Source organism: Paenibacillus cymbidii (assembly GCF_004764705.1).
In the GTDB taxonomy this organism is placed as follows: Bacteria; Bacillota; Bacilli; order Paenibacillales; family NBRC-103111; genus Paenibacillus_AN; species Paenibacillus_AN cymbidii.
Genome location: NZ_SHLX01000006.1, coordinates 288,356 through 328,934, shown reverse-complemented (window position 1 = coordinate 328,934; position 40,579 = coordinate 288,356). Strand labels below are relative to the sequence as shown.

General features: G+C 54.5%; 26 protein-coding genes (1 of these 26 only partly in view). 21 read left to right on the top strand and 5 right to left on the bottom strand.

Annotation, left to right across the window (positions count from 1 at the left end; all coding sequences use genetic code 11):
- The 16 genes from EXY20_RS38855 to EXY20_RS11050 all read left to right on the top strand — a co-directional run.
- A partial coding sequence (locus EXY20_RS38855; protein WP_407944908.1) for a hypothetical protein occupies positions 1-439 on the top strand: 439 nt, incomplete at its 5' end.
- A 328-nt stretch (positions 440-767) separates the two neighbouring features.
- Positions 768-1,394 (top strand): CIS tube protein, encoded by a 627-nt coding sequence (locus EXY20_RS11120; RefSeq protein WP_135550819.1) that lies wholly within the window; start codon positions 768-770, stop codon positions 1,392-1,394.
- Positions 1,395-1,398: 4 nt separating this feature from the next.
- Positions 1,399-2,493 carry a phage late control D family protein gene (locus tag EXY20_RS11115; protein WP_135550817.1) on the top strand — a complete coding sequence of 365 codons (1,095 nt, stop codon included), beginning with the start codon at positions 1,399-1,401 and terminating at the stop codon, positions 2,491-2,493.
- Positions 2,490-3,203, top strand: a complete 714-nt coding sequence (locus EXY20_RS11110; protein ID WP_135550815.1) for a phage baseplate assembly protein V — start codon at positions 2,490-2,492, stop codon at positions 3,201-3,203. The genes EXY20_RS11115 and EXY20_RS11110 overlap by 4 nt, the downstream gene beginning before the upstream one ends.
- 30 nt (positions 3,204-3,233) lie before the next feature.
- A complete protein-coding gene (locus EXY20_RS11105) occupies positions 3,234-3,635 on the top strand; it encodes a GPW/gp25 family protein (protein WP_135550813.1) in 402 nt (133 codons plus the stop codon).
- 62 nt (positions 3,636-3,697) lie between these two features.
- Positions 3,698-6,859 (top strand): putative baseplate assembly protein, encoded by a 3,162-nt coding sequence (locus tag EXY20_RS11100; RefSeq protein WP_135550811.1) that lies wholly within the window; start codon positions 3,698-3,700, stop codon positions 6,857-6,859.
- A gap of 47 nt (positions 6,860-6,906) precedes the next feature.
- Positions 6,907-9,168 carry a putative baseplate assembly protein gene (locus tag EXY20_RS11095; RefSeq protein ID WP_135550808.1) on the top strand — a complete coding sequence of 754 codons (2,262 nt, stop codon included), beginning with the start codon at positions 6,907-6,909 and terminating at the stop codon, positions 9,166-9,168.
- 76 nt (positions 9,169-9,244) lie between these two features.
- Complete coding sequence (locus EXY20_RS11090; protein ID WP_135550806.1) at positions 9,245-11,353, top strand: phage tail protein; 2,109 nt, start codon at positions 9,245-9,247, stop codon at positions 11,351-11,353.
- 24 nt (positions 11,354-11,377) lie between these two features.
- A complete protein-coding gene (locus tag EXY20_RS11085) occupies positions 11,378-13,126 on the top strand; it encodes a hypothetical protein (RefSeq protein WP_135550804.1) in 1,749 nt (582 codons plus the stop codon).
- Between the two features lie 529 nt (positions 13,127-13,655).
- The gene (locus EXY20_RS11080; RefSeq protein ID WP_135550802.1) at positions 13,656-14,798 is read left to right on the top strand and encodes a S8 family peptidase; all 1,143 of its coding nucleotides are present in this window, start codon (positions 13,656-13,658) and stop codon (positions 14,796-14,798) included.
- Between the two features lie 23 nt (positions 14,799-14,821).
- Positions 14,822-17,635 (top strand): fibronectin type III domain-containing protein, encoded by a 2,814-nt coding sequence (locus tag EXY20_RS11075; RefSeq protein WP_135550800.1) that lies wholly within the window; start codon positions 14,822-14,824, stop codon positions 17,633-17,635.
- Positions 17,636-17,670: 35 nt separating this feature from the next.
- Positions 17,671-24,171, top strand: a complete 6,501-nt coding sequence (locus EXY20_RS11070) for a S8 family serine peptidase (RefSeq protein WP_167859164.1) — start codon at positions 17,671-17,673, stop codon at positions 24,169-24,171.
- A gap of 24 nt (positions 24,172-24,195) precedes the next feature.
- Positions 24,196-24,540: a hypothetical protein gene (locus EXY20_RS11065; protein ID WP_135550796.1), complete on the top strand. Its 345-nt coding sequence runs from the start codon at positions 24,196-24,198 to the stop codon at positions 24,538-24,540.
- A gap of 531 nt (positions 24,541-25,071) precedes the next feature.
- A complete protein-coding gene (locus EXY20_RS39470; RefSeq protein ID WP_207671251.1) occupies positions 25,072-25,431 on the top strand; it encodes a DUF4368 domain-containing protein in 360 nt (119 codons plus the stop codon).
- 270 nt (positions 25,432-25,701) lie between these two features.
- Positions 25,702-26,130, top strand: a complete 429-nt coding sequence (locus EXY20_RS11055; protein WP_235885567.1) for a hypothetical protein — start codon at positions 25,702-25,704, stop codon at positions 26,128-26,130.
- Positions 26,131-26,145: 15 nt separating this feature from the next.
- Entirely contained in the window at positions 26,146-26,406 is a 261-nt protein-coding gene (locus EXY20_RS11050) for a CPCC family cysteine-rich protein (protein ID WP_135550794.1), read from the top strand.
- Between the two features lie 1,124 nt (positions 26,407-27,530).
- Here EXY20_RS11050 and EXY20_RS11045 read toward each other — a convergent pair.
- The gene (locus tag EXY20_RS11045; RefSeq protein WP_135550792.1) at positions 27,531-29,267 is read right to left on the bottom strand and encodes a CotH kinase family protein; all 1,737 of its coding nucleotides are present in this window, start codon (positions 29,265-29,267) and stop codon (positions 27,531-27,533) included.
- Between the two features lie 307 nt (positions 29,268-29,574).
- Positions 29,575-31,041 carry a glycosyltransferase family 39 protein gene (locus tag EXY20_RS11040; protein ID WP_235885565.1) on the bottom strand — a complete coding sequence of 489 codons (1,467 nt, stop codon included), beginning with the start codon at positions 31,039-31,041 and terminating at the stop codon, positions 29,575-29,577.
- A 337-nt stretch (positions 31,042-31,378) separates the two neighbouring features.
- On the opposite strand from EXY20_RS11040, the gene EXY20_RS11035 reads away from it, so the two are divergent.
- On the top strand, positions 31,379-32,833 hold the full coding sequence (locus tag EXY20_RS11035) for a glycosyltransferase (RefSeq protein WP_135550788.1): 1,455 nt from the start codon (positions 31,379-31,381) through the stop codon (positions 32,831-32,833).
- A gap of 344 nt (positions 32,834-33,177) precedes the next feature.
- Here EXY20_RS11035 and EXY20_RS11030 read toward each other — a convergent pair whose 3' ends face one another.
- Positions 33,178-33,861: a hypothetical protein gene (locus EXY20_RS11030; RefSeq protein WP_135550786.1), complete on the bottom strand. Its 684-nt coding sequence runs from the start codon at positions 33,859-33,861 to the stop codon at positions 33,178-33,180.
- Positions 33,862-34,214: 353 nt separating this feature from the next.
- Here EXY20_RS11030 and EXY20_RS11025 point away from each other — a divergent pair, with 353 nt between their 5' ends.
- Complete coding sequence (locus tag EXY20_RS11025) at positions 34,215-35,009, top strand: hypothetical protein (RefSeq protein ID WP_135550784.1); 795 nt, start codon at positions 34,215-34,217, stop codon at positions 35,007-35,009.
- Here the strand turns inward: EXY20_RS11025 and EXY20_RS11020 are convergent.
- Positions 35,006-35,878, bottom strand: coding sequence for an amidohydrolase family protein (locus EXY20_RS11020; protein WP_135550782.1), 873 nt, complete (start codon positions 35,876-35,878; stop codon positions 35,006-35,008). The two genes, EXY20_RS11025 and EXY20_RS11020, sit on opposite strands and share 4 nt — an antisense overlap.
- Positions 35,879-36,130: 252 nt before the next feature.
- On the opposite strand from EXY20_RS11020, the gene EXY20_RS11015 reads away from it, so the two are divergent.
- Positions 36,131-36,481: a helix-turn-helix transcriptional regulator gene (locus EXY20_RS11015; protein WP_167859163.1), complete on the top strand. Its 351-nt coding sequence runs from the start codon at positions 36,131-36,133 to the stop codon at positions 36,479-36,481.
- Between the two features lie 131 nt (positions 36,482-36,612).
- The gene (locus EXY20_RS11010; RefSeq protein ID WP_135550777.1) at positions 36,613-38,121 is read left to right on the top strand and encodes an ADP-ribosylglycohydrolase family protein; all 1,509 of its coding nucleotides are present in this window, start codon (positions 36,613-36,615) and stop codon (positions 38,119-38,121) included.
- A gap of 13 nt (positions 38,122-38,134) precedes the next feature.
- On the opposite strand, the gene EXY20_RS11005 is transcribed toward EXY20_RS11010, so the two are convergent.
- On the bottom strand, positions 38,135-39,184 hold the full coding sequence (locus EXY20_RS11005; RefSeq protein ID WP_167859162.1) for an AraC family transcriptional regulator: 1,050 nt from the start codon (positions 39,182-39,184) through the stop codon (positions 38,135-38,137).
- Between the two features lie 237 nt (positions 39,185-39,421).
- On the opposite strand from EXY20_RS11005, the gene rhaA reads away from it, so the two are divergent.
- Positions 39,422-40,579, top strand: the 5' portion of a protein-coding gene (gene rhaA / locus EXY20_RS11000) for an L-rhamnose isomerase (RefSeq protein ID WP_135550771.1). It continues 120 nt past the right edge of the window; only the first 1,158 of its 1,278 coding nucleotides appear in the window; its start codon is at positions 39,422-39,424; its stop codon lies off the right edge, out of view.

Below are 40,579 nucleotides of genomic sequence, written 5' to 3'. Positions count from 1 at the left end.
GTTCGGCTCGCCGGCGGCAGCGGCTGCTGCGCCCGCCGGCCAGATGGCCTTGGCGATGCCGGCGCAGCGCGAGCTGCTGGCGGCCGCCGGCTTGGCCGCCTGGCCCGGAGCCGGCGCATCGCCGGCCCCGGGCGACGGCTCGCCGCCGGCAGCGCTTGCGCCGCCGGAGCTGGCGCACAAGCAGCTGGCTCAGGCGGAAGCTTCGGCGGCGGCGGATACAGCCGCCAGCATGGAGCTGCTTCGCCCGAAGCGAGCGGAGCAGGAGACGGCGGCGGGCGCGAGCGAAGACGTCGCGCCGGAGGATCTGGACTGGACGCCGGAGCAGATCAGCCGGCTGGCGCAGCGGCTGCCGCAGCTTGACGTGAATCGGATCGCCGACAAGGTGTACCGCGAAATCGAGAAGCGGATCAAATTCGAGCAGCAGCGCCGGGGGCTGTAGCTCTGTTGTCAGCCGAAATAAGCCATCTTTTATGGCCTATTTCACTCGAAGAGGGCAGTCGCCACGAAATAGCCCATGATTTCACTGGCTATTCGCGTGAAAACAGCCCCAATTGAAGCATTTGGCGGAAATAACCAGTGTTTTTACTGGCTATCTCCGGCGAGACAGGCGAAATGGAGCCAATAAGCCATTTTTAATGGCCTATTTCGCCCCGGTCCGCGCGGTGAGGGGTTGGCGGATTTCGCCCGGCACGCCAACTTGGCAAATGCGCACTCCAACAAGCTCATCACGCCCATAAAGTCCATCTGGCCGGAAAGGAGACCCGCACATGGCGCTCAAAAAAGCGATGATCATCGTCGACAAAGGCAACAGCACGGAAAACATCGAAGTGCTGTTCAACCCGAGCGAATATACGCTCGATACGAGCAACAAATACGCCTGGCACACGATTCCCGGCCTGTCGATGCCGATCGGCCAGTTCGTCAGCGGGGAAACGACGCAGCTGACGATGGATATCTTTTTCGATACGTTCGAGAAAGGGACCGACGTCCGCGCCTATACCCGCAAAATTTCCGGCTTGCTCGATGTCGAGAAGGATCTCCATGCGCCGCCGATTTGCCGGTTCGTCTGGGGCTCGATGGATTTTAAAGGCGTGGTCGAGAAGGTGTCGCAGAAGTTTACGATGTTCCTCGACTCCGGCATTCCCGTACGCGCGACGCTGAAGGTGACGTTCCGCTCCTGGCAGACGAAGAAAGAGCAGCTGCAGCTGATTCCCCGGCAGTCGGCCGACCGGACGAAGCAGAAAACGGTGCGCCAGGGCGACCAGCTGTGGATGATCGCCGCCGAGGAATACGAGGATCCGGGCATGTGGCGGGAAATCGCCAAAGCGAACGGCATCGACAACCCGCGCCTGATGCAGGCCGGCCGCAAACTGACGGTGCCGAGGCTGGAGTGAGCGTATGGGAGACGTCAAGCTGGATACGAAGCAATATACGATCGACGAGCTGGACAAGAAGTACCGCGGTTTTTTTGCGCCGGCCTTTGAAATTCTGGTCAACGGCTCCAACATCTCGAACGAAATCGCCGTCAGCACGGTGAAGGTCGACACGAGCATCGATGCGAAGGCCGATTCGGCTTCGTTCTCCGTCGTCAATGCGTTCGATCTCGTCAAGCGCGATTTCAAGTGGCTCGACAACACGTTCGTCATCGGCAAAACGCTCGAAGTGAAGATGGGCTACGTGGACAAGTTCGTGACGGTATTCTCCGGCTACATCACGTCGGTGGCGATCGAATTGCAGGAAGGCGAACCCCCGAGCATCAACGTGCAGGGGATGGACATCACGTTCCTGTTGATGAAAGGCGCCAAGTTCAAGTCCTGGAGCAAAAAGAAGTACAGCGACGTCGTCAGCGAAGTCGGCAAAACGTACGGCGCCACGATGAAGGTGGATGCCACGAAAAGCACGATCACGACGGTCGCGCAAAACAGGGAAACGGACTTTCAGTTTCTGCAGCGGCTGGCCGGCATTGTGAACTACGACTTTTTCATCGTCGGCAAAACGATCCACTTCCGCAAGCCGCTGACGGAAATGACGCCTGTCGCTTCGCTCGAATGGGGCACCACGCTGCGTTCGCTGTCGATCGACATGAACCTGTCGCAGCAAATTACCGACGTGGTCGTGCGCGGCTGGGACGACAAGAAGCTGGAAGTGATCGAAGCGAAGTCAAACTCGGTAACGAAGCTCGGCTCCAATTCGAAGACGGGCAAGGACATCATGAAGACGCTCGGCGATTTTACCGAATACGTGCAAACGAACGTGGAATCGAAGGAAGAGGCGCTCGACAAGGCGAACGCGGCGCTGAACAAGAAGCTGATGAAGCTGGTCACGGGCAGCGGCGAATGCGTCGGCATTCCGGAAATTCGCGCCGGACGGTACATTTCGCTCAAGAACGTCGGCGCCAAGCTGAGCCAGCCTTACTACCTCACGTCGGTGTCGCATACGATCAACCAGTCCGGTTATGTAACGAAATTCCAGGTGGAGGGCAATGCGGTATGATTAACTTCGGCGAGTCGTCCGGATCGGACAACAGCGGCAGGATCGAAGGCGTCATGGTTGGCGTCGTCACGGACAACAAGGATCCCGACGGTCTGGCGCGCGTGAAGCTGAAGCTGCCGCTGCGGGAGGAAGCGACGGAAACCGACTGGGTGCGCGTCGCCACGCTGATGGCGGGCAAGGACATGGGCAGCCTGTTCATTCCCGAGGTCGGCGACGAGGTGCTGGTGGCGTTCCACCTTGGCGAAGTGCGGCAGCCGTTCGTCATCGGCACGCTCTGGAACAAAAAGTCGCCGTCCCCGAAGGCCGACGACAAGAACAACATTCGCAAGTTCAAGTCGAAGCACGGGCATGAAATTATTTTCGACGATGACGACAGCAAGGCCATGGTAACGGTGAAAACGAAAAAAGGCCAAAAAATCGAGTTCGCCGACAAGGACGACAGCATCAAAATCGCCGAACAGGGCGGCACCAACACGATTACGATCAAAGGCGGCTCCGCCGGCGAAATCGAGCTGAAGAGCAGCTCGACGGTCATCAAGATGAACGTCAAGGGCGATGTGGAAATTACGAGCAACAAAGGGGTCAAGATCAAGTCGACCCAGGTCAGCATCGAAGCTTCGGCGACGATGGAGCTCAAGGCGAGCGCAACGCTCGACATCAAGTCGGACGGCATGATCAACATCAAGGGCAGCATGGTCAAAATCAACTAACCCATTTTCCTCAAAAAGGAGCGGCGTCAGATGAGCGAAGCGTTTCTCGGGCGAGGGTGGAAGTTTCCGGTCCAGGTCGATATGGCGACCGGCCGCATTCGGATGTCCGCCTTCGAGGAAGATATCGCGGAATCGATCCGCATCATTATGGGGACGGCGAAGGGCGAACGGGTGATGCGTCCCGATTTTGGCTGCGGGGTGCAGGAGTTCGTGTTTGGCCAGACGGACGAAACGACGCTTCGTCTGCTCGAATCGAACATCAAGGAGGCGCTCCGCGTCTGGGAGCCGCGCATCCACGAGGTGGAAGTCGTGGCCGATCCGGACCGGGCCGATCCCGGCAAGCTGCACATTCGCATTTCGTACGTCGTGCGCACCACCAACAATTTGTACAACCAGGTTTATCCCTTTTACATACACGAAGGTTCCAATTGATAACATTTTGCGGATGAGACGGAGCGAAGCGATGAACAGACGCACGCGGAGGAGGTGGAAGCATGCAGCCTCCCAAAATTGACAGTCGCGACAAACAGGCGCTCATCGAACGAATGAAGGAAATGGCGCCGTTCTATACGCCGGAGTGGCGGTTTACGCCGGAGGATCCCGATCCGGGCACCGCGCTGTTCCTGCTGTTTGCGGAGATGCTGAGCGAAAATGTGCGGCGGCTCAACCGGCTGCCGGCCAAACATTTCCTCGCGTTCATGAACATGCTGGACGTTTCGCTGCTTCCGGCAAGACCCGCGCATGCGAATTTGTCGTTCCGCCTGAACGACGGCGTAACGGAGCCGGTGATCGTTCCCGCCGGCACGCAGGTGGCGGCGCCCGCGGCGGACGGGGACGGCGAGGTGCTGTTCGAAACGGACAGCGCGCTGCTGCTGACGCCGGCGACGATCACCGCCGCCTTCGCGACCAGCATCCGTCAGGACCGGATCATCCGCGTCCCCGATCTGTTCATCGCCGCCGCGAATACGGGAGCGTCGGCTCCGGCGCAGCTGTTCGCCTTCAAGACCGGCGTCAATTTGCAGGAGCATGGCTTGTATCTGGAGCACGGTTTCCTGTTCGATCTCGAACACTCGGCCCGCATCGAACTGGAAATGGGGCATTCGTTCGAAAAGTACCGCGAGCGCGACATGTGCGCCTTACTGGCCGATCGTCGGCTGGCGGAATGGTCGTACCGGACGGAGGAAGGCTGGACGCCGTTCGACGACGTGCGGGCGGAAACGAACCGCATCGTGCTGACCAAGGTGCGCAGGGCGCAGGTGGTCGAAAGCGAAGTGAACGGAGTCATCGGGCGCTGGATTCGTTGCCGGGTACGGCACGAGACGTTTGCCGGCGGCGAAGCCGAAGCGAAGGACAGGGCGGCCAAAACGCGCAAGCCGGCGGCGACGGGACGCGCCTCGTCTCCCGCTCCGGCGCCCGCGGCCGAATGGTCGCAGCTGCCGGCGCTGCTCGCGGCCAAGCTGGAATTCGACAGCATCGCGCTCAAAACCGATTACATCGACGCTCATCGGCAAGGCGGCCTGGAGCCGGCGATGATGTTTTACAACGATATCCAGCTCGATCCGGCCGGCTTCTATCCGTTTGGCGACATTTTTGCGCCGTACAGCACGTTCTACATGGCCAGCCGGGAAGCGTTCGGCAAGCGGGGCGCCACGGTCGGCATCACGTTTGCGCTCGAGGCGAGGGTCAACCGGCTGCAGACCGAGCTGGAGAAGCAGATCGAGTGGAAGATGATCATGAAGAAGAAGCAGTTCGAGAAGCAGGAGCTGCCTCCGGTTGCGGTGGCCCAGGTCATTTGGGAATATTGGAACGGCAATTCCTGGGTGCGGCTGACGACGAAGAAGGAGTATGACGAGCTGTTCTACAAGCCCGGAGAACGCAGCGTGCAGAAGGTGACGTTCCGGGTGCCGGCCGATTTGCAGGAAGCGTATGTCAACGCCCAGGCCGACTACTGGATCCGGGTGCGCGTCCTGCAAGTCGAAAATATGTATTCCACCCAGGCCGATTATTTGTCGCCATGGATCGAAGAACTGAAGCTGACTTATCAGTACGGCGACCGCAAGTTCGCCGCAGACCGCTGCCTGACGCAGAACAACATGGAGTTTGCCGACCGCACCGCGCTGACGCAAGCGAACGGGCAGGCGTTCGCGCCGTTCTATCCGCCGCAAGGCAAACATGCCGCGCTGTATCTGGCGTTCGACCGGCCGCCGGTCAAAGGGCCGATCGGCTTGTACGTATCGGTGCAGCTGACGCGCCTGACGGAACGCGACGTGCCGCTGACGGAATGGGAATATTGGCGCGGCGGCGAGGCGCAAAACTGGCGGCCGCTGAAGGTGATCGACGGCACGAACGGTTTGACGCAGAGCGGGATGGTGCAATTCGCCGGACCGCCGGATCTGGCTGCGGCAACGCTGTTCGACACGCAGGCGTACTGGCTGCGGGTGGTCGTGCAGGGCGACACGTACGACGATCCGGCATACGACGCCGCGGTTCCGGTCGTAAACGGCTTTTATTTGAACACGGTGCGGGCGGTGCAGCAGGAAAGCGTTACGGACGAACATCCGGAGAAGCGCGGCGAGGAATACGTGCTTGCGCGGACGCCGGTATTCGGCGAAACGGTATGGGTGGACGAAGCGGAGCTGCTGACCGACGAGGAAGCCGCCGCGTTGCTTGCGGCGGAAACGCATCCGGCCTTTGAGGTGCGCGACGAAGGCGGCCAATTGCAGCAGCTGTGGGTGCAGTGGGCGGGCGTCGACAATTTCGCCGATTCCGGGCCGCACGATCGCCATTATGCGATCGACCGGACGACCGGGATCATCCGCTTCGGCGACGGCGTGCGCGGCATGGCGGCGCCGGACATGGGGCTCGAGCGGGTGCGCGCGAGCTACAAGGTGACGCAGGGCAGCCGGGGCAACGTCGGACCGATGACGATTACGGCGATGCAGCAGTCGATCGCTTTTGTCGGCGGGGCGTTTAATCCGGAGCTTGCTTCCGGCGGCAGCAACACCGAATCGCTCGAGGAAGCGATGAAGCGGGGGCCGCAGCGGCTGCGGCATCGCGATCGTGCGGTCGGGGCGGAAGATTTTGAGTGGCTGGCGCGGGAAGCTTACCCGGGCATCGCCAAGGTCAAATGTTTGACCGGCCGCAATGCGCGCATGGAGCCGGAAGACGGCAGCATCACGCTGATCGCGCTGGCCAAGGACGGCATGGCGGGGCGCAGCTCGTTCCCCGAGCTGAAGCGCCGCGTCGAGCGCTATATCGGCGAACGGGCGCCGAATGTGGTGGCGATTCGCGGGAAGTTCCAGGTGGTCGAGCCGGCTTATCTCGAAATATCAATTTCGGCGCAGCTGGCGGCAAGCGGCATCGAGCAGGTCGTGCCGGCGGAGCGGGCGGCGCTCGAGCGGCTGGAGCGGTTTCTCGATCCGCTGGGCGGCGGCTACGACGGCAAGGGCTGGGCGATCGGGCAGCAGCTTCATTTGTCGGTATTCTACGCGCTGCTGAAATCGATACCGGCCGTCAATCACGTCGAGAAGCTGTACATGACGGTACATAAGCTGGAGTACGGCGAGCGGATCGAAGTGGACGCCGCCGCGCTGGGCTCGTTCCCGCACGGCATTGTCGTCAGCGGCCGCCACAGCGTGGCGGTAACGGCGATTTAACGCGGGCGAGCCCGCGCCTGGAGAGAAAACGAAGGAGGTGACAATCGGTGCTGCCTTTGCCGAATTTGGACGACCGCACGTTCGAGCAGCTGGTCAAGGATGCGCGTCGAGCGATTCCGAAGCTGCTGCCGGAGTGGACGGACGAGAACGCGCACGATCCCGGCATCACGATGGTGGAAATGCTGGCGTGGCTGACGGAGATGCAGCAGTATTATTTGAACCGCATCACCGCGCATCACGAGCGCAAGTTTCTGAAGCTGCTCGGCGTGCGCCAGCATGCGGCCGAATCGGCGACGGCCGATGTCACCTTCTCCGGCGTTGACGAATTGACCGTGCTGCCGAAAGGGACGCGGCTGATCGCGCTGGACCAGCTGTTCGAAACGGCGGCGACAACGACGCTGCTGCCGGTCAAGCTGGAGAAGCTGATCGTGCGTACGGAGGAGTCCGCCGGCGATTACACCTCTTCGAACGCGCATGCCGGCATTTCGTACTATGCGTTCGGTACGGAAGCCCGGGCCGGAAGCCGCTTGTACATCGGCTTCGACAGCGCCTTGCCGGCCGGAACGGACGTTGCGCTGTCCATCCGGCTGTACGACGGTTATCCCGTGCCGATGGCGCCGGAGGAAGCGGGCGAAGGACGACGCGTCACCTCGGGCAAAGTGTCATGGAAATATTACAGCGGCGCCGGGGCGGAAGCGGCTGACGGCGGCGGCGAAGGCTGGCTGCCGGCGGAGCTGGTATGGGACGAGACGGCGCATCTGTCCCGCAGCGGCTCCGTTGTGCTGCGGCTGCCGGCGGAGATGAAGCCGATGCTGGTGCATCCGGCGACGGATCGCCGCAGGTACTGGCTGGCGTGCACGCTGGAGCAGGAAGGCTACGAACTTGCGCCGCGCATCGAACGGATTGCGCTGAACACGGTAGCCGCCGTGCAGCGCGAAACGTTCGGCGAAGCCCGGCTGTTCGGCGGGTCGGGCGAAGCCGGGTTCGCGATCGAGTTCGCCAGCCACTGGGCGTATCACGGGTTCGTCCAGGTGCAGGTCGGCAACCCGGAGCGCGGCGAATGGCGCGATTGGCGGGAAACGGCCGAGCTCGGCGGCTGCGGAGCGGACGACGCGGTTTATACCGTCAGCCGCGACCCGCAGCGCAAGTCGGTTGTGCTGACGTTCGGCGACGGCAGCCACGGGCGTATTCCCCCGAAAGGCGAAAACAACGTTCGCGTCGTGTACGGCAAGCCGGTCTTCCTGCAATCCCGCTGGCTCGGCCGCGCGAACGGATTGCCCGGCCAGACGTTCGAGCTGAATCAGCCGGGCATCATCGCCAGCAAGTTTCTGCTGCAGATCGGCAGAACGGAACCGGGCGAGCCGGACCTGGTGTGGGAGGATTGGCGAATGGCGAAGGACTTCGACCATTCCGGCTCTTATGACCGCCACTATGTGTACGATGCGGCCGAAGGCACCATCCGCTTCGGCGACAACGAAGCGGGCATCGTGCCGCCGATCGGCGAAACGGACAATGTGCGCATCGTTTCGCTGCAGACGGGCGGCGGCCAGCGCGGCAACGTCAAGGCCGGTCTGATCGCCGTCATCGATACGTACGACCGCAAGCTGCGGGAGCTGACGGTGACGAACGATTTTGCCGCGACGGGCGGAACGGAGCCGGAATCGCTGGAGGACGCGAAGCTGCGCGTGCACCAGGAGCTGCGCGACCCGCAGCGGGCGGTGACAAGCGAAGACTACGAAACGATCGCCCGTCGGACGCCGGGTTTGCGCGTCGCCCGCGTGAAGGCGATTCCGCTCTACGCGCCCGGCTTGCGCGACTACCCGCAGGCGCAGGCGCCCGCCCAGGTGACGGTGGCGGTCGTGCCTTACGGCGAAACGGCGCAGCCGCAAGCGAGCGCCGGTTTCCTCGAATCGGTGCGCCGGCATCTCGACAAGCACCGGCTGCTGACGACGGAGCTGCATGTCATTCCCGCCGTGTATATCAAAATTACGGTGCACGCCGTTGTTGTCGTCGAGCCGCAGATGAAAGACAACACGCAGCTTGTGCGCGATGAACTGACGCAGCTGCTTGCGCCGCTTGACGGGCCGGACGGCACGAAAGGCTGGACGTTCGGCCGGAGTGTGTACAAGGGCGATATTTACGGGGCGATCAACCGGGTCAAGGGCGTTTCGTACGTGCAGGACCTGTGGCTCGATTTCGAAGGAGCGGGGGCGCGCCGGGACGCCGGCGGCGACATTCACCTCCCGCCGCACGGGCTGGTGTATTCCGGCGAACACGAGATCGAATTCGTCGGCAAGCGCGACGTGTAGCGTTGATCGTTGATTATGGTTATGGCAGCGGCTTTCGATTCGCTTCGCCGTATTCGGGACGAAAGGAGATGACGATGTGCAGGAACCGGCTCGTTTTTTTTCGCTCAACAAACTGGCTGACTGGAACAAGGGGCTCGGCTACAATCTGCATGCGGCTGACGATGGCATCGCCATCAACCGGACGGAAAAATACGGCCCCACCCGCATCATTCGCGGCTCCGATCTGGAAGGAGCGGCGGAGCCGGCCGATTTTGCCGTCGGCCGCGGCGGCAAGCTGCATGTGCTCGACGAGAACGGCGTCGTCTGGACCTACGATGCGGACAACAAGCATAACGAACCGTTGTTCCGCGGCGGCCATGGCTTGTTCACGAAGCATGCCAAGCTGGCGGCGGAGGACGATGTGCTGTACGTTGCGGACGGGCTGGCCGAGCAGCGGCTGGTGGCGTATTCGGTGGCGAGCGGGCAGCCGCTCTGGTCGGCTTCCTCATGGGAGCAAGGCGAGCTGTATCCGCTGGCGATTGCGGCGGACGGCCGCAAGCATGTGTATACCGTGGTCCCGATCGATGTGATGATCGGAATGAGTGGCAAAGTGGAGGTGCCGGATGGCGGCCGGATCGGCGTGCTGGAATGGAACGCGGCGGGACGCGTCGTACGCGTCTACGAGCACGACTTGCTCCGGCTTGTTGGCAAAATGAAGGTCGTGCACCTCATCAGGCGTTATTTTGTCGCTGTCGGTTCGAACCGGGAAGTGACCCTGTTCGACTCGGAGCGCAAGCTGGTGGCGACATTCGCGCCGGATGGCGCGCTGCGGTCGTCATTTTCGCTGGCGCAAGGCGACGCCTATGCCGGGCTTTCCATTGATTCGGCTCATCATCTGTTTATCGGCGACAGCCGCCGCCATCTTGCGGGAGACGAGGAAGAGCGCTTCATCGTCCGTTTCGGCAGCGACGGCGGCGGAGCCCGGATCGCCGGCTACCGCGGCCGTGCGGACAAACTGCTGCAGGGCAAACGCGACCGGTTGTACGTGTTCGACTCGATTGCCGGCGAGTTGACGCAGCTCGACTTGCAGCCGCGCACGCTGGAGCTGGCGCCGGGCGCGCTGCCGGAGGCGGTTTACTTCTCCGGCGCGCTGGATTCGACCGAAGCGGAAACGATTTGGCACAAGGTGACGTTCGATGCCGACATTCCCGACGAAACGCAAATCCGGATCAGCTTCTTCGCCTCCGACCGCAAGGAGCTGTTTATCGACGGCGAATACCTCGATATCAGCGGCTATATGACCGATGCGTCCATTTCGGCGCAAACGAAGCTGCTCGCTACCCGGCCGCTTTGGTCGGACCCGATCGTCAATCCGCGCGACGCTTTGTTATTCAAGGCGCAAGGGAGATACCTCTGGTTCAAGCTGGAGCTGGTCGGCAGCGAGTTCAAAACGCCGTTCGTTCGCAAGCTGCGCGTCTATTTCCCGCGGGTGTCGCTTCTGTCCTATTTGCCCCCGGTGTATCAGGAGGATACGGGCGGCAGCGATTTTCTCGAACGGTTTCTGGCGATGTTCGGCACGTTCGTCTTCGACATGGAGGAGACGATCGGCAGCTTCGGCAGCCATCTCGATGCGGATGCGGTGTCCGGCCCGTATTTGCGCTGGCTGGGCAACTGGCTCGCCGTCGCGGAAACCGACGCCTGGGAGGAAGAGAAGGTGCGCGCCCTCATTAATGCGGCGCCCGAGCTGTACAAGCAGCGCGGCACGCGGGCGGGCCTGGAACGAATGCTGGAGCTGTTTACAGGGGAAAAGCCGCTTATTGTCGAATATTTTCAGTATAAAGAGATGCAGGGCAAAACCGAGCTGCGCGAGCTGTTCGCCGGCTTGTACGGAGACAACCCGTACTGCTTCAGCGTTATGCTGAAGCCGGAAACCGTGCGCACCGACAAAATGCGCTTCCTCATCCAACAAATCATCGACGATCAGAAGCCGGCTTATACCGAAGCGAAACTGATCGTCCTTCAGCCTTGGATGTATGCGGACATGCATACGTACCTCGGCATCAACACTTATTTGTCGGAGCCGACGCTGATGACGCTCGAAGGGCGCGCGTCGATGCCATATAACACCGTACTGATCGATATCGATCAAGATCGCCGCATGGACGTCCATACGCGGCTGGGGCTCGATTCCGAACTGGACAATTAGACCGATGGAGGCGAGAGAGATCATATGAAAAAATCGCGGTATTTTCCATTCGAACGAAACCGGTACTTCTACGGCAAGCTGCTGACGGTGCGCGACTTCGAATCGGAGCAGAAATATTTCAACGACAAGCGGCGCATGCTCAACCGTCTGCTGCACGGCAGCGGCGTTGTGACCGGGCTGCAGGTGATCGCGGTCGACGACAAATCGGTTTCGGTCGAGATGGGCGCCGCGATCGACGCCCTCGGCCGGGAAGTGATCGTGCCGTCGCCGGTTACGCTCAAGCTGTCGATGGTGGAAGGCTTCACCAACAACGAATATGCCAAAAACGTCTACCTTTGCATCGCCTATGACGAAAAAGGCAAAGAGCCGGTTCACTCGGTCGGCAACCAGAGCGTGCGCTCCGACGAAGTGAGCGAGTACAATCGCGTGTTGGAAGGCTACCGGCTGTTCGTCAAGGAAGAGGCGCCTGACCCGACGTCGTTCGGCCTTGGCAGCCTGGCCGAAGAGACGTGCGTGCTGTATCAGGACGGGCAAGTGCGCGTGCTGCAAACAACGCCGCGGTATGTCAATCCGGGCGAACTGTTTGAAGTGGAGCTGCGGATCGAAAAGACGCTGCAGACCGCCAAGCTGTTCTTCGACTTCGACATTCTTGCGTCGAATTTGTCGCCGGCGGACGGAGGCAAGGTGACGTTCGAGGAGCCGCAGGACAGCCAGGAGACGGAGTATGTGATCCGTTATGCCGTACGTGCGGGCGGCGTCGCCAATGTGTCCGGCATGCTGGCGCCGCGCAAGGAAACGTCGTCGCTGCGCTTCGGCGACCGGCAAGTGAACCTGGGCGCCGGCGAGGCGAATAGTGTTGCCATCATCGACGGATCGGTGCGCAAGCGGCTGCTGGACGACTACTTCAACCGCACGCTGGATGCGGCGCTGGAATCGCCGTCCGATCCTTGCATTTATTTGGCCCGCATCGGGTTGCTCCAGATGGGGCCGACTTACATGATCGAGAAAGTCGAACCGGTGCCGTTCGACGAGTACGTATACAGCACGCAGCTGCTTAGGAAGCTGGAGCGTTTCGGCGAAGCGGATGCGCCTGCGGCGGGAGGCGGCGGTTTGTCGCTGGCGTGGAGCGCGCCGGCGGAGCCAGCCGCGGCGGCCGTCGAGCCGTCGCGCGCGGATGCGGCGCATGCCGCCGGCGAGTTGGCCGGCGCTGCCCTGGAGGCGGCAGCGGCTGCTGCGCCTGCGCCGGTGGCGCCTGCGGCGCCAACCGACGGCGGCGGCGTGCGCACCGGCGTCGCGGAGATCAGTGTCGCCGCGAACCGAGGCAGCGTTTCGCCGTTCGGCCGGAGCAACAAGCTGAACTATGTTACCGAAGAAATCGAGCATGGGCTCGGCACGGGCAACGTCTACATCATGACCGGCATCGAAGAAGAGCCGGACAACCATATCACGAACATGCTCGGCAGCAGCGAAAAAGTGTTTTACGGCGCGTCGGACGTGTTCAAGGACACGCAGCATGAATCGGCGTTCAACAGCGTGTCGATCGGCACGATTGCGTATCCTCGCAAGGGCACGTTCCGCATCGGCATCAAGCTGCAGCACGCTACAGACGCAGGCAAGGTCCGCGTTCGCTGGTGGGCGTTCCGCCAACAGCCGACGATGGCGGCCACGCTGCAGGAGCACGGGCTGCCGTCGTTCCCCGGCGGACCGAACGGGCTGATCGGCGGCGCCGGTGATGCCGCGTCGGAAGCCGCGGCAGGGAAGGACGAAGCGTAAGCGGCAGCCTGCAGGCAGTGCGGAGCACCCCGAAATACCTCTCGCCGTCAAAATAAGCCATAAAAAATGGCCTATTTGCTCATTTTTACTCGCTTCGTAGGGAATAGCCAGTGATTTCACTGGCTATTCCGAGTTGCCAGAACCCAAATCGCACTTTTCCAAGAAATAGCCAGTGATTTCACTGGCTATTTCTGATGAGCACCGCTATTTTCCGCGAATAGGCCATTTTTTATGGCTTATTTTGGTTTCGCTGGTTCCAAATGCCCCGTTAAATGCCAGGTTGGCATCCTTGCGACAAAATTTGAGCGAGCATTCCAATTTTCAACATATTCCTACTAGAAAATAACAATAGCAATGATATACTAACAAAGTGGGTTAGAAGGAGGTTGTGCCTATTAATAATTAATATGTTATTTATTAACTTCATTGAGATTTAACTGATTGATTTGGAGCACAACATTTCAAATACCCACTAGCCCGGTACTTACTCTTGAACAAGCCAACCGTTCAAAATAATGAGGAGGATTGAATGAGCATCGCTAAGTTACACAAATTGATGGCTTGTCTTTCTGCCATTGCTATTTTTTTCTCCATGATTGCGGCCGGAATCGTCCGTGCCGCCCCTCTGAATAACGATTCCGCCAGGAACGAAACGATTTCACAAAGTACATACAACGCGGTATACGAGGATTCCACTACGAAACGCTCTCATTCCTATCTCATCCGATTAAAGGACAATGTCGATTCGCAAGTATTTATGGACAGCAAAAAAATCACCAAAAACAAAAAAAACAAATTCACAACATCAAACAGTTTGCGTGTGGTTCTGTCCGACAGTGAAATTGCAGCGCTCACCAGCGATACGAATGTGTTGGAAATCGAGCAGGATGCTCAGGTGGCAATCGCTTCGATTGGCGAGATGCGATCTTCCGTCAACACCAAGAAAAAGAAGAACGCCGAAGAAGAAACAATACCATGGGGAGTAAAAGCCATTGGAGGCGATCTGGCGGCGCAGCACAATTTTGCAGGGAAAGCCGTTAAAGTCGGCATATTGGATACCGGGATATCCAATCATGAAGATTTGAAGGTGGCGGGTGGCATTTCATTTGTCGAGGGAACGACAAGTTATGCCGATGATAACGGGCACGGCACTCATGTCGCCGGAACGGTCGCAGCGCTCGACAATAAGGTCGGCGTTCAAGGAATGGCTCCAAAAGTCGATTTGTATGCGATTAAGGTGCTGGGTGCCAACGGTTCGGGCAGTTATAGCCAAGTCGTGCAGGGGATCGAATGGGCGATCGCCAACAAGATGGATATTATCAATCTCAGTTTTGGCGGCGCGGTTAACAGCGAGATTCTACATACGGCCATTAAAGAAGCGGTTCGAGCCGGGCTGATTGTAGTAGCTGCGGCCGGCAATCAGGGACAAGCAACGGAATCGGAAACGTATCCCGCATTATTCCCGGAAGTTGTTTCCGTCGGAGCCACAACGCCGTCCAATCAACGAGCCGCATTTTCCAGTACGGGTTCCAATCTGGCCCTTGTCGCTCCCGGCACCGAAGTATTAAGTACAACAATGGGAGGCCAATACGGCGAATTGTCGGGAACTTCAATGGCGGCCCCTCATGTACAGGAGCGGCAGCACTGGTATGGTCGAAAAACAAAAAGCTAAAAAATGAAGACGTAAAACGAATCTTGTACGAAACGGCGACTCCGCTCGGGACGGCAACCGAATTTGGCAATGGTCTGGTGAATGTGGCCAAAGCATTGGGAATTACGGATCAGCCCATCCCGCCTATAAAACCCGTAACGACATCCCCCACCCCAGATACTGCATCAACGCAACCCTTTGACATCCTGGATCGCGACGACAAAATGACGATTTTATCCGAAAAGCTGTTGAACTTAAAGTCTCGTGCGCTGAGCATGAAGAAAACCGATCTTGTCAAAGAAGCGGACCGTCTCTATCACACCTTGCAGTTAAAAAACAAGAAGCTCCATCAATCGGACACTTCAGCTGCCGCTGCGGCTTCCAAAGATCAATTGAAACAGCAAGCGGAACAAGCCCACTTGCGATATCGCGTATTGGCACCCGAATTCGATCGGATTCAGGAGGAGTACTTGCAAGGAATCCGTACGATCGCCGGCAAAATGTTTCCTTCGTCGCGATCCGATCAGAATAGCGAAGCGGTCGTAAGCAGCAAAAAGTTTGGCGACTTGGCCGAAATCCACCGTGGCGACGCGCATACGATCGGTTTGACCCTTGAGAATCCTGTGTCTGAACTTGTCGTGGAAGTGAAGCAGGGGGAAATTGTCATTTCGTCCGAGCGCGTCATCCCGAGCGATCCGTTGCGCCTTCAATATATATGGCAGCCGGACACCTCTATCGCTTCAGGGGAGTACACGATTTCATTCCTTTATCCGGATTCGCCCGGTTGGGAAGATCGGTTCACTGTTTATGTATCTGATACTGCATACGGGAGTCAAACCGTTACCGCTTCTGCTGTGACGATCTATACGATGGCTCTCGGCACCGCTTATAACTTTGACGTTCCGGAGAACGATTACAGGGTTTACAAATTTACTCCAAGTTCAACCAACTACTACAGAATATTCACCGATCCCTACAATGGCAATGGCGGAGACAGCGATACCGTAGTTGAAGTTTATTCGGATATCAACCTGACCCACTTGCTTTATGAAAATGATGACGGGTCGACGGCTCCATTCTCCGAGATTGACGACAGTTTTACCGGAGGCGTCAGCTACTATGTCAAAGTCTACGGATATAGCGGCCAAAGTGTGCACGCACGCATCAAAGCTGTCATTTCTCCTTTGGTATCGGGAATGCTGACCATTACTTCGACTGCGGATGTAACTTCGCCTGCTGGTCAGAACAAAGTAATCAAATTCGTTGCCACAACCTCGGGCGCTTACAAAATAAGTACGACCTATTATGCAGGCTCCTCCGCCCAAGGGATCAATGATACAGTGCTGTACGTGTATACCGATCCGTATTTGTCCAACATGATTGATTCTATGGACGCGGATGGCTCCCTGTTTGCTACAATGAACGTCAACCTGGTTGGAGGTCGCGTATATTTCATTGAGATCGGGAACATCATTGGCGAACCGTTAAAAGCAAGGTTGTCCGTTGCAAGCGGAGCAGCCGCGGCCACGGTTATTTCCTTGAACGCCCCGGTCAATGCAAGCACAACTGCGGGGACCGCCAAAGTTTACAAATTTACGCCATCAGTAACGAGAGGCTATCACATTGGTACGGATTGCTATAACAGTAATTGCGATCTTGGAATGAGCGACCACAAATTAGAGGTTTTTTCGGATGTCGGATTAACGAATCCCGTTCCATTTGGCTATTTCATACCCGGCGTCTTAGGGTCCGACTCGGTTTATCCGGATGCCTATGTAAGATTGAATGCCCAAACCAGTTATTACATCAAGCTGTCAGGTTTGGACGGAGGTAAAGTTTATGGTCGATTGTTTATCGAAAACGGAGAATATCCTACCCAAGGGCATAATGATTATCCGGCCTCGGGTCAAACGTTAACTGGCGCTATCACTGGATGGGGATGGGTAATCGACGGGTCAATTACGAACAAAGTGGAAGTTCTAATCGACAACATTGTTCAAGTCCAAGCGGTGTATGGGGATAATCGCGAAGATGTTTACAATGCGTATCCGCTTTACAATAACCATTATGCAGGCTATCATTTTACGCTCAATACGGCACTTTTTACAAATGGAGCTCATAATTTCAAGGTCAGGGAAACCGATAATAATGGGGCATTATCGATAATTGCCAACTATACGATCATTTTTCAAAACGACAGCGTCCCTCCTTCCAGCCCGACCAACCTGGTCGGAACCGTTGTGAACGGCAATCAGATTCAGCTAACCTGGTCGCCGGCTGCGGACAATGTTGGCGTGACCGGTTATCGTGTGTACAGCGGCAGTTCATTGTTAACAACGGTAGCATCGACTACTTTCACAACCGCCGCGTTGCCGATCGCACAGAGTTACAGCTACACTGTCGTAGCGCTGGATACAGCCGGCAACGTCTCCGGTGCCAGCAATCAAGCGAACGTCTATATTGCGGATACGGCGCCACCTACCGTTCCTTCCAACCTGACGATAACCGGCAGAACGCAGACCAGCGTTTCACTGGGGTGGGGAGCCTCGACGGACAACAGCGGCAGCTTGGTCTACGACATCTACAGCAACGGAGTTGTTGTCGGCACCGTCACAACGATGTCGTTTACGATTCAGGGATTGCTTGCAGGAACCAACTACAGCATCGTGGTAAAAGCGAGAGACGGCTCGGGCAATGCTTCCGCGGCCAGCAATGAAATTTATTTGGGTTATCGAATCATGACTTACCATTACGATGACGCCAACCGAATCGATTACGTTCAATTGTCTACCGGTCAGAAATATAAATACAACTACGATCATAATGGAAACTTGCTCAGCATCATTCGAATCAACTAGCGATGGGTTTCAATAATTTACGGGGAGGCTTTCGTTTGAATCGGTCGACAGTCAAAAAATCCATCCTATATGCGGTCCTTTTGACGCTGATATTCTCTTTATTCTCCAATACGGTTTTCGCCGCACCTTCGGTGCCCCACGATACGGAAACAAAAACCTATATCATCAAATACAAAGACGAAGAGAAAGGAAAAAAGGCGCTTAAGTCGATTCAAAAAAAGCAAAAAGTCAGCAGCGAGCTGAAGCATTTAAAGAAGCACGTGATTGCAAAATTAACGAAAGATGAGATGCTGCAGCTTCAGCATGATCCAAACATCGACTATATCGAACAAGATGCGGTCGTCAAAAAAGCAAGCGACACCGTCACAGCCAATATCTATCAGATTCACGCTGCTCAAGTTCAGGATTTGGGCGTTACCGGCAATGGCGTGAATATTGCTATCCTCGATTCGGGGATCGATCTCGACCATAACGAGCTGAATGTTGCGGGCGGCGTTTCTTATGTCCCGAACGATCCTTCGATTGATGATCCGAACGGCCACGGCACGTTCATCGCCGGAATTATAGGTGCGCTTAAGGACGAACAAGGGCTGGTGGGGATTGCTCCGAATGCCAACCTGTTTGCCGTCAAGGTACTCGACCAGAGCGGCATCGGCACCTACAGCCAGGTCATTGACGGCATTGAATGGGCGATCGAACATGACATCGATGTAGTATGCATGAGCTTTGTCGGACAGAACGATTCGCAGGCATTGCAAGACATCCTGCAAACCGCTTACGACAATGGAATGATTTTGGTTGCGGCAGCGGGAAATGACGGGCAGAACAATGCCATCGCCTACCCTGCCAAATACAGTACGGTTATTGCAGTAGGCGCCGTTGACGCTCAGAATCAACGGGCTTCTTTTTCGAACAAAGGACCGGAGCTCGCGCTCATGGCGCCGGGCGTCGATGTGCAAGGATTGACGTTATCGACGAGCTACACCGCTTTAAGCGGCACCTCCGTTTCAACGGCCCACGTGGCCGGTGTCGCGGCGCTGCTGAAGAGCAGCAATCATGATTTGAACAATCAGCAAATACGGCAAGCCCTGCAAGACGGCGCCACATCGGCCGGCACGCATGAAGAGTACGGATACGGCTTATTGGACGCAGCAGCCGCTTTGATTCAAGCGAGCGGAATGACCGGGATACCGGGAGGGGACGGAGGCGGGAACGATCCCGGAGGCGGCGATCCGGGAACGGAGCCGGGAGGCGGATCGGCGGAGCCCGATTTCGTTAGCTATACGGCTGAAGAAGTGGTGGAGATATTCGGCGTAACCGGGGAGTGGCTCCAACAGGAGCTTGATAAGGGTTATTCCATTCGCGACATATCGACTGCCTTGATGAAACAACAAATCGAAGGGATCAGTTATGAAGCGGCCATTGCGGCGGATCCGGTTGCCATTAACGATTCGGACACTGCAGAAAGCAGCATTGACAGCGAAATGTCGGTAGAAGGCTCTGAAATTATTGCCAATCAAAGCGATATCGTGGTCGCCGCCGATGTTGCCGCTATAGCGCCGGATGAAACCGCGATACAGAATGTGAATTTGTCGGTCGATCAGGCCCCGTACAGTATCCATAACAACAATGAACAAATTTCCACGTTGTCCGGCAGTTTATCGACCAGCATCACCGATTTGACCCTGCCCGGGAGAAACGGTCTTTCTTTTGGCCTGACCCGTTCATACGACAGCAATGCTTCCCAGTTCTACGATATGGATGCCGAAGTGACTACAACGCCTGTTGTCGAACAACAACAAACCGGATATAAACTCACCTTTTTGGAAGACTGGCGGCAAATCAACCAGCGCTATAAAGTGAAGGTGGACATGGCCCGATTTGTTGCGGAAAAATCGAATTGTACGGTCAACCCGTCCTACAACCCTATCATGGTGAACGATCCTCCGCAGACCCCTCATCGGGAACAGTTGTATTCCATTTTCACACAAGCCTTGAACCGGGCAGTAGAATGGAGTCAATGGTATGCGATAACGGACTTTCATGCCAACTATGCAAACTGGACCTCTTGCGGCCCGCCCAACTATTATAGCTGGAGGTACTTTGACGCCAACAACCCGTTGACCTCAAGGATCATTCTGGACGATGCCATCAATGAAACGACGAATGTACACCAGAACGTTTCGGCAAGCAGTCTGTATTTGAACCCCTCGAATTTATTCGAAGCTTATCAGCAAGCTAACGATGCAAGAACATTCATAAACAACAATAAAGGGCAAGTATATTCCGATACGGGGTGGCAGGGCAGCAACGAGACCGGCTACAGCAAAGTCCAGCACAGCATCTCCAACTCCCCGAACCCGGTCGTCCAGCCTTATATTGAGCAAGTTGCCGGCATCCAAACGAATGTAAAAAATATCACCGTTCCGACATTCGAAGAGTCCCGCTTCCCTCTGGGCCAAGGCTGGAAATGGAATATTGCCGCTATTGAAAGCAAAGATGCCAAACAATACCTGCATCTCGATAATGGGGGGACCTACGAGATCAGCGGCAATACGCTTGTCGGGTATCCTTGGCAGGATCTCTTTTTTGGCGCGGACTATTCCGTTTCGGTAAACGGGGAAACCGCTGCTTATGTATTGAAAAATATAGTGAGCGGCCAAAAGCAGTATTTTAACGGGGAAGGCCAGCTTATTGAAATTGCCGATGCCTACAATAATACGATCACTTTTAATTACTCCCAGGTTGCGGGTTATGGCAAACAACTCACAAGTATTGTGGATGCAATTGGCAATAGCATCACGATCGCCTATACGTCAAGTACGGTGGTACTGTCCAAAGTGACCGGGAACGGCACACAAACCGTTACCTATACGAAATCCAAGTCGGGCGGGAAAGAAATCCTAAGCAGTGTTTCCGATCCGCTAAACCGGAGAACGACGTACAGCTACAGTATCAAAAACGCCAAATTCAATTTCGTATCGGGGTCCAGCGTCGAAGTGAACAATTCCTACGCGCTGTTGACCGGAATCAAATATCCGACCGGAGCCCAGAGCGTTTACACCTACGAGACGGCACCTGTTAAACGCATGCTCGGGGAAAGCGGATATCACTATCAATATCGGGTACAAGCTGCCCGGACGGAAGTTACATTAAGCTCGGGAACCAAAGAAAATTACAACAATCGGTCATTTGCCTATAGCGGCGACATGAAGGCGGTGTATGGCTACAATACCAGCTTCTCCACCATCGTATCGGATGCCCGTTCCAAAACAACGTACGATTACAAAAGAGTGTTTATCGGCAATGCTATCCCGGAGACTTACTATAAGGTAGCGGAGAGCCAACAATCGCTAACGACGCCGGTGTATAAGCAGATGACCGAGTATGCCTACGATGAAGCGCGCAGGCTGCCGGTGCCGAATACGATCACGACAAAGATGACCAAAACGGAAAACAATCAGACCGTCGCGTCGGTACCGATTACCGAACAACGATCGTACAACGACTACGGTCAATTGCTGGCGAACACTGACCCGCTAGGCGTGCAATCGACGTTTACTTACGACCCGGGAACCCATTGGCTGCAATCCGTCACGAAGCCGATTAGCAACAATCAAGTGCAATACAGCGGATTCAGTTACAATGCTTCCTCAAGCCTGACACAAATGATCGTAAGGGAAACGAATCAAGTCGGCAAATTAATGTCGCAAGTCGATATCGCATATGATAGTTTCGGCAATCCGATCACCCTGTCGATCAAAGATGACAGCCGGGTTAACGTAACAACCAACGAGTATTCCCCGGCATACGGCAGCGCTTTTGTCACGCGACATTCGTCTACCGTAACGGATGCGGATGGCCAGACGAGCACGATATCGCAAACCGCGGCGTACGACAAGTCCACCGGCTTGATGACCCGGTATGAGGACGGACTGGGCCACCATATTCAATATACGTATGACCAATTGAATCGGGTGAAACAAGCGGCATATGATGACGGCGCAAGCGTAGCCCTGACGTATAACGATACGACAAATGAAGTAACCATGACCGATGAATCGGGAGTTAAGACGAAGACGGTATTCAATCCGATTGGCTGGAAAGTGGAGTCCGGGGTATTCGAAAGCAATGTCTATAAGTATAAGGAAAAAATAGTTTACGATCCCTTCGGAAATGTGAAAACTTCACAGAATGCCAAAGGGAACATGACTTCCTATACTTACGATGCTTGGGGCAGAGTCCTGACGGCGACAGCGCCGCTGAGCAATAAAACGACGGTTGTTTATGACGATATTAACCATACCGTTACCACAAAGGATGCCGAATCGAATGAAATCAAACAATCTTTCGATCAACTCGGCAGAATGACGAAAAACGAAGAATTGCGTCCGAATGGATCAAGCATTACCTTTACGTATGATTATGCAGGCAACAAGCGAACTTCAACGGATGTATATAACCGAACCACTTCCTATCAGTACGACGTGTTGAATCGTTTGGTGTCCGTAACCGATCCTGAGTTGCGTACGACACAATATGCTTATAGTTTGGCCAATCAGTTGATTGAATTGCGGGATCCGGATGGCAAGAAGTCGATTAAGAAATACGATGAACTCGGACGATTGATTCAAAGCATCAATCCATTGGGAGAGACGGAAACCTACTTCTACAATCCGGTAGGCCAATTGTCCAAAACGATCGACGGCAAAGGGCAATTGCAAACCTACGGGTACAATAGCCGCAACTTTTTAACCGCTGTAACCGGAACCGATTCTGTCGCTTATTCGTACGATCTATCCGGAAGACGGAAATCGATGACCGATGTCACCGGAACCACCTTGTATGACTACAATAGCATGGGACAATTGACCAAAGTGACCTATCCGGACAGTAAATTTTTGCAATACGTGTATGACGCCAACGGAAATCGTACGCGGATGACGGGACCTTTTGGCCAGATTACCAACTACACGTACGATTCGGCCGATCGCTTGACGATCGTCAAGGATCCGACAAATAATGAAGCTGCCTACAAATACAAATTAAACGGGCTGCTGGCCGAAATCAAACAAGGGAATGGCAATACGAGTAATTACACGTATGATGGTTTGCTTACGACGAAAGTAGAACAGAAAAATAGTCTCGGCACCGTTCTGAATACATTTACTGCCGGATATGATCGGACTGGCAATATGACTGCCCGTTCGGATAACGGCGTATCTTTTTCTTATACTTATGATGCGTTGAACCGCATTCAGACAAATTCCCAGAATGCCGAGCAATACGCATACGATAGCCGCGGCAATCGACAAACGCTGCAAACGGAGCAAACGCCTAACTTTGAGCTGAATCAATACAGCTATGACAGTCTCAATCGGTTGACGGGCGTAGTCAAACAAGATGGCAGAAGTGTAAGCTATAAGTATAATGGCGACGGTTTGTTGTACGAGCGCAAAGAGAGTAACGAAACGATCCGATATTACTATGACGGCAGCCAAATCATTGCCGAGGGGATCGTTAATCCGAACAGGAGCGTGTCGCTGAAAGCAAGGTATATCCGGGGAGTCGGGCTGGTCGCTCGTGCGGATGCCGCAGGAACGAAGGCTTACTATTTAAGCAATCTTCACGGCGATATTGTGGAATTGCGCAGCGCCGCAACCGGCAGCTCTAACGTGAGATTGAACCAGTATACTTACGATATTTGGGGAAATCCGCTCTCCACTCAAGAAACGGTTGCCCAACCGTTCCGCTATAGCGGCGAAATGTGGGACAGTACGACGAATTTACAATATTTGCGCGCCCGTTGGTATAATCCCGGCACCGGAAGATTTATTGCAGAGGATACGTATGAGGGGCAGATCGATAATCCGCTTACGTTGAATCTTTATACGTATGTGGGGAACAATCCGCTTACCAGGTGGGATCCTACTGGACATAAATGGTACTATCTATGGATTGATGACTTAGCAGTAGCAACTTATGATGGTATGAAAGAAAGAGCAGATGAAATGCTCAACGACCCAAACTGGTATACAGTAGGTAACTGGGCCACAATGGGTACGTTTGATATGGTAAATGGCGCTATCAATCCCGAAGAGCCTTTATCACTACAACATTGGATTGATTCAGCAGGAACAGTTTTGCTAATTTATGGTGCTTGGTCAACCGCGGCAAGGGGAGCGACAACGGGTGTTACAACGTATGAGGGGATAGGGAATGCGGAAAAATTTGCATTAGGTCTATCGGATTATCTGGATGACTTTGCAGTTAATCGAGGAGCTAAAACTTGGAAGGACTTCCCTGACCCTGAAAATTGGAAATCAACAGTATTAGAAAGACTGTACAACCAAAATGTACAGATAGAATTTAATCTTACTGGAGTAGACAGTCCATGGGCTTCTGTATCGAGGGCGGCAAGGGGGGCTGGCGGGGCAACAGATTGGGAATTACTTCAAATTAAATCAAATCCTCAAGTATGGGATAGAATTACATGGTTTGACAATGGAAGTATAGTTGCGAATCCATTTGAATAAAAAATAAAGGAGAAAGATGTAACTATGATACGATCCTTTGATAGTAGAGACTTTAAATTTTGGCATTACAACATTAGTCATGGTGAATTACTCATAAGAAGCACTAAGAGCGCAAAGAACACCAAGAATATTGATATCATGTTTTTTGATGTAACTTATGTAGAATTACCACGAAATATATCTAATTTAAAAATTGAAGAGGTAAAGGATGATGATGTTCGATATGTTATGGAAAAAATTTACAAGCCTATAAGAACTGAAAATATCACCATTCTGTCTTCTAATGACAAGCGTTATTTGGTAGTTGCAAGTTTAATGAAAATTGTTGAAAATGATTTAGATATGTTTGAATTGCCTTTTAACGAGTAATTCTTGATATTCTCAAAAACAATTGAAGTGGCATTTTTTAAAATCCATGACCACTAGAAGTCGCATCAATGCTATCAATTTAAAACAGTCTAAAAATTAATTATAGCCACAATGCGACAATCCTTGCATTGTGGTTTTCTTTTTTCCGCCGCGGCTCACGAAATTCGAAATTCCCTTTCATAGTGTACTACAAATTGTAAATAGCGATTTTTACAAACGTAATACAAGCCAAATTTAATGTGGCAAACAGTGTTGACATACTCGATATGGCGTGATGGCAGCAGCAAGACCGCCGGTGGCAAGGGCGGACGTGGTAGCTTCGTTTGTAATCAGGCGAGGACAAGAGGTAAAGCGTATTGTTCCTTCCATTATATCAGCTACGTTGATATGTACGAACTCTTATTGCTGGATATTCGTCACCATGCCCACATGGCCAATGAGGAGGAGCAGGAATTTGTGGACATGCTGGCGGATCAGCACTAGAGTCAGCAAAAGAGACAGTGGAAAGCAGCGAGTAAGGAACGTGAGCAATTGGAAAAAAGAGATGTTGAGCTACAGACCATTATACGGAAGCTGTATGAAGACAATGCGTTAGGTCGGATTTCCGATGAGCAATATGTATCACTATCGCGAGACTTCATAGAAGAACAGGCTCAGATGAAGGAACGGTTCAAGTTGCTGGAGGATCAACTCGGACAGGCCGAGAGTAAGCGTGAGAACTCGATCCGCTTTTTGGAAGCAGTAAGACAATACACTGATGTAAAGGAATTAACGAAACTGATCTTAACGGAATTGATCGACAAGGTTGTTGTGTTTGATGCTGAGAAGGTTAATGGCAAGCGTATGCAACGCATTGAGATATACTACAGGTTTGTAGGCTTACTTTCGTAAACGACTGAAGTTTTTACTTCGTTAAAAATAGAACACCCCATTGATCTATACTGATCCGACGGGCCAGAGTTGGGAGTGGGTAGGAAATGCGTGGAGTGCGATCAAGCATAATGCAGTAAATAGTTGGAACGATTTCAAAGCAGTTAATTCTTCATGGGAATCGGCATTGGGTTACTACACTTTAGGATTTACGGATCCATTTTTCGAGGCCTATTATGCTGATCCTTCTTCAAGTGATTATTGGCTAGCCCAAGCAGAGATTTTATTGAAGTGGCTATTGGTCCTGGTGTTATTGAGAAGCAAATGGCTGCTAAAGCTGCGGAATCAGGCGTGGCCGTTACTTTGTATGAGGGAATGAGTTATGCTGGAAGAGCTTACACTGGTACAAGGAATGCCGCGTCTGATTTTACAAGAGGCAATGGTAAGAGCACTTTGACAAAACATTTTAATGACCATAAAGATGATTTTGGTTATACGACTGAATCTGAATATCTAGATGGTTCAAGAAATTTTCTTGAAAAGTCCCCCACTTCAACAACACAATCTTTTGTTTCAAACGAAGGGACATATTTTAGATACGATACGGCCACTAATGAATTTGGGATAATAAACCAATATGGTGGTATATCAACTTATTATAAACCAACAGAAGGGTTAATATATTGGGCGGATCAAATTAAACAATATGCTCCCAAGTGAGAGGGGAAACGAAAAATGAAGAGAATACAGTGTCCTTGTTGTAATAATTTCACAATAGAAAGCAATGATGAAGTGGTAGTAGATATTTGTGACGTATGTTTTTGGCAATTCGATGCTGTGGCTCATGCTAAGCCTGACTTAAACATAGGGGCAAACCATATTTCATTGAATCAAGCAAAAGAGAATTACAAACAATTCGGTGTTTGCAAGCCCCAATACAAGAGTATGGTGAGAGAACCGCTAGAAGAAGAATTGCCAGAAAATAATTTAGAATAGAGGCTTTGCCCACAACTATTCTGAAGTTTATATTGTGGCGAATGACCTCTAAATAGGTAATAGAATTATTAGGCCCTCAGTAATTCCACAATTAACCACAATGCGACTAACCCTCGCGTTGTGGTTTCTTTTTGTTCGCGACGGCACACCCGGTAGCAAAATAACCGAATAGCGTGTGCACGGCGGAAAGCGATACACGAGGAGCAAGTAGTAGGGGCCGTTGCAATCATCAATAACCATCTTTCTTTAGGGGGGGAGCCCGGTAGCGAGCTTCGTAGCTTGGTCATAAGATTTTGCAGAACAACGTAACGATTGGCATCTTCAAGCCTATCCTGAGCAAGCCTGTAATTTTAGCGAATTTCCTTTCTTTTCTATTCAACCGAATTTGTGATCCACCACCATTCGCAAACCATCATCGATTTTGCATTTGGACGTGAGGGAGTCGTTGACTCGCAGGCTCTTGCCGAAAATCGCCGATTTCCGTCCATATTGTATTGCAATTTGTAGTCGGTGCAATGAATATTACCTCGCTATCATGCCAATACGAATAGGCACATGTACACAACCATGCGCCAGAACGACAAAAACCGTCCAAATTTCAATTTGACCGCAGGGGTGAGTAGTTTTATGCTTCGTGCAGTCCGTCCATGGGCTTCCGTATCGAGGGCGGCAAGGGGGCAGGCGGGGCAACAGATTTGGAATTACTTCAAATAAAATCAAATCCTCAAGTATGGGATAGAATTACATGGTTTGACAATGGAAATGTAGTTACGAATCCATTTGAATAAAAAATAAAGGAGAAAGATGTAACTATGATACTATCTTTTAATAGTAGAGACTTTAAATTTTGGCGTTACAACATTAGTCATGGTGAATTACTCATAAGAAGCACTAAGAGCGCAAAAAACACCAAGAATCTTAATGAAAATTGTTGAAAATGATTTAGATATGTTTGAATTGCCTTTTAGCGCTCAAAAATCGCCGCAGCACCGCTTTGAGTTATAGGCGATACCGCTACAGCGTTTATATCATACTGTGCGGCGTTCGTGGTGCGGTATATTATCATTTTGGCAAGGCAAAAAATATAGGGCGTCCCAACGGACGCCCTTGTATTATTCTTTCCCCTATTGCTGGCGAGGAGACATGGTGAGCATTTGATTGATTTGTTCGTCGGATAGTTCCAATTCGTGCAATTGCGCTTTTTGTTCATCGGTCAAGACGCCATTCGAGGCGGATCGAATGATGTCAAAAGCTTTTTGCAGCTTTTCTTGATCCCTGCCTGACGGGAAACCGCCCCCGAAGCCCTTACCTCCTGGCATGCCGTTTCCGCGGCCACTCGATCCGAGCTTCGACAAATCCACGGATGAGGCATCCACGAGATGGCTTGCATCCGCCTGCTGACCTTCTGTCGTGGAAGGGATTTCGCCGCTGAGTTGACCTTGAATGCTTTCGGCTCTCAGTGTTCCCAGTTTGGTCAATTCTGTGACAGCGGTCTGATACTCTTCGTAAGTGTTGAAAGCGCTAGGATCGTTTTTCACATATTCCGCGATCAACTGATCCAGACTCTCTACTTTTTGCTCGAATTTGCCGTTCGCGAAATATCCGTCTACGATTTCTTGCAAATAGGAGTGGTACTTTTCCTTGTATTCCGGAACTTCCAGGAGTTTGCCCAATATCGACCGATCTTCAAGCGAGACGCCAGACAAAGGTGTATCGATCGCAAGATTCACGACGTCGGACGCATTGCCGGATTGAAATCCGCCGAATGACATATTATAATCCCAAGGCAGCATGCTGATCTGACCGTTATTCTCGTAGAGGTAATAGTTATGCCCCATATTGGACGTATAACTGTCCATGTTCACGACCACCGTGTGCGCGGCAAAATATTTCAGAACAGCGTCGACATCCACATATTGGCTCAAATCCGTTCCCTCGTTCAAATGTTTCAATGCCGTGACGACCCGATTGTTATCCTCTTCCGTCGTTTTCGTTTCGGCATTGTCGAAGATGGCGGAATAACTGCTTAATTGATCATCGGTGTAGATCAACGAAACGCCGTTATCGGCTCCGTTCATCCCGCGGCCAGCACCACCTCCGCCGAACGGACCTGCTTCTTTGCCGCCGGGTTGCGTCCCTGCTTCATTCGCATTGGGAACTGGCTGCTTTCCTTCCGGCTTTCCACCGGCGCCAGGGTTACCCATGCCCATCGCACCGCCCATTCCTTTGTCGTCGTTATTCGGCTTATAGAGTTCGCCTTCTCCATCCTTCGTCCGGTCGAGGTACCCGCTGTCAATATCCTCGACCGCCAAATAAAATCCCCAGGCCTCCCCGTTCACCGTCATATTCGCAAAAGCGAACAGCGGGGCATCTACCCCGATATAACTCATGATGTCGTAGCTCAAATACTCCTTCATGTAGCTGCTATCCGAAATCATATTGTTGACAACGAGCTTATCGAGTCCCATCCAGGTTTGATCATCCACATATTCATCAAATTTGATTTTGAAGCTGAAGCGATCGGTCGTGTCGTCGTTCGAGACTTGCTTCAAGCTGGAATTGCCTTTGGGTCGGATGCCTACATTTTTTATCGTAGTGCCATTGATCGTAATGTCAGCCGGGATATACTCTTCTTCCTCCGCATTATCCAGCATCTTCTCCCATTCACCCTGGTCCGCATCAATCGACACCGTCATAATCTGTTGTTTATCCATTTCTTTCACGTATCCGAGCTCGGAGGATTGCGTTTCAATCGTTGCCGATGCTGCTTCGTTTCCCGTTGTTCCCGATGTACATCCCGTCAGCAAAATTGCACATAATAGAAGTACGTTCAACCGTTTAACCATTTTCGATTTATTCATGATTATCATCTCCTTATGTTTCCAACGCCGTCGGGACTTTGAGTATCTCTTTGACCGTATCTTAGAAGCTCAACCTTAAACGTAACTTAAATCGCTTATGTTAATTAACGGTTCCCGTTTGGCTCCGTCTGTCCGGTTCGGTTGTTCTGTCTGGTTGGGTTGTCGTTCAAGTTTTGCCGGCTGCCACCCTGACCGCCGCCCAAGGCAGGCCCTCCATTCGTTCGGGAAACGGAGCCGTTGTCGGGAATGGTCTGAGCGGTGATGGCGTCGCAGGAGGCCATCGTCAGGGTGCAGGCAAGCAACACCGTCAGCCGAATTGCACAGGTTCGGTTGTTTGGCATTCGTTTCGTTTCTCCTTGTTCGGGAATATAGCGGCGTACGCGTCTTTGAACCCCATCCAGGACATGGCCAGCACCAGCGGATAAACGGGGAACAGATAGCGGGATTTGATTTCCCATAGCAGATAGAACCCGATAAAGCCCAACATCACCAGCACCAACGGGGTTTCCGCGAAGCGGCCGGCCCGGATCCCGCCGATCAACCGAACCAGCATGAAGCCGTACATCACCATATTCATCGCATAAAGTATCCAGATCAGACCAACACGGGCGGAAGAACTCCCCTTGAACCATTCTGTTGCAGATGTAGTATAGCTGTAGCGGTCCCCGACGGCGCCGAACCCCCTGCCAAATGTGGAGGAGCCATTGCCGACGCCATAACGTTCCACCTGATAGGTGCCCTCGGTCCACATCCAGACCAGTTTTTTGTAATACATGTTGATCAGATCGCCTGCATCCGCTTCCGACCATTTGCGGCCGATCTCGTTCTTGAACAACGCCTCGCTTTTCTTCTTATCGTATCCTGCCTGGCGCTGATAGATGGTGTAGCTCTGACGATTGTCCCAGAAGCCGAACGTTTTCACGTTGATGCCCATGTTCAGCCACATGTAGACCGGGGCGGAATTGGCGGTTACCGAGCCCTCGACTTTGCCCGTTGCCTGGAGCAGGAGGTTCTGCGCCCAGCCCGGAACCATAAACAGCACCACGGTCATGCCCAGGGCAAGCACTGATTTTTTCACGCCGATTCGCCGGATTTGCAGCAGAATGCCGATGGCGATCGCCAGCAGAAATATGGCCCCGATGCTCCGAAAGTAATTCCCTGCGGCCAGAAGCACCGCGGCACCAAGCATATGCTTCAGGGAAAGCTCCTTCATGAACCGGACGGCGAAGTACAAGGCAGAGGTCAATAAGGCGGTGGCAATGACATCGTTATAAATAAAATTGTTCATGAACAGCGCGGGAGCATAGGTTGCCGCCAGTACCAGCACGCCGTAATCATGGGTCTGCGACCAGGGATTCAGCTCCTTGTACAGCAAATAGACCGTCAGCGTCGTCAGCAGGGTGAAGCCAATGTTGAAGCATTTGATTATCAGATAGTTATCCGGGAACAAGGACAGCAATGTTTTCAAGTACAACACGATGGAGAAGTTAAACGGAAACATATGCAGGTAGCCCGAGGTCGCAAAGCTTGAATAATCTCCCCGGTAAAGCATGTTCTGCGCCAGGGAAAGCACTGTCTGGGAATCATCCGTAGGCAGCCTCGGGAAAAGAAAAAGAATCGCCGTTTGCAGGGCGAAGGAAACAAGCAACACAACCGGGATGACGATCCGCTTCGGATAGTTGTCCAGCCAGAAACTCAAACGATACAGTCCGAGTCCCAGCAGCAGCACGACGGCGGCGACAATGAGGAACAGCAGCGGCTGCTGCTTCTCCAATACCGGTGTGTCCCCATAAACCGCGTACAGATATTTCGCCCTCACAAAAAAGGAGGAAGCCACAAACAGCCCCAGGAAAAGCGCGAGCAGTACATACAATGATTTGTAGATTCCCTTGACCATGGAGGAGCCGTCCCCCTTTATGTGAAAATCGGTGTCTTGTTTGCAACGATTATAATGGCCGATTCTGAAAACCAGTTGAAAATCAGTTTAAAATCAGGCTATAGAATGGTCGCAAATTTAGAATTGTTTCGAATTTGCCATGAACACCGCTTGTCAACCGGGCCGATGTTCCGTCACAATGGGGTCATGACCATGAAGAAGGACCGATACAGGAGTGAGCGAATTGCTGACCAGCATCATCATCGTTACCTACAACAAATTGGACTACACGCAGGCGTGCATCTCCAGCATCCGGCAGTATACGGAGCCGGGAAGCTACGAGATCATCGTGATCGATAATCAATCCGGCGACGGGACGAGGGACTGGCTGCTGGAGCAGGAGGACATCCGTGTCGTGCTGAATGACGACAACGCCGGGTTTCCCCGCGGGTGCAACCAAGGGATTGAGCTTGCCCGCGGCGACTACATCTTGCTGCTCAACAACGATACGATCGTAACGACGCGCTGGCTGACGAACATGCTGGCCTGTTTTGCCAGCGGCGATACCATTGGGGCAGTCGGCACGGTGACGAACAGCTGTTCCAACTTTCAGGAAATCCCGGTGACGTACCGGGACATGGACGAAATGCAGCGATTCGCTGCCAAATACAATGTATCCAACCCTCTGCTGTGGGAAGAACGTTTGCGATTGATCGGCTACAATCTGATGATACGCCGCGACGTGATGAACCGGGTGGGACCGCTCGACGAACAGTTTACCCCCGGCAATTACGAGGACGACGATTTGTCTTATCGCATCAGGCGGGAAGGGTTTCGCTTGCTGCTGTGCAAGGATACGTTCATTCATCATTTTGGCAGTGTGTCGTTCGGGGAACAACGCGAGCGGTTTCACCGGCTGTTGGAAACGAACGGGCGGAAGTTTGCGGCCAAATGGGATTTTGAGGCTGCGCACGATACGCATATTCGCTTCGACATCGTCGACCTGATCCGCAAAGCCCGCAACGAGCCGCATCGCATTCTGGAGGTGGGCGCCAAGGCGGGAGGCACATTGATGAAAGCCCGCTACCATTACCCGAACGCCAAGCTGTTCGGCATCGAGGAGCGGGAGGGGGGAGCGCGATCGATCGGCTTGTTCGCGACGGCTCTGCAAGGTGATGTGAAGATGATGTACGAGATACTGCCTGTCGGCTATTTTGACGTGCTTTTTATTCACAATCAGTTGCATCGTTTCCCTGATCACCTTGCCTTGCTGAAACGGGCGCGCGAGCTGCTCAAGCCGGACGGCGTGCTGCTGGCTACCGTGCCCAATTTGCAGCAGCCGCATGTGCTGTATGCGCTTCTAGACGGCACGATTCGCCGGGAGCAGCTGGCCGCATTAACATATACGGAAATCATGGGATTGCTGCATGAAGCCGGATTTGCGGACGGGCTGGTGACGGGGATTTACAACGGCATTTCCGAGAAGGATAACGCGGTCCTGCGGGAAATGAACGCCTTGCGCGAAGTTGGCGCGCCGTATCATTTCAATTTCAGCGAGTTTGTCGTTCGGGCGGTCAATCCGCCGGGCGGATCCGTTCCTGCGGCGGACAAGCCGCTTAATGACGCCCGGATCGAAATGTTCGAACGCTTGAGCGGCGTAGCGCCGATCGAAGAGCTGGTGCTGCAATAGGATGGGGGCCCCGCTGAACCGGGCGAGAGCCGGCGGGCGGGGTTAATCCCTGCCCGAGCGGTGCGCCGCGCTCGACCGGCTCCGCCCACCCCGGCCTGCCGATGCGCCGTATCCAACCGGCTCCGCCCCCCCCGCCCGATGCGCCGTACCCTACGGCCCTGCCCGCCCGGCAATTATATATGATTTTTCATATATAATTGCCGCCAAACGCGCCAAACGACCAATTATATGCGATTTTTCATATATATTCGTCCATTTCGACGCTTCGACAGGAATTATATATGATTTTTCATATATAATTCTGCAGCGGGTTAGCGCACCAATCGCACGGCGGACGGCTACGGCTACACCAAATCCGGGCTTTGAATGGAGCCGATATACTCGTAGCAGGTCACCCGCCCGGATTCCCCCTGTGCCACGGCGCGAAACTTGCCTTTATTCACCAGCACGCGGCAATGCTTGATGACCGTCATCGTATGAAGCTCCAACTCCCGAGCGGCTGCGGCCGGGCGAATGACACGATTGCCCCGAATCGCCGCTCGCATCAAGTCGCGCTCGATCTTGGAGTACGATCGCCCTCCCGATCTTCTTGCACTGCTCTCGGCCGACAAGTACGGGGACAAAATCTGCTGCAATGCGGATAAAATAAACGCCGGATTTTCTTTCAGCTCGTCCAGGGCGATGTAGTGGATCGCGCAGTTTTGCGCCTGAATGAAAAGTCCCCGGTTCAAGTCCATGCGATACTTCGTCCGGTCCGTGCCGTGGGAGCCGAAGTCCATGATTTCGAACGCGATGCGCACGGCTCCGATCACCCACATGAAATCGACAAAATAGGATCTTCCGCGCCAGTCTTTCACCTCATATTCCGGATGCAGACCGTGAAAATGTCCCACGAGCGGCCACCACACTTGCAAGGCGAACAACCGATTCCCGTAACCGTGACCCCGCTTCAGGGCATCGAGCCGCTCGCCGTTTCGTCGCCGCAAATGATCGCTTATCCATCTGTCGTGCTCCACCTGAAAACTCATTCCGCGTCCCCCTCGCATTCCCGTATTTCTTCGCATACGCACCAAGCGCAATCAAACATCAAAAAGCCCCGGCTCCTTTCCGGTCGTTGGAAAGGAAACGGGGCATGCTTTGCCGCCTGATCATCGTTTGAATAGTAAAATTATGCCACAACCCACGGAGGAACGCAACGTAGCATAGTGCGACAAACAGGCAGGCGGCGATGCCGGGAGAGCCTCATCCGCGTATTCACCGAAGCCGGTGCGAACCAATTCCAATCGATTGCCTCTGGAAGACCATGGTATACTACTGGGAAGCCGCATCAGGCAGGGGAGAATCGATGGCCCTGACAAAGACGAAGAGAAAGGGGACATGCATGATGCGTTTTGACCGGTATATCGGCATCGACTATTCGGGCAGGGGGCTGCCGTACGAGCGGACGGCGGGGATTCAGGTGGCGGAGGTCGATCGGGAAGGGCGCTTCCGGCGCATCGCTCCGGCGGACAGCCGGGCGGCAACGTTCAATTGGTCGCGCAGCGAGCTGTTTCTGTATATGCGCGAAACGCTGACGGCCGGGTGCGGCGACAGGGTGATGATCGGCATCGACCACAACTTGTCCGTCCCGCGCTCTTACTTCGAGAGGCATGGACTGCGGGACTGGGACGAATTTCTGCGCCACTTCCAGGCGCTGTGGAACACGAAGACGATGTCGGTGGCAAGTTGCCGCGAGCAGGTGCCGCCTTATGAGAATCCCGGCGAGCTGAGGGTGACGGAAACATACACCTCCTCGGCCAAAAGCGCGTTCAACTTCGAGCAAAAAACCGGCGCCGTCTCCTATTCGACGCATGCGGGGCTGCCGTGGATTTACGAATTGCGCTCGGCGGCGCGGGAGCGCCTCCACGTATGGCCGTACGACGGCTGGGAGCCGGCCCCGGACGCCGGCGTGCTGGCGGAGGTGTATCCCGCGCTGCTGTATCAGCGCTACAAGCGGCGCGACGATTTTCCCCGCGATTGGCCGCGTGACGCACAGGACGCGCTCGTCATCGCCCTCTGGCTAAACGAGCGGGACGGGAACGGCACATTGGACCGTTACCTGCAAATGAACACGCTGACGGAAGACGAAAAGCAAATCGCCGCGCAGCAGGAAGGCTGGATCCTCGGCGTCGGTTAGCCGCGAACTTCCAGCGGCACCAGCTTCAATGCGTTGCCGGAGTAGATTTTGGCAAGCACCTGCTCGGGCAGGTGCAACGAGTCAAGCAGCTCCTGATGGATATTATCGAAATAATCCCGCCCGTACAGAATCCGATCCTGAAATTCAAGCAGGAATTGTTTGGTAAACTCATGGTCCCGGTTCAGCGCCCGATGGCCGGAGCCGGCAGAGATGTCGCAGTAAAGATTGGGGTATTGCCGCAGCATGGAGACAACTTTGCCTCCGGGTATCACTTTGCCTTCCGGATATGCGACTTTGTCATACTGGTCGTCACCGGAAATATGGGCCCAGAAGCCCGGGGCATGGCCCAAAAAAATCGTCTCCGGACACGCTTTGACCGCGCGTTCGAACGCTTCGATCCCGCCGCCGTACCACCAATTGGGCCGTGGATACTGCTGACCGGTGTCAAATTCGTAATCGATATGCACAACCACGGGCAAGCCTTTCTCGCCGCAGAAGCGGAACAGCCGGATCGCATCCGGGTTGTCGTACATCATGCGCAGCTTGATTTCCCCGTAGATCCGCACGCCATATAAGGAAATGGCGGACTTCAAACGATCGATGGCATCCGGACGACGCGGGTCGGGCGCATAGCCGAGGACGAATTTTTCCGGGTACCGTTCCGCATAAGCCACGCATCGCTGAAACGATATGGGTCCGGTTCCGTCATGGTCGGGAAGGACCGCATAGTAGGACGGGTTGTATTCATCCTGTGGCGCTTCCCAGCTTAATAACCAGGTGCGGTCGATGTTGTATTGTTCCATATTTTGCAGAAACCTTGTGACCGAAAAGCCGTACCAGTCGGGATGGTTATGTGCATCGATGATCATGACGCAGCCCTCTCTTTTCCCAATATACGAGTGGTCCGTATCCACCACCTCTCTATGTTAAGATGCTAGTCATTCCCATGCATGCCAAAATGGAAAGCGATTCGGCCATTCCGGAACACGATTCGCCGAAATTTCCGCCCGTCCGGCAAGCTCCGGCAGCCGGCTATACCGCCGCCAGACCGGCGTCTGCCAGCAGCCTCAAGAGCTCGCTGCGCGCATCGGCAATGCGGCGGTCAAGCTCGTTCGCCGCCAGTGGACCGCCGTCCGCACCGTCTGATCCGGCACATTGACGACAATCTGGGCGGCGACCTGTCGATCCCGTCGTTATGCCGCAAGTTTGTGGTAAGCCGAACGCATCTGTACGACACGTTCAAAAAACGGTTCGACTGCGGCATCTCCGATTACGTGCGCCAAGTCCGCGCCGAGCAGGCCAAGGTGATCATCCGCGAAGAGACGAGCAGCATGACGGAAATCGCCGAGCGGCTCGGGTACAGCAGCGTTCATTATTTTTCCAGGGACTTCAAGAAAATCACCGGCATGCCCCCCACGGATTACGCCATAAGCATCCAGGCGCGCTCGGCGATGATCAACAATCGGCCGTAGGCCAACGTATAGGGTTGCAAGCTGGCTCAAAAAGAGGATATCAGAAAGCAATCGATCCGGAAATCGCGCTATTTACGCCGGGAATGCCGGCCTTTCATAATGGAAGGAAACGAAACCGGAGGTAAACCCGCGTGAACCTTTCGCAACAAGAGTACCGCAACAAGCTGCTGGGCTGCTGGATGGGCAAAAACATCGGCGGTACGCTCGGCGCCCCGTTCGAATGGAAACGGCAGCTCAATGCCGTGACTTTCTATACGCAGCCGTTGAACGGCGAACCGCTGCCTAACGACGATCTCGATTTGCAGCTCATCTGGCTGGTTGCGCTCGAGGAGCGCGGCATCGACCTGAGCGCCGGCACGCTGGCCGAATACTGGCTGCTCTACATTACCCCTCACTGGATGGAATACGGCAACGCCAAAAGAAATCTGCGCGCCGGCCTCATGCCCCCGCTCAGCGGCGATGAAAACAACCCTTACCGCGACAGCTGCGGCGCCTTCATTCGCTCGGAAATTTGGGCCTGCATCGCGCCGGGCTGTCCGGACATCGCGGTTCGTTACGCCTATGAAGATGCCATCGTCGATCACGGCCATGGGGAAGGGATGTACGCGGAGCTGTTTTTCGCCGCGCTGGAAAGCGCCGCATTCGTGGAGCACGACCCCGGCGCGCTGATCCGCATCGGGCTTTCGTACATCCCCGAGGATTGCCTGGTGGCGCGGGCGATACGCGATGCGATCGAACTGCACCGCGAAGGGGGAAGCTGGGTCGAGGCGAGAAACGCCATCCTCGCCCGCTATCGCGGCCACTACATGACGTACGCCGGCATCTCCGACGAAGACCGGGCCCGCGGCTTCGCGGACGGCCCGGTCGGCATGGACGCGCCTTCCAATGCGGCGATCGTCGTCATCGCCTGGCTGTACGGCCGCGGCGATTTTGGCGAATCGTTGTGCATCGCCGTCAATTGCGGCGAAGATACCGACTGCACAGCCGCAACGCTTGGCTCGATCTTCGGCATCATCGGCGGCATCGATTCCCTGCCGTCCGCCTGGATGGCGCCGATCGGCCGCGGCATCAAGACGATATGCCTGAACATGGGCGAGCTGGGCGGGCAAATTCCGGCCACGATCGACGAACTGGCGGATCGCGTGGAGCGGATCGCGCGGCAGGTGCTGCTTCGTCACGCGGGGACTGCCGGCGTCACGTTGTCCGAATCGCTGCCGACCGATCGGAGCGATAGGGACGAAGCGAAGCTGCTCGCGCGCGAAGGCGCCGAGCCGGTGTATGCCAGTTCCCGCGGCCCCGTCTGCCGGTTCGATCATTGGGAAGCGAGGATCGAGTACACGGACGGCCCTTATGCGCGCGGCAGAACGCCGACGTCGCTTGCGCTGACGATCGTCAACAACGGCAAGACGGCGGAATGCGTCAATGTACGCTGGTTTCTGCCGGACGTTTCCTGGCAGGTGGCGCCGGCCCCGTCCGGCAAACGGTTCGTCGGCCCCTTCGGCGGCAGGCAGCGGATCGAATTCGCGCTAATCGCCGAAACGGTCGTGGAGCCGGCCGTTCGTTTTGCGATCGAGCTGACGTTGGACGGCAAGCCGACGGTAATGCTCGTGCCGGTCGTGCTGCTGAACGGATCGCTGTAGCCGCTCTCGGGCGCTACAGGCCGCGGCGATCGTTGTCCCGGGCTTGCTGGCGGTAAAGGCCGGGGGTCACGCCGCACGCCTCCTTGAAGCGGTCGTAAAAAAACTTCACATTGGAGTAGCCGATTTCGGAGGCGATTTTGCCGACCGGGAAGTCGGTGTTTTCCAGCAGAATCCGCGCTTTTTTCATTTTGACGTCGGTCAGAATCCGGATAAAGCTTTGCCCGGTCGATTGTTTCAGCACCCGGCTCAAGTAATTGGGATGAAAATGAAAATGTTGCGCCGCGGATTCGAGCGTGACGTCCCGATAGTTGCTTTCGAGATAAGTGAGTATATCCGCCAGGGCGGCGATCCCCTTGTTTCCTTGTCCGTCCGTGCCGCGCTGCTTGCGGTACACGCGAAGCAGCTCGCAGAACAGCAGCGCCATGAAGCTGTTGATCGCTTCCGCCGAACAGAGGCCCGGATCGTAAAATTCGCCAAGCGCGCCGATTATCCATTGCCGGGCCTTGTCGTTGCCGTGCGTGGGGAACAGCAAATATTTGCCCCGCTCCGTGCTGCGGTAAACGGCATCGATGAAAAAATGGGACAAAATATCGTTGCCGGACAACCGGCCGAGCATATCGGTATTGAAATAGCTGGTGCGCATGATGCAGTTGATCACGATGTCGTCATCGCCGGCCGGCTCGAAGGAATGCACCACATTGGTATCCAGCAGGCAAATTTCGCCTTCGCGCATCGTGACGCGGTTGCCGTTGATCGTTTGGGTGCACGAGCCGGAGTACACGTAATTCAACTCGATAAACGAATGCCGGTGGTCCCGAACGTACGCATAGCGCGGGTGTTTGGAGAAGGCGATTTTTTGGCCGGGATCGAGAAGGAAGCTTTCCGGTACGATATCCGGCGCAGCCGTTTCGGCGGATTCGACGGATTCCGCAGAAGCAAGATAAGGGATGGAAAGTTCGTCGCCTTCGAACACGAGGCGGCGCGGTTCGGCGTACGCCGCCTGTTCCAGCTCGTTCTTCGTTCGCAGCAGCTCGTCCAGCTCCCGTTCGTTCAAGTGAATCACCTGCGCTTTCGCTTCTTGTCGTCGTCTCCCCGATTTTACCACGATCCGTTTCGGCTGGCACGAGGTTTGAAAAGGATAATGATATGATTGCATCCGGATATTTCGGATCGTGGTTATTTGGTCTACAATGACGGAAAGACGAGCCAATCCGTTAGCAGTGAGAGTTTAGCAAGCAAGCAGAGAGAGTTTAGCAAGCTAAACTCCCTATATTGCCCTATATTTGGAGGGATGAAGACGATGGACGAGACGATCAAACAAAGGTATGAAAATGCCAAAGCGCTTTACAGCCAGCACGGCATCGATACCGATCAGGCGCTGCAGGCGCTGGCGGCAATCAAAATTTCCATGCATTGCTGGCAAGGGGACGACGTGCGGGGATTTCTCAACCGCGACCAGGAGTTGACCGGCGGCATCTCTGTAACAGGCTCCTACCCGGGCGCCGCCCGGACGCCGGCCGAGCTGCGGAGCGACCTGGAGAAGGCGCTGTCCCTCATCCCCGGCAAACATAAGGTGAACCTCCACGCCATTTACGCCGACACGGAAGAGAAGGTCGAGATCGACAAGCTGGAGCCGAAGCATTTTCAGACGTGGGTCGATTGGGCAAAAGATCAAGGGCTGGGGCTCGATTTCAACCCGACCTGCTTCTCCCACGAAAAATCGAAGGACGGCTTTACGCTCAGCCATCCGGACCCGGACATTCGCCGCTTCTGGATCGACCATTGCAAGGCGTCGCGGACGATCGGCGCGTTTTTCGGCGAGCAGCTCGGGCAAACTTGCGTGACCAACGTGTGGATTCCCGACGGCTTCAAGGATATTCCCGCCGACCGGATGGCGCCGCGGCAGCGGCTGCTGGAATCGCTCGACGAAGTGTTCGCGGAGAAGCTCGATCCGAAGCACAATCTCGATGCCGTGGAAAGCAAGCTGTTCGGCCTCGGCTCGGAAGCTTACGTGGTCGGGTCCCATGAATTTTACATGGGCTACGGCATTACGCGGAACAAGCTGATCTGTCTGGACGCGGGGCATTTCCACCCGACGGAGACGATTTCGAACAAGCTGTCTTCGCTTGCCTTATTCGCGGACGGCATCCTGCTGCACGTCAGCCGCCCGATGCGTTGGGACAGCGACCACGTCGTCATCCTCGACGACGAGCTGCTGGACATCGGCCGCGAACTGGTTCGTCACGACCTGCTGGGCAAAACGTACATCGGCCTCGACTTCTTCGATGCGAGCATCAACCGGGTGGCCGCCTGGGTCATCGGCATGCGCAACACGATCAAATCGCTGCTGCGCGCCATGCTGGAGCCGGTCGAAGCGCTCAAGCAAGCCGAGCTGGAAGGCGACTATACGACGCGTCTGGCGCTTGCGGAGGAATTTAAAACGTATCCGTTCGGCGCG

What these genes read in the sequence shown, in the direction of transcription:
- EXY20_RS11120 (WP_135550819.1), top strand. Translation starts at nt 768, where the DNA reads ATGGCGCTCAAAAAAGCGATGATCATCGTCGACAAAGGCAACAGCACG.
- EXY20_RS11115 (WP_135550817.1), top strand. Translation starts at nt 1,399, where the DNA reads ATGGGAGACGTCAAGCTGGATACGAAGCAATATACGATCGACGAGCTG.
- EXY20_RS11110 (WP_135550815.1), top strand. Translation starts at nt 2,490, where the DNA reads ATGATTAACTTCGGCGAGTCGTCCGGATCGGACAACAGCGGCAGGATC.
- EXY20_RS11105 (WP_135550813.1), top strand. Translation starts at nt 3,234, where the DNA reads ATGAGCGAAGCGTTTCTCGGGCGAGGGTGGAAGTTTCCGGTCCAGGTC.
- EXY20_RS11100 (WP_135550811.1), top strand. Translation starts at nt 3,698, where the DNA reads ATGCAGCCTCCCAAAATTGACAGTCGCGACAAACAGGCGCTCATCGAA.
- EXY20_RS11085 (WP_135550804.1), top strand. Translation starts at nt 11,378, where the DNA reads ATGAAAAAATCGCGGTATTTTCCATTCGAACGAAACCGGTACTTCTAC.
- EXY20_RS11080 (WP_135550802.1), top strand. Translation starts at nt 13,656, where the DNA reads ATGAGCATCGCTAAGTTACACAAATTGATGGCTTGTCTTTCTGCCATT.
- EXY20_RS11065 (WP_135550796.1), top strand. Translation starts at nt 24,196, where the DNA reads ATGATACGATCCTTTGATAGTAGAGACTTTAAATTTTGGCATTACAAC.
- EXY20_RS11050 (WP_135550794.1), top strand. Translation starts at nt 26,146, where the DNA reads ATGAAGAGAATACAGTGTCCTTGTTGTAATAATTTCACAATAGAAAGC.
- EXY20_RS11045 (WP_135550792.1), bottom strand. Translation starts at nt 29,267, where the DNA reads ATGAATAAATCGAAAATGGTTAAACGGTTGAACGTACTTCTATTATGT.
- EXY20_RS11030 (WP_135550786.1), bottom strand. Translation starts at nt 33,861, where the DNA reads ATGAGTTTTCAGGTGGAGCACGACAGATGGATAAGCGATCATTTGCGG.
- EXY20_RS11025 (WP_135550784.1), top strand. Translation starts at nt 34,215, where the DNA reads ATGATGCGTTTTGACCGGTATATCGGCATCGACTATTCGGGCAGGGGG.
- EXY20_RS11020 (WP_135550782.1), bottom strand. Translation starts at nt 35,878, where the DNA reads ATGATCATCGATGCACATAACCATCCCGACTGGTACGGCTTTTCGGTC.